This is a genomic window from Citromicrobium bathyomarinum, from assembly GCF_038594605.1.
In the GTDB taxonomy this organism is placed as follows: domain Bacteria; phylum Pseudomonadota; class Alphaproteobacteria; order Sphingomonadales; family Sphingomonadaceae; genus Alteriqipengyuania; species Alteriqipengyuania bathyomarina_B.
This window is the reverse complement of record NZ_JBCFZM010000003.1, coordinates 57,084-114,155: the sequence shown is the minus strand read 5'-3', so window position 1 is coordinate 114,155 and position 57,072 is coordinate 57,084. Positions and strand designations below refer to the sequence as shown.

General features: G+C 60.4%; 51 protein-coding genes and 1 pseudogene (2 of these 52 running past the window's edge). 25 read left to right on the top strand and 27 right to left on the bottom strand.

Going from position 1 to position 57,072, the window contains the following annotated elements; translation table 11 throughout:
* Positions 1-229: the beginning of a fatty acid desaturase family protein gene (locus tag AAG612_RS11945; protein WP_342510374.1), read on the bottom strand. It extends 896 nt beyond the left edge of the window; the window shows 229 of its 1,125 coding nt (coding positions 1-229); the start codon lies at positions 227-229; its stop codon lies beyond the left edge, outside the window.
* A 145-nt stretch (positions 230-374) separates the two neighbouring features.
* On the opposite strand from AAG612_RS11945, the gene AAG612_RS11940 reads away from it, so the two are divergent.
* The 3 genes from AAG612_RS11940 (at position 375) to AAG612_RS11930 (ending at position 3,197) form a co-directional block, all read left to right on the top strand.
* Entirely contained in the window at positions 375-1,568 is a 1,194-nt protein-coding gene (locus AAG612_RS11940; RefSeq protein WP_342510373.1) for an N-acetyltransferase, read from the top strand.
* A gap of 75 nt (positions 1,569-1,643) precedes the next feature.
* Entirely contained in the window at positions 1,644-2,069 is a 426-nt protein-coding gene (locus tag AAG612_RS11935) for a response regulator transcription factor (protein ID WP_342510372.1), read from the top strand.
* Positions 2,070-2,393: 324 nt separating this feature from the next.
* Positions 2,394-3,197 (top strand): response regulator, encoded by an 804-nt coding sequence (locus AAG612_RS11930; RefSeq protein ID WP_342510371.1) that lies wholly within the window; start codon positions 2,394-2,396, stop codon positions 3,195-3,197.
* Between the two features lie 173 nt (positions 3,198-3,370).
* On the opposite strand, the gene AAG612_RS11925 is transcribed toward AAG612_RS11930, so the two are convergent.
* Complete coding sequence (locus AAG612_RS11925) at positions 3,371-5,050, bottom strand: CHASE domain-containing protein (protein ID WP_342510370.1); 1,680 nt, start codon at positions 5,048-5,050, stop codon at positions 3,371-3,373.
* A 166-nt stretch (positions 5,051-5,216) separates the two neighbouring features.
* Between AAG612_RS11925 and AAG612_RS11920 the strand changes: the two genes are divergently transcribed.
* Genes AAG612_RS11920 through AAG612_RS11910 form a run of 3 tightly spaced genes read left to right on the top strand, consistent with a single transcriptional unit; the run spans position 5,217 to position 7,336 of the window.
* Positions 5,217-5,435: a NepR family anti-sigma factor gene (locus tag AAG612_RS11920; protein WP_342510369.1), complete on the top strand. Its 219-nt coding sequence runs from the start codon at positions 5,217-5,219 to the stop codon at positions 5,433-5,435.
* Positions 5,432-6,052, top strand: coding sequence for a sigma-70 family RNA polymerase sigma factor (locus tag AAG612_RS11915; RefSeq protein WP_342510368.1), 621 nt, complete (start codon positions 5,432-5,434; stop codon positions 6,050-6,052). Before AAG612_RS11920 ends, AAG612_RS11915 begins: the two co-directional genes overlap by 4 nt.
* 42 nt (positions 6,053-6,094) lie before the next feature.
* Complete coding sequence (locus tag AAG612_RS11910; protein ID WP_342510367.1) at positions 6,095-7,336, top strand: AI-2E family transporter; 1,242 nt, start codon at positions 6,095-6,097, stop codon at positions 7,334-7,336.
* 70 nt (positions 7,337-7,406) lie between these two features.
* Here the strand turns inward: AAG612_RS11910 and AAG612_RS11905 are convergent, their stop codons facing one another.
* Together AAG612_RS11905 and AAG612_RS11900 are read right to left on the bottom strand one after the other, a co-directional pair.
* A complete protein-coding gene (locus tag AAG612_RS11905; RefSeq protein ID WP_342510366.1) occupies positions 7,407-8,021 on the bottom strand; it encodes a superoxide dismutase in 615 nt (204 codons plus the stop codon).
* A 45-nt stretch (positions 8,022-8,066) separates the two neighbouring features.
* Positions 8,067-9,347 (bottom strand): dicarboxylate/amino acid:cation symporter, encoded by a 1,281-nt coding sequence (locus AAG612_RS11900; protein WP_342510365.1) that lies wholly within the window; start codon positions 9,345-9,347, stop codon positions 8,067-8,069.
* Positions 9,348-9,446: 99 nt separating this feature from the next.
* On the opposite strand from AAG612_RS11900, the gene glmM reads away from it, so the two are divergent.
* From glmM to thiD, 3 genes are read left to right on the top strand one after another with little or no spacing between them, the layout of a single operon-like run.
* On the top strand, positions 9,447-10,787 hold the full coding sequence (gene glmM, locus AAG612_RS11895; protein ID WP_342510364.1) for a phosphoglucosamine mutase: 1,341 nt from the start codon (positions 9,447-9,449) through the stop codon (positions 10,785-10,787).
* A gap of 1 nt (position 10,788) precedes the next feature.
* Positions 10,789-11,013 (top strand): DUF1272 domain-containing protein, encoded by a 225-nt coding sequence (locus tag AAG612_RS11890; RefSeq protein WP_342510363.1) that lies wholly within the window; start codon positions 10,789-10,791, stop codon positions 11,011-11,013.
* A complete protein-coding gene (gene thiD, locus AAG612_RS11885) occupies positions 11,010-11,831 on the top strand; it encodes a bifunctional hydroxymethylpyrimidine kinase/phosphomethylpyrimidine kinase (protein WP_342510362.1) in 822 nt (273 codons plus the stop codon). Before AAG612_RS11890 ends, thiD begins: the two co-directional genes overlap by 4 nt.
* A gap of 256 nt (positions 11,832-12,087) precedes the next feature.
* Here thiD and AAG612_RS11880 read toward each other — a convergent pair whose 3' ends face one another.
* Positions 12,088-13,692 carry a S41 family peptidase gene (locus tag AAG612_RS11880; RefSeq protein WP_342510361.1) on the bottom strand — a complete coding sequence of 535 codons (1,605 nt, stop codon included), beginning with the start codon at positions 13,690-13,692 and terminating at the stop codon, positions 12,088-12,090.
* Positions 13,653-14,540 carry an LOG family protein gene (locus tag AAG612_RS11875; RefSeq protein ID WP_342510360.1) on the bottom strand — a complete coding sequence of 296 codons (888 nt, stop codon included), beginning with the start codon at positions 14,538-14,540 and terminating at the stop codon, positions 13,653-13,655. The genes AAG612_RS11880 and AAG612_RS11875 overlap by 40 nt, the downstream gene beginning before the upstream one ends.
* 145 nt (positions 14,541-14,685) lie before the next feature.
* On the opposite strand from AAG612_RS11875, the gene AAG612_RS11870 reads away from it, so the two are divergent.
* The 3 genes from AAG612_RS11870 to AAG612_RS11860 are packed head-to-tail and all read left to right on the top strand — an operon-like array spanning position 14,686 to position 15,919.
* Positions 14,686-15,147 (top strand): YeeE/YedE family protein, encoded by a 462-nt coding sequence (locus AAG612_RS11870; RefSeq protein WP_342510359.1) that lies wholly within the window; start codon positions 14,686-14,688, stop codon positions 15,145-15,147.
* Positions 15,147-15,566: a DUF6691 family protein gene (locus tag AAG612_RS11865; protein ID WP_342510358.1), complete on the top strand. Its 420-nt coding sequence runs from the start codon at positions 15,147-15,149 to the stop codon at positions 15,564-15,566. The genes AAG612_RS11870 and AAG612_RS11865 overlap by 1 nt, the downstream gene beginning before the upstream one ends.
* Before the next feature lie 14 nt (positions 15,567-15,580).
* The gene (locus tag AAG612_RS11860; protein WP_342510357.1) at positions 15,581-15,919 is read left to right on the top strand and encodes a protein tyrosine phosphatase family protein; all 339 of its coding nucleotides are present in this window, start codon (positions 15,581-15,583) and stop codon (positions 15,917-15,919) included.
* Positions 15,920-15,930: 11 nt separating this feature from the next.
* Here the strand turns inward: AAG612_RS11860 and AAG612_RS11855 are convergent, their stop codons facing one another.
* The 5 genes from AAG612_RS11855 to AAG612_RS16325 form a co-directional block, all read right to left on the bottom strand.
* The gene (locus tag AAG612_RS11855; protein ID WP_342510356.1) at positions 15,931-16,815 is read right to left on the bottom strand and encodes a prephenate dehydrogenase; all 885 of its coding nucleotides are present in this window, start codon (positions 16,813-16,815) and stop codon (positions 15,931-15,933) included.
* The gene (locus tag AAG612_RS11850) at positions 16,812-20,177 is read right to left on the bottom strand and encodes an NACHT and WD40 repeat domain-containing protein (protein WP_342510355.1); all 3,366 of its coding nucleotides are present in this window, start codon (positions 20,175-20,177) and stop codon (positions 16,812-16,814) included. Before AAG612_RS11850 ends, AAG612_RS11855 begins: the two co-directional genes overlap by 4 nt.
* Before the next feature lie 77 nt (positions 20,178-20,254).
* Positions 20,255-21,001, bottom strand: a complete 747-nt coding sequence (locus tag AAG612_RS11845; protein WP_342510354.1) for a prephenate dehydratase domain-containing protein — start codon at positions 20,999-21,001, stop codon at positions 20,255-20,257.
* Positions 21,002-21,700: 699 nt separating this feature from the next.
* A complete protein-coding gene (locus tag AAG612_RS11840; RefSeq protein WP_006834175.1) occupies positions 21,701-22,651 on the bottom strand; it encodes an MlaD family protein in 951 nt (316 codons plus the stop codon).
* Complete coding sequence (locus AAG612_RS16325) at positions 22,624-23,100, bottom strand: MarR family transcriptional regulator (protein ID WP_225082872.1); 477 nt, start codon at positions 23,098-23,100, stop codon at positions 22,624-22,626. The genes AAG612_RS11840 and AAG612_RS16325 overlap by 28 nt, the downstream gene beginning before the upstream one ends.
* Positions 23,101-23,277: 177 nt before the next feature.
* On the opposite strand from AAG612_RS16325, the gene AAG612_RS11830 reads away from it, so the two are divergent.
* The 3 genes from AAG612_RS11830 to AAG612_RS11820 are packed head-to-tail and all read left to right on the top strand — an operon-like array spanning position 23,278 to position 27,487.
* Positions 23,278-24,405, top strand: coding sequence for an HlyD family secretion protein (locus AAG612_RS11830; RefSeq protein WP_063511170.1), 1,128 nt, complete (start codon positions 23,278-23,280; stop codon positions 24,403-24,405).
* A gap of 3 nt (positions 24,406-24,408) precedes the next feature.
* Positions 24,409-25,962, top strand: coding sequence for a DHA2 family efflux MFS transporter permease subunit (locus AAG612_RS11825; protein WP_006834177.1), 1,554 nt, complete (start codon positions 24,409-24,411; stop codon positions 25,960-25,962).
* A gap of 37 nt (positions 25,963-25,999) precedes the next feature.
* Positions 26,000-27,487 carry an efflux transporter outer membrane subunit gene (locus tag AAG612_RS11820; protein WP_006834178.1) on the top strand — a complete coding sequence of 496 codons (1,488 nt, stop codon included), beginning with the start codon at positions 26,000-26,002 and terminating at the stop codon, positions 27,485-27,487.
* Positions 27,488-27,927: 440 nt separating this feature from the next.
* Here AAG612_RS11820 and AAG612_RS11815 read toward each other — a convergent pair whose 3' ends face one another.
* The 11 genes from AAG612_RS11815 to AAG612_RS11765 all read right to left on the bottom strand — a co-directional run bounded on the left by AAG612_RS11815 (position 27,928) and on the right by AAG612_RS11765 (position 42,244).
* On the bottom strand, positions 27,928-30,864 hold the full coding sequence (locus AAG612_RS11815; RefSeq protein ID WP_006834179.1) for a TonB-dependent receptor: 2,937 nt from the start codon (positions 30,862-30,864) through the stop codon (positions 27,928-27,930).
* Positions 30,865-31,283: 419 nt separating this feature from the next.
* Positions 31,284-32,255 carry an alpha/beta fold hydrolase gene (locus tag AAG612_RS11810; protein ID WP_050599570.1) on the bottom strand — a complete coding sequence of 324 codons (972 nt, stop codon included), beginning with the start codon at positions 32,253-32,255 and terminating at the stop codon, positions 31,284-31,286.
* Positions 32,252-33,889 carry a flavin-containing monooxygenase gene (locus AAG612_RS11805; protein ID WP_063506924.1) on the bottom strand — a complete coding sequence of 546 codons (1,638 nt, stop codon included), beginning with the start codon at positions 33,887-33,889 and terminating at the stop codon, positions 32,252-32,254. The genes AAG612_RS11810 and AAG612_RS11805 overlap by 4 nt, the downstream gene beginning before the upstream one ends.
* The gene (locus AAG612_RS11800) at positions 33,886-35,496 is read right to left on the bottom strand and encodes an acyl-CoA synthetase (RefSeq protein WP_006834182.1); all 1,611 of its coding nucleotides are present in this window, start codon (positions 35,494-35,496) and stop codon (positions 33,886-33,888) included. Before AAG612_RS11800 ends, AAG612_RS11805 begins: the two co-directional genes overlap by 4 nt.
* Positions 35,497-35,559: 63 nt before the next feature.
* Positions 35,560-36,651, bottom strand: coding sequence for an acyl-CoA dehydrogenase family protein (locus tag AAG612_RS11795; RefSeq protein ID WP_050599567.1), 1,092 nt, complete (start codon positions 36,649-36,651; stop codon positions 35,560-35,562).
* On the bottom strand, positions 36,651-37,901 hold the full coding sequence (locus tag AAG612_RS11790; RefSeq protein ID WP_063506922.1) for an acyl-CoA dehydrogenase family protein: 1,251 nt from the start codon (positions 37,899-37,901) through the stop codon (positions 36,651-36,653). The genes AAG612_RS11795 and AAG612_RS11790 overlap by 1 nt, the downstream gene beginning before the upstream one ends.
* Before the next feature lie 6 nt (positions 37,902-37,907).
* Entirely contained in the window at positions 37,908-38,384 is a 477-nt protein-coding gene (locus AAG612_RS11785; RefSeq protein WP_006834185.1) for a Zn-ribbon domain-containing OB-fold protein, read from the bottom strand.
* Positions 38,381-39,553, bottom strand: a complete 1,173-nt coding sequence (locus AAG612_RS11780) for a thiolase C-terminal domain-containing protein (protein ID WP_006834186.1) — start codon at positions 39,551-39,553, stop codon at positions 38,381-38,383. Before AAG612_RS11780 ends, AAG612_RS11785 begins: the two co-directional genes overlap by 4 nt.
* Positions 39,550-40,242 (bottom strand): Coq4 family protein, encoded by a 693-nt coding sequence (locus AAG612_RS11775; RefSeq protein ID WP_006834187.1) that lies wholly within the window; start codon positions 40,240-40,242, stop codon positions 39,550-39,552. Before AAG612_RS11775 ends, AAG612_RS11780 begins: the two co-directional genes overlap by 4 nt.
* An 80-nt stretch (positions 40,243-40,322) precedes the next feature.
* Entirely contained in the window at positions 40,323-41,465 is a 1,143-nt protein-coding gene (locus tag AAG612_RS11770; protein WP_006834188.1) for an NAD(P)H-dependent flavin oxidoreductase, read from the bottom strand.
* Between the two features lie 50 nt (positions 41,466-41,515).
* Positions 41,516-42,244 (bottom strand): FadR/GntR family transcriptional regulator, encoded by a 729-nt coding sequence (locus AAG612_RS11765; RefSeq protein ID WP_006834189.1) that lies wholly within the window; start codon positions 42,242-42,244, stop codon positions 41,516-41,518.
* A gap of 201 nt (positions 42,245-42,445) precedes the next feature.
* Between AAG612_RS11765 and AAG612_RS11760 the strand changes: the two genes are divergently transcribed.
* The 6 genes and pseudogenes from AAG612_RS11760 to AAG612_RS11735 form a co-directional block, all read left to right on the top strand.
* Positions 42,446-43,708 (top strand): cytochrome P450, encoded by a 1,263-nt coding sequence (locus AAG612_RS11760; protein WP_006834190.1) that lies wholly within the window; start codon positions 42,446-42,448, stop codon positions 43,706-43,708.
* Between the two features lie 28 nt (positions 43,709-43,736).
* Positions 43,737-44,063, top strand: a complete 327-nt coding sequence (locus AAG612_RS11755) for a 2Fe-2S iron-sulfur cluster-binding protein (protein WP_006834191.1) — start codon at positions 43,737-43,739, stop codon at positions 44,061-44,063.
* Positions 44,064-44,131: 68 nt separating this feature from the next.
* Positions 44,132-45,343 (top strand): acyl-CoA dehydrogenase family protein, encoded by a 1,212-nt coding sequence (locus AAG612_RS11750; RefSeq protein WP_006834192.1) that lies wholly within the window; start codon positions 44,132-44,134, stop codon positions 45,341-45,343.
* An 18-nt stretch (positions 45,344-45,361) separates the two neighbouring features.
* Positions 45,362-46,432, top strand: coding sequence for an acyl-CoA dehydrogenase family protein (locus tag AAG612_RS11745; protein ID WP_006834193.1), 1,071 nt, complete (start codon positions 45,362-45,364; stop codon positions 46,430-46,432).
* Positions 46,433-46,598: 166 nt separating this feature from the next.
* Positions 46,599-49,331: a TonB-dependent receptor gene (locus tag AAG612_RS11740; protein WP_063506921.1), complete on the top strand. Its 2,733-nt coding sequence runs from the start codon at positions 46,599-46,601 to the stop codon at positions 49,329-49,331.
* A gap of 311 nt (positions 49,332-49,642) precedes the next feature.
* Positions 49,643-49,822: pseudogene (locus tag AAG612_RS11735) on the top strand (IS3 family transposase); the annotation flags it as partial.
* A gap of 156 nt (positions 49,823-49,978) precedes the next feature.
* On the opposite strand, the gene AAG612_RS11730 reads toward AAG612_RS11735, so the two are convergent.
* Together AAG612_RS11730 and AAG612_RS11725 are read right to left on the bottom strand one after the other, a co-directional pair.
* Positions 49,979-50,392: a hotdog fold thioesterase gene (locus AAG612_RS11730; RefSeq protein ID WP_006834195.1), complete on the bottom strand. Its 414-nt coding sequence runs from the start codon at positions 50,390-50,392 to the stop codon at positions 49,979-49,981.
* Entirely contained in the window at positions 50,389-51,276 is an 888-nt protein-coding gene (locus AAG612_RS11725; RefSeq protein ID WP_006834196.1) for an alpha/beta fold hydrolase, read from the bottom strand. The genes AAG612_RS11730 and AAG612_RS11725 overlap by 4 nt, the downstream gene beginning before the upstream one ends.
* 263 nt (positions 51,277-51,539) lie before the next feature.
* Here AAG612_RS11725 and AAG612_RS11720 point away from each other — a divergent pair, with 263 nt between their 5' ends.
* The 3 genes from AAG612_RS11720 (at position 51,540) to AAG612_RS11710 (ending at position 54,205) form a co-directional block, all read left to right on the top strand.
* Positions 51,540-51,725, top strand: coding sequence for a MarR family transcriptional regulator (locus AAG612_RS11720; protein ID WP_228135198.1), 186 nt, complete (start codon positions 51,540-51,542; stop codon positions 51,723-51,725).
* A gap of 330 nt (positions 51,726-52,055) precedes the next feature.
* Positions 52,056-52,622: a MarR family winged helix-turn-helix transcriptional regulator gene (locus AAG612_RS11715; RefSeq protein WP_006834198.1), complete on the top strand. Its 567-nt coding sequence runs from the start codon at positions 52,056-52,058 to the stop codon at positions 52,620-52,622.
* Positions 52,619-54,205, top strand: a complete 1,587-nt coding sequence (locus AAG612_RS11710) for an ABC1 kinase family protein (RefSeq protein WP_006834199.1) — start codon at positions 52,619-52,621, stop codon at positions 54,203-54,205. The genes AAG612_RS11715 and AAG612_RS11710 overlap by 4 nt, the downstream gene beginning before the upstream one ends.
* Positions 54,206-54,343: 138 nt before the next feature.
* On the opposite strand, the gene AAG612_RS11705 is transcribed toward AAG612_RS11710, so the two are convergent.
* Positions 54,344-55,536, bottom strand: a protein-coding gene (locus tag AAG612_RS11705) for an IS3 family transposase (protein ID WP_369765956.1) whose coding sequence is annotated in 2 segments (ribosomal slippage) — positions 54,344-55,287 and positions 55,287-55,536 — 1,194 coding nt in all. Because the reading frame shifts where the segments join, the coding sequence is not laid out codon by codon here.
* Positions 55,537-55,621: 85 nt separating this feature from the next.
* Between AAG612_RS11705 and AAG612_RS11700 the strand changes: the two genes are divergently transcribed.
* Entirely contained in the window at positions 55,622-55,852 is a 231-nt protein-coding gene (locus AAG612_RS11700; RefSeq protein ID WP_006834202.1) for a hypothetical protein, read from the top strand.
* A gap of 591 nt (positions 55,853-56,443) precedes the next feature.
* Here AAG612_RS11700 and AAG612_RS11695 read toward each other — a convergent pair.
* Complete coding sequence (locus tag AAG612_RS11695; RefSeq protein WP_196793211.1) at positions 56,444-56,833, bottom strand: hypothetical protein; 390 nt, start codon at positions 56,831-56,833, stop codon at positions 56,444-56,446.
* A 209-nt stretch (positions 56,834-57,042) separates the two neighbouring features.
* Positions 57,043-57,072 carry the end of a helix-turn-helix transcriptional regulator gene (locus AAG612_RS11690; RefSeq protein ID WP_006834205.1) on the bottom strand. It continues 186 nt past the right edge of the window, so 30 of the gene's 216 nt are visible here — the last part of the coding sequence; the start codon falls outside the window, past its right edge; its stop codon occupies positions 57,043-57,045.

The following is a 57,072-nucleotide window of genomic DNA, read 5'->3' as shown; positions in this document are numbered from 1 at the left end:
CCGAGAGGATCGTGACCGCAACACCTGCGTAACCCAGTGCGGCGGACAGCAGCATGTCGGGCCAGTAGACCGCAGGTTTTGCGTCGCCCAGTCCCTTGGTCAGGTCACGCGCGGCGCGCAGCATGGCCTTGTCGTCTTCCGCCATGAACTGCACGCGGGTCGCGCGCGTAGGCGGGGTCTGTGCCGATGGCTGGGGCTGGGCTGGATCGATTGTTTGGTGCATGGTCATGATCGTTTATTTCGAAGAAGCGTAATACTGCACTTCTCTTGGCGAGCCAAATGCAGCCTCTCGGCCAGTGTGATCGACTGGCTTGCGTCCAACGCAAACGAGGGACACTGAGGCCACGGATGAGAACCAGAAACAGGGCACGCAAGTGAACGACACAGCTACCGGAACCCAAAGCGCCAACGCGCAGACCGGCGAAATAGTGATCGAGCCCGTAACCGACAAGCGCGGGCGAGCGGCTTTCGTCGATCTCGGGCGGCGTTTTGCCGCGCAAGTGCCGCATTCAGTGCCGCAGATGCGCTCCGAGCAAATCGAACTGGTCACGCCGGGCAAGAACCCCTTTTTCGGTCATGCCGACGTGCAGCTGTTCATTGCCTATCGCGCAGGAGAACCCGTCGGACGGATCAGCGCCCATATCGACCATCTGGCGCTGGACGTGCCGGCAGAGCAGGGCCTCGGGCCCGGGACCGGCATGTTCGGCTATTTCGATGCGGATGACGAGGCGGTGGCGGGCGCGCTGCTCGATCGGGCGGAAAGCTGGCTGCGCGACAAGGGCATGACCCGCGTGCTCGGCCCGATCTCGATGTCCGTCTGGGAAGAACCGGGCCTGCTCGTGCGCGGGCAGGATCATTCGCCGATGCTGATGATGGGCCACCACCCGGAGCATTACGCAGGCTACATCACGGGCCACGGCTACGAACCGGCGAAACGTCTCTATACCTACGATCTCGATATCACGCAGAGCTACCCGCCGCTGGTCCAGCGGATCGTCAAGTCGGGCGAACGCAACCCGCGTATCCGCGTGCGGCCGGTCGATCTCGACCAGTACCAGCGCGAGATCGCGATCATCCTCGAAATCCTCAACGATGCGTGGTCGGACAACTGGGGTTTCGTCCCTCTGACCGATGCGGAAGTCAAACATACCGGCAAGAAACTGCGCCCGCTGATTCATCCGCAACTCAACCGGATCGCAGAGCTGGATGGCGAGCCGGTCGCCTTCATGATGACGCTGCCCGATGTGAACGACCTGTTCGCACGTACCGGCGGCAAGCTGTTCCCCTTCGGCTGGCTAACGACCCTGCGCTGGCTCAGAACGCCGCGCGGTGCCGGCATGCGCGTGCCGCTGATGGGCGTGCGCAAGCGGCTGCACAATTCGCGCCTCGCCAGCCAGCTTGCCTTCATGATGATCAGCGAAATCCGCACCCATGCGGCAGGCGAATTCGAATCGAAACGGGCCGAGATCGGCTGGATACTCGAGAACAATCAGGGAATGGTTGCGATTGCCGACACGCTCAATAGTTCGATCAACCGCGAATATCTGATCTATCAGAAGAGCTTGTGACGGAACACGAGCGGCCCTTGCGTCGTTCGATTGGCTGACCCTGCCACCGCAGGGGCCCCTCGGAGAATCACCCACATGCCGCCCGACGGCACTTCTGCACCAAAAACCCGCAAGATCGGCCCCGTACTGATCGTCGAGGACGATGCCGCACTCGCGCTGGCCGTGGAGGATTCCCTGCTGGCAGCGGGTGCGCGCGATGTCGTGATCGCCGCCAGCAGCGCGCAGGCGCTCGAAACGCTGCGCGACCGCCAGTTCGATACCGTAATCCTCGACGTCCATCTGGCGGACCGCGGCGATGGCTGGGCGATTGCCGAGCTGATCCGCGCGTTGGGCAGCGGCAGACCCAAGGTCATTTTCGCGACCGGCGCGCCCGCAGAAATCCCCAAGGACATCGCGGACCTCGGCACCGTGCTCGCGAAACCGTACGATTTCGACGAGCTGGTCGGCCTGGTCGCCGCGCGGGAGCGCAGCTCGATCCTGGCCCGCCTGCGCCGAGATTGAACGAAAGCACCCGCGCATCCCGCATCGCACGCACGGTCACCACGCAAAAACACGATCACCGCGCAAAAAAAAAGGCCCTCGATCCGCTTGGGAGCGGAACGAAGGCCTTCGGGATCGTATCACCGGCCGCTTGGACGGGAGGGGGGTCTCGGCGGTGACATAGAGGAAATGCCCCGCCCTTCGAGGGGTTCCTTGAGCATTGAAAAAATTTTCGTCGGGCGCCATTTGCCCGATCATATTCCGGAATTGGCGTTCCAGAAGCAGTCTTGGAACCGGGCTGTGTGCCAGACGTTGCGGGTAAGGTTCAGACGGGAAAGAAAAAACATGTCTATTGGTGAAAATGTTGCTGCGAACCTTCCCTACCTGCGTCGCTACGCGCGCGCGCTGACGGGGTCGCAGCAGACCGGCGACGCCTTCGTACGCGCGACGCTGGAGGCCGCGTTGGCCGACGACGATCTCAAGGCCTCGCTCGAAGGCGGGCGCGTGCCGCTCTACCGCGCTTTCAACAAGGTGTGGTCGAACGCCTATCTCGAAGTGTCGGCCAATGATGCCGACGGCGCCGATCTGCCCGACGATGTCGAGGCGGACCGGCTGCAGACGGTCACCCCGCTCAATCGTCAGGCACTGCTGCTGACCACGCTGGAAGACTTCACGATCGAGCAATCGGCCGAGATCATGGAAATCGCGCCCGAAGAGGTCGAGAAGATGGTTCAGGATGCGATCGCGGAGATCGACCGCGAATCCGCGACCAGCGTGCTCATCATCGAGGACGAGCCACTGATCTCGATGCAGTTGGAAGATCTCGTTCGCGGCCTCGGCCACGATATCTGCGGCACCGCCGCGACCCGCACGCAGGCGCAGGAAGTCGTCGCCGAAAAGACGCCGGGCCTCGTGCTGGCGGACATTCAGCTGGCCGACGGCTCCTCGGGCCTCGATGCGGTGGACGATATCCTGAGCATGGGAAGCGTGCCGGTGATCTTCATCACCGCTTATCCCGAGCGGCTGCTGACCGGCGACAGGCCCGAACCGACCTATCTGGTCACCAAGCCGTTTCAGGAAGCGACGGTACGCGCGGCGATCAGCCAGGCACTGTTCTTCAATGCAAACCGAGACAGCGGGTCCGCCTGAGGGCAGGCTCGACCGAACGGACATCAGATCGAACAATAGTTAGGGGCGTCGCGATTGCGGCGCCCTTTTCGTCTGTCGGCCTTCGTTATTCCGAAATGTCCGCAGGTCGAGGAGGCAAGGCATCGGGCGCATGGGCGCTCTTTATGCTGGCCCGCTCATCTTTGCCCGTGTGCTCAATCGGTCGGCATGTCGTCGGTGAGCCGCTTGCTTTTCGCGCGCATCCGGAACTCGGTGGGCTTGCGCACCGGCACCCGCAGCACGCAACGCACGCCTTCGGGCGCGAAGTCGAGGTCGACCGGGTGCTTCAATTCGTGCGCGACAATCTTCTCGATCAGCTCGGTGCCGAACCCGCGCGAACGTTTCTGCGAAACGGGTGGCCCGTTGCCTTCCTGCCAGACCACTTCGACCAGTTCGTCGCCCAGGCGCGTCCAGTGGACCGACAGCTTGCCATGCTCGACCGATAGCGCGCCGTATTTCGAGGCATTGGTCGCAAGTTCATGGATCGCAAGGCCGAAGGAAAGCGCGTCATTGGGTGCCAGATCGACTTCTGGACCCTGCAGGTCCAGCATCGCTTCTGCGCTATTGGCATAGGGAGCCAGCTCCGCCTCCAGCACCGCCAGCAGCGGGGTCGTGCCCCATTCGGACTGGGTCAGCAGGTCATGCGTAGCCGACAGCGCCCGGATGCGCCCGTCGAGCCCGCTCGCAAATTCCTCAAGCGAGGTGGCCCGGCGGCGGGTCAGTGCGACGATCGACAATACATTGGCGAGCGTGTTCTTGACCCGGTGGTTGAGTTCGCGGGTCAGCGAATTGCGGATCGAGTTCTGCTCCGCATAGAAGTCCAGCGCCACCTGATCCTCGTGCGCCTGCTGCGTCAGGAGACGCGCGACCAGCATCGACAGGCTGGCCACTGCGATGCCGAACAACAGCGTAATCATCGAAAGCAGCGACAGCGCGTCGCCACGCGAGGATTCCACCTCGACCGTCATCGGCCGGTCGGCCAGCTGAACCTCGATCCGGGTGACATTGCCGGTAATGCGGCCGGGCGCGTGCGATGCCACCAGATTGGCGGGCGCCGCCTCGCCATCGTACAGGCGCACGCCGCGTTGACCGACCAGCTCGCGCGTCAGCACGGAATCGAGAAATTCCTGGGAGTTGAAAGGGCTGTAGACAAAGCCGCGAATGAGTTCGCGCTCGGTGCCCGGTTCGAACACCGGCATGAAGACGATGAAGCCCAGGTTCCCGGTATCGCGATCGCGGATCAGCTCGATCGGTCCGCTGGCGGTCGGGCGACCGGTCCGGATCGCTTCCTGCATCGCGTCGCGCCGGGTCTCTTCGGAATACATGTTGAACCCGAACGAGCGGCCCGAGGATGCCGGTTCGAAAAACGTGACCGGAACCGCGAAATTGCTATCCGGCGCTGGCCGCGGGCTGATCGTGAATGGGGTGCCGGTGTCGGACGCGACCATGCGTTCGAAAGCGCCGATCTGCCGGCGCGGCACAATCGGTGCCCATCCGATGCCGATCGATCCGCGATAATCCGCATCCAATCGCAGCTCGGTCGCAAAACGGCGAAACAAGTCCGCGGGGACACGATCCAGCGAAGTGATGAGCGATGCGCCCGCGATCAGGTAGGATCCACTGGTATTGACCCGCCGGTCCAATGAAGAGGCGATTACCTGCGCAGTTTCGCCCAGCGTTGCCTGCTCGCGCCGCCGCTCCCCGCGCTCGATCGCAAACACGCTCAAGGCGGTGATCGCCGTGATCAACAGGAAGATGATCACCGGTACCGCACGCGGATAGTGAATCAGCCAGCGCCTGAATCGACGAATGGGAAGAGCAGTCTCGGACGCCACGTTTGCTCCGGTTGGTGTCTGGTTGCCCGCGCGTCCGGCGGTGAGTAATCTAATGGTTACCTCAAGGGAACCACGTGCGTGCGGCAACGTTCCTGTTGTCTTGGATCGATTATGGGAAGGGTAGGCTTGGGTTTCGGCAACCGAAGGCCCATGTAAGCCATCAATCATGGACGAAAAAGACAACCAGAAAGCTGACGCCGCACCCAAGCAGGGTGCCCGTGCGGATAAGAACGACGTGGATTCGCCGCAGTGGACGGATTCCTTGCGCAGCATGTACGACTCGGTCGTGGACGAGCCGATCCCTGATAGTTTCAAGGATCTGCTCGCGCAGCTGGACGACAAGCCGCAGGCGCAAGGCTCCGACAAGGGTAAGGACACGGCATGAGCGGCCATCCAGCACCCGCCGCCGAGCCCGCCGAATTCAAGCGTGAGCTGACCAGCGTCGTTCCCCACCTGCGTGCCTTCGCGCGCGGCCTGTGCGGCCGCCCCGACATGGCCGACGATCTGGTGCAGGAAACGCTGATGAAGGCCTGGGCCGCGCAGGAGCGATTCGAGCCCGGTACCAGCATGCGCGCCTGGACCTTCGTGATCCTGCGCAATGCCTATCTCACCGACATGCGCCGGAATCGCTTCCGCGGTGAATACGACGAGAACGTTGCCGAACGGATTCTGACCGCACCTGCCGGGCAGGAGGAGCCGATTCACCTGTCGGACATGCACCGCGCCCTGCTCACCTTGCCGCCCGAGCGGCGCGAGGCTCTATTGCTGGTCGGCGCGGGCGGTTTTTCTTACGAGGAAGCCGCCAATATCTGCGGTTGTGCAGTCGGCACGATCAAGAGCCGGGTGGGCCGCGCGCGCGCCGCGCTCAACGCGATGCTGACCGATGGCGACATTCCGAAACGCTCGATCGACGACGACACCGCGCATCGCGCGATCCTCGAAGAGCTGGACGATGTGGCCGCCGGCAATGGCCTCGCCGAACCAACCAATGGGCGCGCCTGACCTCAGCCGGCCCGGCGCGCGCTCAGGAGCGTGACGGGCACCATGAGTAAAGGCACCAGCAGCGATACCGGGGGCGCCCGGGCCGAAGGGATCGAAGGCGCAGCCACGAACGAGCCGAAGGATCGCGCCAAGAGCGGCGCGTCCAAGAAGCGTACCTTGCTGGCGGAACAGGAACTGCGCCTGCTCAGCACGCTCGTGGTGTTGCTGGGCGTCGGGCTGTTCCTCGCTCTGCCATTCGTCCTGTCGATCGGATCGGTGGTCTTCCTGCCGCTGACCACGGCCATCATCCTGACCGTCCTACTCGCCCCGCTGGCGGATCGCCTGTCGTCGTGGGGGCTCCCCAACATGCTCGCATCGGTGCTGGCGCTGGTGATCTTCGTCGCCATCGTCGTGCTTGCCTTCGGTGCAATTCTGCAACCAGCCTTCACGCTGTTCGACAGGCTGCCCGAACTGATTGAGCAGATCGGCACACGTTATCAGGAACTGCAAAGCGAATTCGCCTGGCTGGCCAATGCCAACGACAGGCTGGCGGAACTCGCAGGCCAGTCGGGCGCAAACGAAGTGGTGCTCGCCGGCCCTTCGGTGTTCCAGCAGGTCGCGATCAGCGCGCCGGTGCTCCTGCTGGAAGTGATGCTGACCTTCCTGATGGCCTTCTTCATGGTCGAAGCACGCGGACGTTTGCGCCGCAATATCCTGTTCGGCCGCACCACCTTCGGCACCAGCGTCAAAGCCGCCCGGGTGCTGCGCGAGGTGCAGGATCGCGTAGCCGCCTACATCCTCACGGTCGCATGGATCAATCTGGGCGTCGGCATCGTCGTGGCGCTGGGCGCTTGGGCGTTGGGCCTGCCCGCGCCAATCATGTGGGGCGGGCTCGCCACCTTGCTCAACTTCGTACCCTATGTCGGCCCCCTCGCGATGACCGCACTGCTGACGCTGTTCGGCCTCGGCACCGCGGATACGGTGTTGATCGGCCTGATCCCGGCGATCGCCTACGTGACGCTCCATGTCTTCGAAGCGAACGCGATCACTCCTGCGATCCTGGGACGACGCTTCACCATGAACCCGGTGATGATCCTGCTCGCCTTTTCCTATTTCACCTGGATCTGGGGTGCGATCGGCGCGCTGCTATCGGTCCCGATCCTGCTGATGCTGACCGCCTTCTTCGACCATATCGGGCGTCCCAATCTGCTCGGCTTCATTTTCGGCGAGCCGCTGTTCCCGACTCCCCTGCTCGAGTCCGACCCAGAGGTGGCACCTCCCGATAACGAGACGCGCCCCGCCTGAGGGCCGCATGAGAAAAGGGGCCGGACCGCAACCGGTCCAGCCCCTCTTATCGATTACATCAAGCCTAGGCTTACTGCGGGTAGGTCCAGGTCTTCCCACGGGCGAGGTTCTCGCTCGCGAAGCCCCAGTCCAGTTTGTTCTCGGTCACAGCCTTCAGATAGGCCGGACGCGCGTTCTGGTGGTCGAGATAATAGGCGTGTTCCCACAGATCGATCACGAGCAGCGGATTGACGCCGTCCTGATCGGCGAGCGTGTCGCCATCATGGGTTTCCTCGATCGAGAGCTTGCCACCCTTTTCGGCCAGCCAGACCCAGCCGCTGGCGAAGTGGCCTGCACCGCGCTCCTGCAGCTTTTCCTTGAGCGAATCGACCGAGCCGAAAGCGCTTTCGATCATGCTCTTGAGCTCATCCGACGGAGCGGATTCGTTGCCCGCCATCGAGTGCCAGTAGAAGCCATGGTTCCAGCTCTGCGCGGAGTTGTTGAACAGGCCCTGGTCGCTACCGCGGGCCGCGGCGATGATCGCTTCGAGCGGCTTGTCGGCATGGTCGGTGCCTTCGATCGCCTTGTTGGTCTTGTCGATGTAGGCCTTGTGGTGCTTGCCGTGATGGTAGCTGAGCGTTTCGGCCGAGACGGCGGGCGCAAGCACGTCGTCGGGATAGGGCAGCGGGGTTACTTCAAAAGCCATTGCGGTTGTCTCCCGTTATTTGGGTTGGGGTTAGCTGTCGTTTCATCAACGCGCGGGCGCGTTATCCGTTGCATCATTTTCGCTCGTTTCGCGGTCGGTCGCACTGGCGAGCGCCACATCGGCGGTGACATTGGCCAGCGTGCGCATGATGTCGGGCAGCATCTCGACCGCCACCAGCAGCGCAAGCGGCTCCACCGGCACGCCCATGGCAAGCGCGATCGGGCCGATCGAGACGACGAAACTGATCGTGCCCGGCAGGCTGACCGATCCGATCGAGATGACGAACGCCACCGCGAGGCCTGCGAGCATCGCGGTCAGACTCAGTTCGATCCCGAACAGATGCGCGACATAGATCGCGACCGCGAGGTTCATTGCAGGGCTGGTGGCGCGAAAAATCGCAACCGACAGCGGCAGGACGAAATCGGCGACATTCTCGCTTATGTCGAGCCGCCGCGCGGTGGCGAGCATGGCAGGCAGGCTCGCGAGCGAGCTCTGGGTCGAAATCGCGACCGCCTGCGCTGGCAGCATCGCGCGCGCAAAGCGAACCGGGCCATGGCGCACGGCGCCAACCACGAAGGCCGCGACCAGCACGATCCCGCCCATCGCCGCCACGGTCAGGATATAGTGAAGCAGCGTCAGGAAGGCCGCATCGCCCCCCGCGCGCACCGCTACGCCCAGCGCCAGCGCGAAAACGCCGACCGGGGCGAGCCACAGCACCCAGCCGATCACCAGCAGCATGGTGTTGGCCACCGCCTCGAAGAAGCTGCGCAGGATCGCGGATTGCTCTTCGGGCAACCGCGTGATCGCGACCGCAAACAGCGCGAAGAAGATGGTCAGCGGCAGCATCGCGGTTTCGGCGGCAGCGGCGACGATGTTGGGCGCGATCAGCGATTTGATGAATTCGGCGATGCCGGGCACGTCCTGCGGCTCGACATCGGCGGCGAGCAGGCTTTGCGCGCCATCGGGCGGCGGCACGGTGCCCAGCAGCAGGGGCATGGCGATGATCGTGGCGAGCCCGCTGAACACCAGCGCCGCCGCCACGAAGATCAGCATGCGCCGCGCGGTGGCCCCGGCGCGGGCCGCGCTGGCCAGCTGCGTGATGCCCAGCACCAGCAGCGCGGCGACCAGCGGAATGATCGTCATCTGCAAGGCACGCAGCCATAGCGAGCCGACCGGCTCGCTGAAGGGCAGAATTCGCTCGACCACCGGTTGCCCGGCGATCAGCGATCCCGCGATCAGCCCCGCGACCAGTCCGCCGAAGGTCCACCAGATCGGCAGACGCAAGGTGATGAGCCGCGCGGGTCGCAATGTTTCAGGTGCCGACAAGCTGGATTGCCCCCTTCCCTCTGCCTTCGCGGGCGTCCACAACGCCCCTCACGAGCCCGCTTGGGTAGAGACGACAGGCAAAGGTGTGAAGACCTCTCGATGGCACGCAAGTATTTCGGCACCGACGGCATCCGCGGAGAAACCAACAAGGGCGCGATGACCGCGTCGATGGCGATGCGCGTCGCGCAGGCCGCGGGCGCGCATTTCAGACGCAGCGATCACCTCCACCGGGTGGTGATCGGCAAGGATACGCGCCTGTCGGGCTATATGGTCGAAAGCGCGCTGGTCGCGGGCTTCACCAGCGTCGGCACGAACGTGATTCAGACCGGCCCGCTGCCCACGCCCGCCATCGCCATGCTGACGCGCGAGATGCGCGCCGATCTGGGCGTGATGATCTCGGCCAGCCACAATCCCTTTCAGGACAACGGGATCAAATTGTTCGGGCCGGATGGGTTCAAACTCTCGGACGAGGACGAAGCGGCGATCGAGGCGCTGATCGAATGCGAGCCCGAGCTCGTGCCTGCGAACGCAATCGGTCGCGCGCGCCGGATCGACGATGCGCGTGGACGCTATATTCACGCGGTCAAGCAGTCGGTCAGCGACGATATCCGGTTCGACAATCTGAAGGTCGTCGTCGATTGCGCGAACGGCGCTGCCTATCAGGTCGCGCCGAGCGCGATCTGGGAACTGGGCGCAGAGGTCGTCACCATCGGGGTCGAGCCTAACGGCACCAATATCAACGACGGGGTCGGCTCCACCTCGCTCGATGCGGTCAAGGCCAAGGTCGTCGAAACCGGCGCCGATATCGGCATCGCACTGGATGGCGATGCGGACCGGCTGATCGTGATCGACGAGAAGGGCGAAAGCGTCGACGGCGATCAGATCATGGCCTCGATCGCGACGCGCATGGCCGAAAGGCAGCTGCTGCGCGGCGGCGGCATCGTCGCCACGGTGATGAGCAACCTGGGACTGGAGCGCTATCTGGAAGGCAAGGGTCTGACACTGGAGCGGACCAAGGTGGGCGACCGATACGTGCTCGCCGCGATGCGCGCGGGCGGTTACAATATCGGCGGCGAGCAGTCGGGACACATGATCCTGCTCGACCATGCGACCACCGGCGACGGCACCATCGCCGCCATGCGCGTGCTCGCCAGCCTTGTGCGCTCGAACCGGCCGGCATCGGAAGAGCTGCGCATGTTCGAACCCGTGCCGCAATTGCTCAAGAACGTGCGCTACGAAGGGGCGAGCCCGCTCGTGATGCCTTCGGTGGAACAGGCGATCGCTGAGGCTGAGGCCACGCTCGCGGGCAAGGGGCGACTGGTGATCCGTGCGTCGGGCACCGAACCTCTGATCCGTGTGATGGCCGAAGGCGACGATGCGAGCGAGGTCGAACGGATGGTCGACATGGTGTGCGACGCTGTGCGCGAGGCTGCAGCCTGATATGCTTGAAATGCGACCCGATTGCGAACGCTGCGGGGCGGACCTGCCGCCATCCTCGCCCGGCGCCTTCATTTGCAGCTTCGAATGCACCTTCTGCGCGGCCTGCGCGGAAAACCTCGACGATCAATGTCCCAACTGCGGGGGCGAACTGATGGATCGGCCCACCCGCCCGGCCAAGTTGCTCGCCGACAATCCGGCGAGCACCGAGCGGCGACACAAGGCATGAGCACCCCCACCCCCCCTCGCATCCTGTCGATTGCCGGGTCCGATTCGGGCGGCGGCGCCGGAATACAGGCCGATATCAAGACCATCACCATGCTCGGCGGCTATGCGATGACCGCGATCACCGCGATCACTGCTCAGAATTCGCGCGGGGTGCAGGGCGTCACGCCGCTGACCGGCGATTTCGTGATGGAGCAGGTCGATTCCTGCCTTACCGATTTCGGCGCCGACGCGATCAAGCTGGGCATGCTCCACGATGCCGGGATCATCGGCGCGCTGGCGGGTGGCCTCGCCTCGCTGCCCGAAGCGCAAAACGTGCCCATCGTGCTCGACCCCGTCATGGTCGCGACCAGCGGCGCGCGCCTGCTGCAGGAAGATGCGGTGGAGATCATGCGCGAGCAGCTGTTCCCGCTCGCCACACTGCTCACGCCCAACCTGCCCGAGCTGGAGATCCTCGCCGGAGCCAAGCTGACCGATACGGGACAGATCGTCGATGCGGCGATCGCGCTGGCCGACGCGCATGGCTGCCACGTGCTCGCCAAGGGCGGCCATACCGAGGATGCGCGGGTAATCGACATCCTGTGCGCGCCCGAAGGTTTCCTGATGCAGTTCGACGATGCGAAGATCGACAGCCGGCATACGCACGGCACAGGATGCACATTGTCCGCCGCCATCGCCACGCTGATCGGCCACGGTCAGCCGCTGCACCACGCGATCCGGCTCGCCCGCCAGTTCACCCGCGCAGCGATCAAGAATGCGCCCGGCTTCGGCGACGGTCACGGCCCGATGGGCCATCAGGCCGTGCGCAGGCTGTCGGACTAGTGCGTTCTGGACGACCGACCGTGCTTACGGTGTGCTCCCCTCAACCTCACTGACGGAGGGTGCCGATGGCGACGTATCCGGAATGCAAGGGCACGGGTGACTGCAAGACCTGCAGCGGATTCGGCGACGCCTGACCGCCCGCCCGGCTAGCCCCTCAACTCGTAGAACTCCACGGTCGCCGCCCCACTTCTCGGTCGGCGCCTTCGCACGGAGCAAGCACACCAGACCCGGCAATGGCCCCTTCGCGGGCCTTGTCTCAGTCTACCTGACGCTCCAGCCAATTCTGCACATATCCGATCGGGTCGGCGATCTCCTCGCCGAAGGGGACATCTGGTGGCACGCCGACATTGTCGAACGGCTCTTCCGGCAGGCGGAGAGAACGGGTGATTGGCCAAGACATCTTGAAATTACCCGAAGGCAGCTTGCTCGACACCACATTGGAATAGTCGATCACCCCTGCCGTCGGCTTGCCGAAGGTCGTCACCTTCCTGCTTGCCCGACTATCTATCACGAACTGGTCGCCCGATGACCCAGCCCCCTCGGTCAGGATGCCTACCCGCCTGGGGAAGGGCATGACATCCGGGTAGGTCTCTATAGAAAACCCGTGTTCCAGAGGGTTGACCCAGGCTCCCGGATTCGCCCGTCCCTCGGAAATGAGGTCTTGGATATACACAATCGTGTCCGCGCTTATATCGTCGCGGTATTCGGCTAGCAGCTGCTCCATAAGGTCCATGTTGCGCTTGCTCGCGAGAGCCTCGACACCGATCGAGTAGATCGGGCGCGTGTAGAGATAGCGCATCAGCTCGGCATAGGCCCCGTCGCCCCCGCCATTGTTGTAGCGTAGATCGATCAAGAGATTGGGCGTGTTCTCCAACAGATCGTGATGCTCGGCTAGCAGCGCCTCGATCACCGGGCGGTTATCAAGGGAGAAATTGGGCAGGCGTAGCAACAGGGTTTCATCGGACAGGCGAGTGAGCGAGAAATCCTGCGGCGCGAACAGGCGTTCCTTCAAGGCCGCGTTGTCCGTTCCGACACGTTCGAGATACACCACCGTTTCACCATCGGTGAGCTTGAGCACATCGCCCGCGGCAAGCTGTTGCGCGGTCATCTCGCGTTCGCTGTGATCGCCCATCAAGTATACCACACGGGTTCCGTCGGTCTCCGGCCTAAGTGTGAATTTGACTTGCCCCTGTGCCCAGGCACGCGATCGGCTATCGCCGATGACTCCGATCGATTGCGCGGGATTGAGGGGATCCGGAATGATGGCGAGAGCATAATTCCCGTCGAAGGTCTGCCATTGCCCGGCGGTGCCTCGCGCTCCGGCAAGCGCCGCCGCAACGGTGTCAGCATCGATCATGCGCCCCTGCGACCTGAGGGCTTCGACATCATAGCCTTCCCATGGGTCCGATTCCTGTACCACGGGTCTTTGACCCGCAATTCGCCCGATGTTCAGGTGCCGGTCCTCGAACCAGCCGATCAGCTCTCGCGCCAGTGCATCGAAACGGGACGGATCGGCAGCGATCGCTAAGCGGGTATCGGTTGCCAGCCGATCAAACGCCTCGCCCTTTTCGTCTGCGGTCTTGTTCTCCCAACCCGCATAATCGTTTCGCAGGATGGATAGCATCGCGTCGTAATCCGCAAGGACTGCCGCCGTATCGGATTGCCCTTCGCTCGCGTGTACCTGCGCCGCGAGCGGCACGACCGGAAGGAGGGACAGTGCTGCGGAACATAGTGCCGTGTTCAGGAATCTAAGCAACTTCTTCGCCCTCGCTTTAGCAAGGCGAATTTTATGAGCAGCCGGATAGAAAATCCATCCGCCTTCTATGCTTCGATCTCGTAAAACTTCGCAATCGCGTCCCACGCCTCTTCGGCGGTCTCGCACCATGTGATGAGGTCGAGATCGCGGTGCGAGATCGTGCCTTCTTCGGCCAGCGCCTCGAAATCGATCACGCGGTTCCAGAAGTCCTTGCCGAACAGCAGGATCGGCATGGCCTTCATCTTGCCGGTCTGGATCAGCGTAAGCAGCTCGAAGAACTCGTCGAACGTGCCGAACCCGCCGGGGAACACCGCGACCGCCTTGGCGCGCAGCAGGAAGTGCATCTTGCGCAGCGCGAAATAGTGGAACTGGAAGCTGAGATAGGGCGTGACGAAGGTGTTGGGCGCCTGTTCGTGTGGTAGCACGATGTTGAGCCCGATGCTCTCGCCGCCCGCATCGCTCGCCCCGCGATTTCCCGCCTCCATGATCGACGGACCGCCGCCGGTGGTGACGACAAACTGGCGCACGCCATCCTCGATGATCGCCTTTTCGGTGGCCATCCGCGCGAGATTATAGGCCTCCTGATAGTATTTCGCCTTTTCGATCAGACGCTGTGTTACCTTTGCCTCACCCTCGGGCTGGTCCTTGGCAACCTGTTCGAGCGCTTCGACCTCGCTGGGCGACGGAATCCGCGCCGAACCATACATCACCAGCGTGCTGCCCACGCCTGCCTGGTCGAGCAGCATCTCTGGCTTGAGCAATTCCAGCTGGAAGCGCACCGGGCGCAGTTCCGGCAGGAGCAGGAAATTGTCGTCACGGAAAGCAAGCTTGTAGGCAGGGTGCCGCGTCTGCGGCGTATCGTGGCTGCTCGCTTCCTTTGCGAAATCAGCCTCTTCCTCTGCTCCATAGAAACGCCGATCGTAGAGATCGCGTACACCGCCGCCTTTTGTCATGCCCCAGTCGATAGGCGCGCGCGCGCAACTGGGCAAGCGCAGCCCTTCACTTTCGTCGAAGAGGGCTTACCAATCGAGCAAGAAACAAAAATTTGGACCCGCAGTCTCATGCCATCTCCTACATCTAGATTCCGGTGAACGCGGTATGATCCTTGCAGCATTGGCTCTTCCGGGCTTCCCCGACGCCCAGCCGATCGAAGGCCTGCTCGGTGGACTGCTGATCGGGCTGGCAGCGGCAATCATGCTGCTCGGCGTCGGGCGGATTGCGGGCGTCTCGGGCATGCTGGCGCGGGCAACGACGCTGGAGCGCGGCGGCGCGCCTTGGCCGGTCGCCGCGCTCTTCGTAGCCGGCCTGATCGCAGGCGGTGCGCTGTTCGCAATGCTCGCTGAGCCGATCGAGACGCGCTTTCCGCCCAGCTACGGCTGGCTGATCGCGGGCGGGCTGGCGGTGGGCTTCGGCACGCGGCTCGGCTCGGGCTGCACCAGCGGCCATGGCGTTTGCGGGATGTCGCGGCTGAGCCCGCGCTCGCTCGTGGCCACCGCCAGCTTCATCGTGGCGGGCGTGGTGACCGTGGCCATCGTGAATGCTCTTGGGGGAGCGTGGTGATGCGCTGGTTTTTGTCGCTTCTTTCGGGAGTGCTGTTCGGCGCAGGGCTCGCGCTGTCGGGGATGATGAACCCGGCGCGTGTGCGTGGTTTCCTCGATATTTTCGGCGATTGGGACCCGACGCTCGCCTTCGTGATGGGCGGCGCGGTGATCGTCATGGCCATCGCCTGGGCGATCCAGCGCCGAATAACGAGCCCCGCGACCGACGCGAAGTTCCACTTGCCCGGCACCCGCGATCTCGACCCCCGGCTGATCGGCGGATCGGCGCTGTTCGGGATCGGGTGGGGTCTCGCGGGCCTGTGCCCCGGCCCCGCCATCGCCTCGCTCGCGACATCGCTGGTCCCTGCCGCTATCTTCGTCGCCGCGATGCTGGCAGGCATGCTGCTGTTTCGGCTAACGGAGCAGCGCGAGGGTTTTTGAAGAGGGAACGACGCATGGATATCAGGCAGATCGACGAGAACGTTTCGGTCGCGGGGCAACCGACCCCGGCGGAGATGCGCATGGTTGCGGAACAGGGCTTCCGCTCTGTCATCGGCAATCGCCCCGATGGCGAGGAACCGGGTCAGCCTGCATGGAAGGAACTGGAAGCGGCAGCGCAGGACGCTGGCTTGCAGACGCAATTCATCCCCATCGCCGGCGCAGAGGATATCGAGGCCCGCAAGGATGACTTCGCGCAGGCGCTGAAGGACATGCCGGGCCCCGTCCTCGCCTTCTGCCGCACGGGCACCCGCTCGGGCATGCTTTACGAGGCGTCTCGCAGCGCAGACGGTTAGATCGCTGGCGACTAGGGTTCGAAATCTTCGCGGTAGAGGCGTGCCGCCTCTTCCAGAACGCTCTCGATCTCGGACCTGTCGCCACGCTCGAGAAGATCGGCGAAATGCTCGGTCTCCTTGGCGAACACGCGCAATCCATCCGCAATTGCCGCCCGGTTGCTTACCGCGATGTCTTTCCACATCGTCAGATTGTCGTCAGCAGCGGCGGCGACACCACGGAAGCCCCCGGCAGCCAGCGTCGAACCGAGATCGTCGGCCATCTTGTCCGTCGCCAACAGCAGCGGAAGCGACAGGAAATGCGGGATGTGGCTGACCATGGCGACGGTTTGGTCGTGCCGCTCCGCGTCCGCCCAGACGGGGACCGCGCCAATGGCATCGACCAGCGCGATCGCCAGCTCCCGCGCCCTATCTCCGGTCCGTAGGGTCTCCACCAGGACGAATTTGCGGCGGAGGTAGAGATCGCGATCGGCTCCGGCGACACCGGCGGTCTGCTTGCCCGCCATGGGATGCCCACCGATTGCCTGCATGCCTTCGGGCAGCGCATCCATGGCGGCGCAAATGGCCTGCTTGCTGCTGCCCAGATCGATGATGACCGCGTTCTTCGGCGCAATCTCCGCAAGCTCTGCAATATGCTTCACGATGGTCCCCACCGGGGTGGCGAGCACGATCAGATCTGCGCCCCTCGCTGCCTCGGCAAGGTCACTGGCGACCTCGTCGACGAAGCCCTGCTCCAGTGCCGCGCTGGCCTGGTCGCGATTGGCGTCGAGGCCGATCAGGTGCCAGTTGCCGGTCCTGCGCAGCCCGGCGGCCAGCGAACCGCCCATCAGCCCGACACCCACGACCAGCGCGCTGAGCTTGCCTTCGCCCCGGGATGATAGGGTAGTTTGTCCAGTCACTGTGCGCCAAGCTCCTGCAAGATATCTGTCTGCAATCTGCTGAGGCCCGTAGCCTCGGCGATCTTCATGCCCTGGCATCGCAACCCGGCATTCTCCTGCAAGCCGACGACGATCTTGCGGACCTCCCGTTCCTCGCGCCAGTTCCATATGCGGACGGTCGAATCCTGCGAGGAACTGACGAGATAGTCCCCGCTCGCGTCGAACGCGATGCTCCATACCGCCGCCGTGTGACCGTCGAGCGTTGCAACCGGCTCTAAGCCGCCGTCGCAGCATTGCCAGACCTTGATCGTCCTGTCGGTCGAGCAGGACGCGGCGAAGCGACCGTCGGCGCTGAACTGGATGCTCCAGATCTGCGAATCATGCGCCGCGTCGATACGTGTGGGCCGCTTCGAGAAGCCGTTTCTCAGCTGCCGCCAAAGATAGATCGTGCCGCTGTTGTCGCAGCTCGCCATCAGGTCGCCGTGCGGCGGCTGGAAAGCCACGCCGTTGACCAGATCGTCATGCTCCAAAGTCTGGACCTCGCGCACACCGAATTCGAGATTGGGATCGGTCAGGTGATAGACCTTCACCGTCCTGTCGAAGGACGCGGAAGCAAAGCACCATTTCGGCGGCGCGGGTGGCGGCGCCGGTTCGAGATTGCAGCTTGCCAGCGCGTAGGCGGTGCTCGTGTGCTCGTGAATGACCATCATCTCGCGCCCGGTCTTGCGATCCCACACGTGGACCATATCGTCGTTGCCCGAGGTCAGGACGCAGCCGTAAGGCTCCAGCCCCATTTCCACCGCATAGGTCGTGCTGGTGCCCAAGGGTATCGCGGCGGCGGCCTGCTGCGCGCGCTCGACGTCCCACAGCCTCAGCTTCCCGTCGAAGGCGACGCTTCCCACCGTTTCTCCACTCCGGTCGAACCTTATGCGATTAATCGAATCGTCGTGCTGGCCGAGCGTGACGATCGGCTCGTCTTCACAAAGCGGGATGAGCACGATCTCGTTGCTTGCGTTGCTGGCCGCGATGACCGGCGCACTCGGCGATACGGCGATCGACTTGGCGTGCGATTTCACGCCCAGGTTGAGATTGACCAGGCGGGCGCCAGTGCAGTCCACATCGCTGAGATCGGCCCCGCCGAGCTTTACTCCATCGAGCCGCGCGCCGCGCAGCGATGCTCCGCGCAGGTCCGCGCCTTCGAGATTGGCGCCCGTGATCGTCAGCCCCGCCAGATCGATCCCCCGCAGGTCGTGTTTCGCCGCATGGAGAAGCGTCAGGGCATTGCCGGCAAGGTGCGCGCCGTCGACCTCCTTCGCCTTGTCCAGCGCATCGATCAGTGCGTCGGCTTCGAGATCGGCGCTCTTCAGAAAATCGAGCGTGCCATCGGATAGCGACGTTTGCGCCCACCCCTTCCATCTGCGCTTGCTGGCATCCTCGATCAGCCTGAGTGCGACGAAATACTCCATGAAAGACCGGTGCGCGAAGGAGAGCCTTCCGGCATTATCGCGCACGAGCAGTGTCTCGCTACGCGCCGCCGCATCGCCGCTGGCATCGATATTGTCCTGAATATCCTGCACGATTTCGGACAGGTCGTCGGCATCTAGGGCCGCCTTCGATTCCGAATAGAGCTCCCAGGCGAGCTCGCTCATCAGTGCAATACGCTCCTCTTCGCCGAGCGGCGAACCCTCCCGCGCCGCGCTCGACAACCAGCGCTTCGCGCACAGTTCGTACAGGCGCAGCAAGGTCAGGTCTTCGCCGTCGCCCATGCCGATCATGATGCCCAGCACCATATCGAGCACGATCGGCCTGCGCACCAGCGTGCCGAGATTCGGGAGCCTGGCGACACGTTCGATATATTTGCGCCCCGCCGCCCCGAACCTGCGCTCGATCTTTTGCTCGATCTGTCGTTCGCTGAAATCGGCGAGGTACAGGATTTCGAAAGACCGCTCTCTGTGGGCCTGCAGCGCGCCGTCCGCTGCGACGCCGCCAAGCTCGTAGAGTTCCTCGAACTCCGAACCAATATTGTCGAAGAAGGCGCGCCGCGATGTTAGGATCGTCTTGCTGCGCGGCAGCGCCAGTTCGGAAATGACCGCCAGCGTGCGCTTCCGCTCGATCTCATGGTCGCGCGCGGAGCCGACTGCATTGGTGCCGGTTTCGTCGAGGCCGTCGAGGATCAGGAGCAGGCGTCCGCTCTCGATCAACGTCGTCAGCAGCGCGGAGGAAAACGTCTCTATCCCGAGAATCTGCTGGATATGGGCGCCCAGCGCGAAGACGTTATTCTCGTCGCGCGGCACGTGCTTGAGCGGCACCAGAACGGGAAAGCGAGCGGGTTTGGCCTGCCGGATCCGGCTCAGGCAATTGAGGGCGACCCGCATGCTGAACCAGCTTTTGCCCGAGCCGAAATCGCCGAGCACAGCCAGCTGACGCTCGTACGGGTTCTCCAGCCAGCGATCCGCATGGGCGACGACATCGGGCTTCTCCGCGATCCCGACCTCGGTCCGCGACTTGTCGAGCACCCGTTCCTGATAGCCGATCTCGACGAAGCGATCGTCGAGCGCGAGCGTATCGGCAAGCGCCTCGAGCTCTTTCCAGTGCGCCTCAATATCGAGAATTTCACACAGAAACTCGCCAATCGTCTGGACCGTCCCGCCGCGAATTTCCGCAAAAGGGCGCAGGGCCGTGGAAATTTCGCTCGCGCTGACGATCCGGAAGCGGGCGAGGCCGCGAGCCTTGGCATCCCCCGCTATCTCTTCAAGTTGCGAATGCGAGGGGTTACGCGAATGGCAGCTGACAAGTTCGCGCCCGTCGCCCCAATCGGCCACGAAGCGCCCTTCCCCTCTATGCGGCTCGATAGTGCCTGGGTTGCGCCGCGTGAGCTCGCAATATTCGTGGACCTCGTCGAATATCTTGCGTTCGGATCTGCCCTCTTTCGCTTTGATCGCTTCGAGTTCGATGATGATGTCGGCGAAGATATTTGCCCAACCCAGCTCGGTTCCGGAAAGGCTGAAACTCTTCGACCCGTAGATGCTCTCCCGTATCTGACCACCCGGAAATACTCTGTCGATGATCTCCTGCTGGGCCGCTTCGGTGGTTGCGGACGAGAAATATACCAATGTCGGAATGCCGAGGCGCTGGGCCTCGCGCCATTCTTCGGCCGTGACCGGGCCCATCGTCTGATCGACGAGCAGGACGAACAGGTCCGATCCCCGCACCTGCTCAAGGCTCGCACGCACCGGACCGTCCGAGCGCGCACCGCTTGTATGATCGCCGTACCGCGCCTTCACCCGTCGCTGGTCGAGAATGGCCTTGAGCCATTCGCGCAGCGGTTGAAGCTCCGGGCTCAGCCGCGAACTGATGAAGACGGATGGGGTGGCCTCAGGCACGGGACGTTCCCTTCCGACGCGCGAGACGACAGGCCCGCCACAACGGCAGTTGCGGCCTCCCTGCGCTAAGGCGAAGGTCAGTCGGCATTGCTATCCGCCCAGACCAGCAAGGCACGACCGGGCAGACTGTCGCTTGGCAGCGGCTCGGCGAAGCGCGCCTCGACGATTGTCGTGGAACGTGCCAGCTCGCCGTTCGGAATGCAGATGAGTGCGCGAGCGGATTCGCATCCTTCGAGCACGGTCAGCTCATCGACCGCCATGATCGCTGCCTTCGCCCGGATGTCCGTCGGACATTGTGCGCAGAGCACGAAGCGCGTGTGGAAAGCACTCCCGCCCTGCAGATCGCGCTCTACCTGCATCATCGCATCGTCATCGATATCGCTGGGAGCGATCGCGCCCCAGCCCGGTCTGGTTTCGTCGCGCACCCGGATGAAAGCTGTCCCGTTGCTGCCGACCTCTTCTGTCTCCACCGAATGTGATTCGATCCAGCGCGCACACTGCTTCAGGCTCATCGCGTGGCTGATCACTCCTGCGAGATCTGCATCGTCGTCCCTGCCCCGGTAGAGCGAAAACCGGATGGGGAGCGCCGTTTCACCCAGCACCTGCAAAGGCCGGTCGAGTGCGATCAGCGCGTCGACCGCTGCCGGGACGGTACCCGCCTGGCTGTTCTCGATCGGGACGACCGCACCATCGACCCCACCGCTCGCCACCGCCGAAATCAATGCGGCAATATCATCCAGCGGCAACAGCGTTTCCGTCGAGCCCAGAATATGCGCCGCGCGTTCGCTGAAGCTGAAGGCCGGGCCCAGGAAAGCGAGAGTCATGCAATAAGGTCCTTGTGTACCCGAAACCTGTTCGGAGCCGGACCTTATCGACCTATCCTTGCGAACCTCAAATTCTAATTCATCGCAATTCGCGACCGGATGCCTATCCATCGGAGCTAATTTGCTCTCGCCACCTGGAGGGGCAGTGTGGCGATAGTAGACCTTCCGCCTTCGCTCACACATAGCCCCGGACGGGTTTCGCAGCCGGCTCTCCCACCAGCAATTCGGTTGGTAAACCGCAGTTATCTGTCAGTTAGCGGGTGCCGATGGCGCAACTCCCCGTAGCAAATCTGCAAAGCACGCCCGCTCGAGAGCATGCGCCCATCTAAATTCGCCATATATCTCAATTATTTAGATAAATGGTGCCAGAAGAGGAGGGGGCGAGGATTCATCGTCCGATTCATCGTTCGGCTTTGCGTTTTGTCCTGTGTTGTCAGGGGTAGCGAGTTCGAGTCCAGAAGAGGCATCACATTCGAACTTCTTTTCCGTTTAATTTCTGATGTTTAGATATTTCGGTCAAGCTGAAAAGCCCGCAAAAGGCCCGCAAAATCCCTCTAATGTATTGGTTCGATGCCTTTTTTAGGACTCGGAATTTCAATTTCAAACTTGACCGCGGAGTAGGTCGTTATCCGCTTTGCGCTCCAATCTCCGCTATTCTACGGGCTGCGCGCTCTGCCCGGAAGCAGTCATCCGTTCGGTTTACTTTAAATCATCGATATTCGTTCCAGCTTCTCTTCTTTTTGGCCGATAGTCTGGGAGGGGAGGATTTGATGTAATTCCCTCAACCTGAATATCTTCGATTTTTTCACTGAGAGGAGCAAGTTCGCGACTAAGCTCGCGAAGGTCCGTTTCACCTTCAACCAAAGAATCTTCGACCGCCGGAATGCCACTCCTTATCTGGGAAAGTTTGTTTTCAGCGTTCTGCACCCCCTCCCTGAATTGGCGAAGGCGTCGTTGCGCGATAGCAGAAGCGCTCCGCCCTGAGATCCGCCGATCTGCATCTCGAAGATTATTTCCCCATCCACCAACCCTTTGCCCTAAGTCTAACAATCTTCCTTTTGTTGAGGCCAATCGTTCGTCCCAACCTTCGGCGTCCGATGCGAGTGCGGCCGTCGTGACTCGAAGCCGGACAAGATCGGAGGTGATCACCCGTTGCTTTTCTGGCTCCAGTCCTTCGTTCAGAGCGCGAATGCTATTTGCCACGGTCTCTACAGTGGCGGTCGCATCCCTCCCCAATAGTCCGGTTTCGTCCGCGGCGGGAATGATCTTTTTTCCTGACTTGTCGGTGTAAATGCCCTGACGACCCCGTCGGCCCTCGAGCACGAGCGCAGCCTCTCCAGTTATCAGATCCGTGCTGATTGTCGCTTCAAGGCCGTGGACTTTCGCCGCAGAAGGATCGAGAGTCAGAACAACGACCACGTTTTCCGGTTCATTTTCCGCCAGACGGACCGATGTTACCTGTCCCACAGGGACTCCCGATAGTGTTACAGTCGATCCCGACTGAAGGCCTTCCACGGAGCGATCAAACTTGATCTGATATGTTTCCTGATTTGGTCTGGGATCGATTAGCCACATCGCGAAAGCGATGGTCGTAAGCATCAGAATGCCAACGATCCACGCCACTAGGGAGAAGTTTGCGTTAGTTTCCATCTAGCACGCCGCCAGCGGTTTGTTCGTCCGGCAGAGGGCCGGTGCAATGAAAGTTCGCGTCCCGCATGCTCCATTCGGTTGTCCGCTATAGAACATGACCGAGGTTCGTCCCCTGGCGCAATCGCCACGAGCGGGGCATCCGGGCGCGTCGAATGTGTTTTGGTTTGAGATCGGCCTAGTCCCAACACGGGCGTGATGCCGCCCCGCCCGTGGCGACCGAATATTGCTATGACTTGCGCAAGCCGCGTCCGGTCACTCAAGCGCGAAGGCGTCATGTCTTCCAGGCCGCTGCTGGAGGATGTGATTTCAAGTCTCCTGGCGATGTCCGTCTGGTTCAGGGCAGGAGCTCTGATGAGCTGCGCCAACACACGCCACTGCGTACGATTGAGGCTCAGCGGCTGTGCTCGGTCATCGAATGCCTTGCGCGCGGCGCGGCTGATCTGGTCCATCATGAAGATCGCTCGATCATCGTGGGTGATGACATTGTCGAGTGCGAGAGTGCCCTCATCTTCTGGCATGAGACATTCCTATCGATCGGAGAAAAATAGTAAAGGACTTTCGCATTTTGTTTTGGCCGCTATATCGCTCGCGCAGCGGCTCAAACGATGGCGAGGAGCGAAATAATCATGGCGGACGAGACAGCAGGGGCTAGCGATGAAGGCGCACGTCCGACGGGGTTGTCCAGTCCGCGGGTCCGGCTGGGTCTGCTGATCGCCGGCATTCTGGTCCTGCTCGCCGGGAGCTACTGGTATTACAATCATCAGACGTACGGCAGATTCCAGCAGTCCACCGACAACGCTTATATTGCCGCCGACAGCGTCATCATCTCCCCCAAAATTGCGGGCTACGTCGAGCGCGTATTAGTGACGGAGAATCAAACGGTCGCGTCGGGCGATGCACTTGTCCAGCTGGACGTGCGAGATTATCGTGCCCAAACGAACCAGGTCGAAGCCCAGATCGCCGCGTCGCTCGCCGGAGCAGATACGGTACGCGCCCAGCAACAAGAGCAGGACGCGGCAATTGCCCAGGCCCGTGCACAGCTCGCAGCAGCATCTGCACAGGCTGGTCTCGCTGCTGAGCAGGTTGTCCGGTACCGCCCCCTTGCCGCTTCGGGAGCGGAGCCGCGCGAGAGGCTCGATCAGCTGGAGGCCCAGGCCAGAGAAGCGCAGGCTCAAGTCGCGGCAGCGCGCGCCGCGCTCACGGCGGCACAGCGCCGACAGAACACGCTTAGCGAGCAGATAGACCAGGCCAATTCGCAAGCCAACGCCGCTCGTGCGCAACTCGAGGCCGCCCGTCTGAACCTGTCATCGACCACGCTCCAGGCCAGTATTTCCGGGCGGGTGGGTGACCTCACGGTCCGACCTGGACAATTTGTCCAGCCTGGCCAACGCCTTATGAGCCTCGTACCGACCGACCGCCTCTACGTGACAGCAAATTTCAAGGAAACGCAGCTCGGACTTGTCCGCCCGGGGCAACCCGTCACCTTGGAAATCGACGCGCTGCCGGACCTCGAGCTATTAGGAAGAGTGGAAAGCATCGCCCCCGGGACCGGGGCAGAATTCTCGATCCTACCTCCGCAAAACGCGACGGGTAATTTCACCAAGATCGTTCAGCGCGTCCCGGTGCGCATATCCATTCAGGCTTCGCCCGAGATCCTGCGTCTGCTGGTGCCGGGCATGTCTGTTGTCGCGAGTGTCGATACGCGCGCCGCTAGAGACCAACTCGATTCGATCCGCAACGCGGCCGGAGACTGACCGATGGCAGGCGCCGCTGCAGCGGTTTCGCCGCCGGTCGAAAAGGCCGATGCTACGGCCTGGATCGCCGTAGCCGCCGGTGCGCTGGGGGCGATGCTGGCAACGCTTGACATCTCGATCGTCAATTCGGCGCTGCCGACGATCCAGGGGGAAATCGGCGCGACCGGAACCGAAGGCACCTGGATCGCGACAGCCTTCCTTGTTGCCGAGATCATCATCATCCCTCTGAGCGCGTGGCTGGAAAGACTGCTCGGCCTTCGCACGCTGCTCATCGTCGCGGTTTCTGCCTTCACGGCCTTTTCGGTGTTGTGCGGCATTGCCACCGATCTGACGACGATGATCATCGGTCGCACCGGTCAAGGGTTCATGGGCGGCGCGCTTATTCCAACCGCTATGACCATCGTCGCAAAGCGACTGCCTCCATCGCAACAGCCGATCGGCATGGCGCTCTTCGGAATGACCGTGGTTCTTGGGCCGGTAATGGGCCCGTTGGTGGGGGGCTGGCTTACCGAGAACCTGAGCTGGCACTACGCCTTCTTCGTCAACGTGCCCGTCTGCGCGTTGCTCCTTGCTTTACTATTCATCGGGCTACCCCATGAAAAGCCCGACTGGGTTTACCTGCGCGAGGCTGATTGGGCGGGAATAGCTGGTATGATCCTTGGGTTGGGTGGGCTGACCATCGTTCTGGAAGAAGGCCACCGCGAGGAGTGGTTCGATTCCACGCTGATCGTCCAGCTCACACTGATGACGGTCGTGGGTTTTGCACTTCTGACCTACGGACAGCTTTACGCGCGCAAACCCGTGCTCAAATTGCGCCTGATGCTCAGCAGGCAGTTTGCCAGCGTCGTGGTGATGGCACTGGCGCTTGGCATGGTCATGTATGGCTCGACCTACGTGATCCCGCAATTTCTCGCGATAATTTCCGATTATAATGCCTTGCAGACCGGACTTGTGATCTTCTGGATGGGCGTTCCGGCTTTCCTGTTGATGCCCGTTCTCCCGTTCATGATCCGCAGGATTCACATCCGCATTGCGGTCGGCGCGGGCATGTTCATCATGGCGCTAAGCTGTTTCGTCAGCATAAATCTGACAGCGGAATCGGGAGGTGGAGTGTTCACCGAAAGCCAGTTCCTGCGTGGCATCGGCATGATCCTCACGATGATGTTCCTCAACCAGGCGACGGTAGCTTCGGTTGCCAAGGAGGATGCCGGCGATGCTTCGGGCATCTTCAACGCGGCGCGAAACCTCGGGGGCTCGTTCGCGCTCGCGGGGCTTGCCTCGTTCCAGGATCAGCGCCAGTGGCATCATAGTCGACGCATGGAAGAAACCCTCAACGCTAACAGCCCCCGGCTACAGGAATACCTGGACGGCATGACGGCGTCGCTGGGCAGCCCACAGGCCGCGCTGGAGATGCTTTCCGGCATCATTCAGCGCGATGCGTTCGTGATGACCTACAACGATGTCTTTTTCGCCATGGGCGCGATTACCCTGGTCACGGTGCCGCTGGTACTGTTCCTCAAGCCTCTCCCGAAGAACTTATCCCTTTCGATGCACTGAGAACTCTATGCGCAAGACCCTAACCCTCCTCGCTCCCATGGCGCTCCTCGCGGGTTGCATGTCCGGTCCCGACTATGCCGGTCCCCCGCAACTTGCGACCGCCGCAGGCAATGCGTTCGTACGCGCCGGCCCCGAAATCGATCCGTTTGCGCCGATTGCCGGCGACTGGTGGACGCTGCTCGGCGATCCGGTTCTCAATGAACTGGAGGCGCGCGCGCTGGTCGGCAATCCGGGCGTGGCCGCGGCGCGCGCTCGCATCGAACAGGCAAGGGCTTCTGTCCGCCAGGAGCGCGCCAACCGGCTACCCGCCGTGGCTGCGCAGGCGACTGCGGTCCAGGCGAATATCCCAGGGCTAGATATCGGCAGTGGCCCGCCCCCGGGATCGCCCGGCGCTCCTGCAGACACCGAAGAGCAGGACAGCCTCAGCGTCTACAACGTCGGGCTCAATGCAAACTGGGAGATCGATTTCGCTGGGGGGCAGGCACGGCGTGTCGAGGCCATTAACGCTCAGGCTGCGGCCTCGGTGGCGAACGCCGAGGATGCGAAAGTCCAGCTCGCCGCCGAAATCGCGCGGGCGTATGTGAGCCTGCGAGAAGCGCAAGGGCGGCTCGAGCTTGTCCAGCGAGAGCGCGACTTGCAGCAGCAAATTCTCGAACTGACCTATCAGCGCTATACACAGGGCGCTCTCGCGCTGTTCCCGGTCGGTAACGCGAACGCCGAGCTCGAACTGCTCAAGTCGCAGATCGCGGAAGCTCAAGCGGACATCGATGTATTCAAAGACACGCTCGCGGTGCTGACGGGCGAAGCGCCCGGCGCACTCGACGGGCTCCTGGCGGCTCAGGCCGAAATTCCGCTTCCCCCCGAACGGGTCGCGGTGGGCGATCCCGCAGCGCTAATAGCGCGGCGGCCGGATGTTCGAGCCGCCGAACGCATGCTGGCCGCGGCGAATGCGCGCATTGGCGTGGCAGAGGCTGCTCGCTTCCCCAAGATTTCCTTCATGGGGATTCTCGGTTTGGGCGGATCGGAGCCCGACGACATCCTGGACCCGGGCAACTTATCGGCAATCGCTTTGCCGCGGCTGCAGTGGAACCTGCTTGATTTCGGCCGCACGGCAGCATCGATCGATCAGGCCGAGAGTGCGCGCGACGAGGCCGAAGCGCGCTATCTTGAAGTGGTCCTGGGCGCACTACGCGACGCCGAACAATCGCTTGCTCGGTTCGGGCAACAAAGAGCCAACGTAGCCGCGCTGGCGCAGATCAGTCGGCAGGCCGACACGGCTGCGGAGCTTAACGAGCAACGCCGCGCCGCGGGGGTAATCTCGCAAGGCGAACTCAACACTTCGATCCGCAAGCGCGAACAGGCCAGAGCAAATCTCGATCGGGCGATCGCCGCCATGACAAATGGCTGGATCGCGATCCAGAAGTCGCTTGGGTTGGGATGGGTCGAATTGTCTCGCGACAATCGCACGTCGGTTGAGCCAGCTCCGGTCGATCGAAAATCAGTTATGAAACCTGAACAGAGTTAGGATAAGTTTTCTCAGAAGTCTGCCCCGCAGCCCCTTCCAACTTTTCCTAACGCGTCAGCACCTCGTGCACTACGACCCAATCTTGGATCATAGGGGTCAGCATGTTTCCGCCTTTCGCAGAGTGCGTTTGCCAGTATCACCATCGGATATCCCGATTGCACTATTCGGTGACTCTTCATTGTCGTTTCTATGTAAGGCCTTAAGCTTTCCGCGAGCATCTCGTAGCGACATCAACGAGCGATCGTACAGGCATTTCGAGTGCAGCTCGCATTTGGCCGGTTCGATGACCGCCTCGTCGGTAGGCTTACGAGGCGGTCATCGAGCATTACGCCGCTCTGGAAAAGCTATAAAGTCATGGGTCGAAATACGAACTAGCTGGCACTGTCCGTTCGGGTCGTTGGGAGGACCACCGATCTCCCCGCCAACACGATCTGGACCTGTTAGAAACTGAACCCCAAAGCAACACCATATCTACGAGGATCCAAAGTGTAGATATTGGTAAAATTCCCCGAGGATGCGTCGGTCAAGTACAATCCTGTCACCGAGCTGCTGTCGAAAATGTTCTGAACAAATCCGCGCACGAACCAACGCTCATCCGCACTGTTCAACTGCACGATCGCGTTGGCTTGCACGAATGGCTCGATCCGGTTGACCCTGCCGTTAAAGATATTGCCGTATTGCTCACCAGTCAGCGCTACGTCCACGCGAGGAACCAGAGTCATGCCATTGTCGAAAGTGGCGGTGTACTGCACACCCATCGAAACCTTCATTTCGGGGGCCTGCGGCAACTTGTTCCCTTTTATGTTGACCTCTACGCCAGGGCTTAATACCGCAAGGCCGCTGCCCGCCGGAACGGCTCCGGCCAAGACATCGCAAATGCTGAATGCGCCGCTTGACGCAAGATTGCCGTCATTAGGAAATTCTTCGGGACCACGAAGACCCAGAGCTGCGTTCACTCCGGCCACGAATGCGTCGGCCGCGCCGGGGGCTGGCCCGGTTACGGCACAATTAGCACCGTTGCTAATATCCTTGATGATGACGGCATCAGGATCGCCGCCACCCGGGTCGCGCGGATTGGAGAAGAACTGGTCGCCGGCAACTTCCGCGTTGAGATAACTGAACGTCAAGTTGACAAGCCAATCGGGATCGGGCCGGATAACGGACTCTAGTTCCACACCCCAGATATCGGCATCGATAGTATCATTAACTGAGGTACGGGCGACGATGCGGCTAAGCTGCAACCCGCTATACTTATAGTAGAATGCAGTAGCGTTTAATTGCAGTGCGCCATTCGCAAAGGTATTTTTCGATCCGATTTCAAATGCGTCGATGGTTTCTGATCCGAAGCTTTCAGCCACATCGAAAACGGGCGAAAGGGGCGGGTTGATACCCCCGGATTTATAGCCCCTGGCATAAGATGCGTAAATCGAATTGTCAGGCGTAACTTCGTAGTCGAGCACCGCACGCCCGGTTATTTCATCGAAACCTACTTCTCTAAATTGCGTTAGCTGCTCACCTGGCGTACCAGGATCGGCATCAAAAAGACCAGAGGGACCGGTTAAGGGAGTGATCGGGCTGTCGAACGGCTCCCCGTCATTCGCGTAAGGATTGAGGAAGCTAATCAAGGTCGTGCGCGCAGTCACGTCTTTCTTGTCGTCGTTATACCGCAAACCTCCGGTGAAGGTCAGACGCTCGGTCAGGTCGACGTAGATCTCCCCGAACACACCGAAGCTCTCAAGATTAGCCTCGAGAGAATTGTTGCGGTACATGGATGTTGCGAAGTAGGATGGCGGTGCACCGCCTGCCAAAGTACCAAACGATCCCAGAATGGCACTGGCGTAGTCAAGCGCGAATGAGTTTACATAGTAACTGTTGTCGGTAGTCTTGGACTTTGCATAGATCCCTCCGAGCAGGAAATTGAATGCTCCGTCGAAATCACTGGAAAGGAGGATTTCGCCGCTCCAGGATTCGCGTTGCTCTGAAGACCTGTCGAAGGATAGCGGCGTTTCGCCGCACAATACATTACCTTCGAACGCGCCCCTGTTCCCATCATCGTTATCGGAGGTGCACAATACGCCCCCTGGGCCATTGGGGATGAGAGCCTCCACAATCGGGGTAAAATACGCCGACGAACCTGGCACGAACGCCGGTGCAGGTGCGGGGAGGCCGGTAGGCAAACCGTTGGCCGCGAAGCCGGACAACACGTTCAAGGCCGTAGCAAAGCCGGTACGATCCTGAATGCCCAGAAAGTAGTCCTGCCGGGAATCGACTTCGGTGTCCTGATAAAGACCGGTTGCAGTCAGTGTCATAGCTCCGATGCGCTGCTCGAGACGGGCCTGTAGCTGCACTTCATCGGCAAAATAGAATGGAGTATACGCCGTGTTTACCGTGCGCACATCGTCGGGCTTATCGAATCCTGCAAATGCGTCGGGGCCGTACAGGCTTCCCAATCCCAGTACTGAGGGAATTCCCTGAATAGCGAAGAACTCTTGCGAACTGAGCGTTGCGCCGACTGTGGAATTGGCATTGGTGATGTCAAAGTCGCGGCGATTGTTCAGACAACCCAGCACGCCGAGCGGGTCACGCTGGCAGGCCTGCTTTTGATTACGTAAACGGGTGTCATCTTCCCTGAAATAATATGCCATGAAGTCGAGAGTGGTATCGGCACCGGGTTCAAAACGAAGAGAACCACGAACAGCGTACATGTCTCGGTCGTCGACATCCGAATTGTCGAAAAGGTTTGTGGTGTAACCGTCGCGATTCAGAAAGAATCCGGCTACCCGAACGCCGATAGAATCGCCGATCGGGACATTGACCATCCCTTCGGCCTTGATGCTGTTGTAATTCCCATACTCGAACTCTCCGGCCGCGCCGAAAGAACCGAGGTCAGGCTTGGCTGTCACAAGGTTGACAACACCCGAGGTAGCGTTGCGGCCGAAGAGGGTGCCCTGCGGCCCCCGTAGGACCTCAATTCGCTCAAGGTCAAAATATTCTGTTTCGAACAGCCGGGTACCAAAAAGAGGGGAACCATTGATATGGATAGCCGTCGCTGCGTCACACGTCACACCAACACAAAGATCGCCGATACCACGGATGGTGAAGGACGACCCGGTGAAGTTGCCCTTCGAAAATGAGACGTTCGGGAGCGTCAATTGAAGGTCAGCAGCGTTTTCGATCTGCTGGCTTTCGAGAGCCGTAGCATCGAAGGCACTGACCGCGATCGGCACCTCTTGCAGACTTTGAGATTGGCGTTGGGCCGTAACGATGATTACGGATCCTTGGGGTTCCGCCTCATCAGTTGTGGGATCCTGCGCTAAAGCCATCTGCGGCCAAGCCAAGATGGCCGAAGTGGCGAGCACCATCGCTCTCAGTGTCATATAGCATCCCTTCCCATCTCTTCAGTGCGACGATAATTGGCTCCGCCGCTTACTGCAAAATGGGGCGACCTCGAGGGTCGCACCTTAGTCTGTGGAGAGGAGAGGGAGAGAATTAGCCCAATCCCCGTCCATGGGCATATACATCCGCGTGATATTAGTAAAGCGCCTTATCTTTTGACCCCATGGGCCACGATCCAGATCGCACGCGGAGTGAACGTTTGCTAAAGATCAGCAATGGTTGGCGCGCTAAGCGAGTTGCTCCCGATAAAGCTTTTGCCCCAGCTGGCATCGAGACCAACGAAGCGTTCGCCGTGCCGACGGCGACAATAGTTCGGATATAGTACAAGATGAATATGGACGCCCTTTGCCCCCATCTCGCTGGCCTCTGACCAGGAACCAGCCTCTTAGTATGGGGGATCTCAGAGGCTCCAAAAGGCCAGTACCGCCCGAAGCGCAGCGACGAACGCGAGCGGCTGATCCAGCATGAGATGATGGCGTGCATCGGGCACTGCAACAATTGGTATCTTTCCCCCTCCCAGTTCCCGGATATAGCGGGCGGAATCGCGATCAAAGAGCTGACTTTTCTCGCCGTACACAATCGCTTTGCGCCCGGGCGCATCGACCAGCCTCTGGCCTACTGTCAGCCATTCGTCGGGCTTGTTGCTGCGCCGGAACACTTCGGGAGAAAACTTCCATGTCCACTCCTCGCCATCGCGGCGGAGAGAGTGATAGGCCATGTAATCCATCAGGAACGGCTCACCAACTGCCTGCGGCGGCGACAGGATATACCTCTCGCGCGCCGCTTCGTAGGTCGGGTAGCGTCGCACCGGTTTGTCAGGATTACCCGACCCGGGGCTCGATCTGCCCATGGTCCAGTATTTCTCCAGCTTTTCGGGCCGCATCACCATGAGATCGCAGACAATAACGCCGGCGAAGGCATCCGGCGATTGGGAAACGGCGGTCAGCGCTGCACCCGAGCCGAAACTATGGGCGATGATCGTCGGTCTGCTTCCATCCGCAAACAAATCGAGCGCTTCGCTGATCTCGACAAATTCCTTTCCCCGCGCAGCTATATCGGCCACGCCGCGCATCTCGCTATCGCCCATACCGGCCAGATCGAACGCCACCACGTCGTAGTCTTCGGCAAGGTACGGTGCGATGAAGGCAAAGCAGCGGGCATGGGCGAGAAAACCGTGAGTCATGAGCAATTTGGGCCGGTCACGCCTGCCCCAGCGAAGATAATGCACCCGCGCGCCACCAACCTCTACGAAGCCTTCCTCACGGGGCACGCTCAGCGCCCAGGCGAACCATTCGGGTATATCCGCCCCGTCGCCGGCCCATACGGGATCAATATCTGTTGACCCGTCGTGGATTGGTTTCATTTCATTCATTTCGGCGCAGTCTCCATACCGGATAGTGTATTCCTGATAAAACCACGATAATCGTGCCGTGCGACATCGTGGCATAGATCGGCGTAACCAGATACGCTGGGGAAATTGATCAGTTGTCGGGGTTTGCCGGGAATATTGGCGCCCATGTACCACGATTCAGCCTTGGGGAAGAGCGTCATCGACCCTACTTGGGCGACCATATCGGTCCAGCTTCGCTCGGCCAGCGCATCGGCTTCGAAAAGGCCGATCCTGTTATCGCGCAGCCAGATCCGGAAATCGCAGATCCAGTCACCCTGGATTTCGGCGCTTGTCGGACCGTTGGAAAAGCCTGAAGGGCTGAGCGGGCCGTAGGCGAACAGCATGTTCGGAAATTGGGCGACGGCCATGCCCAGATAGGCTTTGATCTCACTCTTCCATGCTTCTGCCAGCGCCAGCCGACCGCGGCCGGTGATGTTCATGTCGATGAGCCCGCCACGACCGGCATCGAAGCCGGTCGCGAAGACAATGAGATCGCACGGGATCATGCCAGTGGCTGTTTCTATCCCGGCCTCGGTGACGCGAGTGATCGCGGTGTCGTTCAGATCGACCAGCGTAACATTGTCTTGTGCGAAGATCTCGTAATAATTCTGTTCGAGCGATGGTCGCTTGGTCCCGAAGGGATGTGGCGGCTCATCGGGAGCGAGCTTCTCGGCAATGGTCGGGTCGCAGATCCGCTCGCGCACCTTGTCACACCAGAACTCGTAGGCGTGGCGATTGGCGTCCTCGTTCGTCAGTATGTCAGCGAAATTATGATACCAGAAGCGCAACCCTCCTCGCTGCCACAAATCCTCGAAATGCGTAGTCCGCTCTTCCTCGGTCACAGCCAGGGCCGAGATGTCCAGCGATTGGCATTCGAAACCGCCACTTGTCGTAAGCCTTTTGTGGAAGACAGCGGGATATTCGGATTTTTCGCGAAGCTGACGATCAGCGTCCAGTTTTTCCTGCCGCATGGGAAGGGCGAGAATCGGGGTTCGCTGAAAAAGCGTCAGCTGCTCCGCGCAGCTTGCCGCCTCCTGCGCCACCTGTACGCCGCTGGCACCCGTGCCGATCAGGGCGATCCGGCGGCCGGAAAGGTCGATGCCTTCCTGCGGCCAGCGGGCGGTATGGCACCATTCGCCTTCGAAATCGCTAAGGCCCAGGATATCGGGAATGTAGGGTTTCGAGGCGAACCCCAGGGCCGGCAAGAGGAAACGCGCGCTTACTTTTCCGCCATCGTCGAGCTTCAATCGCCAGCAGGCGGTGTCTTCATCGAACGGCGCGCTTTCGACCCGTGTTTTCATTCGCATTGCCGGCCAGAGGTCGAGCGTATCGCAGACGTGGAGGAAATAGGCGCGCAGTTCTTCCCAGCCTGGAAATCGTTCGCTCCACGTCCAGCTTTTCCATACTTCCGCAATGGAAAATTCGTAAAGTGGAACCTGGGAATCGACCCGTGCTCCCGGATAGCGGTTCCAGTACCAGATTCCGCCCGGCTGCTCCGCTGCGTCTACCAGCAGAACATCGAACCCCGCCTGACGCAGCTTGTAAAGCAGGTATATTCCGCTGAACCCGGCCCCGACGATTACGACATCATAGTCAGGAGGGGGCGAATGGCTCACGAGGCCCCGGCACCCGCTTTCGCGATGTCTTTAGCCGTAGTATAATCCGCCTTGCCGTTTGACGCGCGCAAGGCGGTTTGCGTTGGGCAAATCGCCTTGGGCGTTTTGTAACCTGCCAGTTGCTGGCGCACGTGATCCTTGATCGCTTGCGCGTCGAAGTCCGCATCCTGGGTCAAATGCACCACAGCGGTCACCGCTTCGCCCCATTTTTCGTCAGGCACCCCGACGACAAGCGCGTCGGCAATGGCGGGATGGGTTTTGAGCACTTCCTCCACCTCCTCGGGGTAAACCTTTTCACCTGCGGTGTTGATGCAGACGCTGCCGCGGCCCAGCAAGGTCAGGCTTCCATCGGATTCCACCCGGCACCAGTCGCCCGGGATGGAGTAACGCACGCCATCGATCGTCCTGAAAGTCTTGGCCGACTTTTCCGGGTCCTTGTAGTATCCTGTGGGGATTGCGCCCTTGCGGGCAATAAAGCCGGGCACGCCGCTCCCCGCCTCGACCTTCCGGTCGTTCTCGTCGAATACGTCGCAAAATTCCCCGATCCCGAATTTCGCGGTGTTGGTGCCGCCCTGTGCGGTCGTCACCGACAAGCCGTAGCCCAGCCCTTCCGAAGCGCCAAAACTGTCCATGAGGATGACCTGGGGGATATGTTTGCACAGGCCCGCCTTTACCTGTTTACTCCACATGACGCCGGACGAGATGATCGAAATCAGGCTGCTCGTGTCCCAGCGCTTCGGGTGGGCGTCCAGCGCCTGCAGCATGGGTTTGGCAAAAGCGTCACCGACAATGGCGATGCTCTGCACCTTGTGCTGGTCCACCGCATCCCACAATTCTTCCGCGTCGAAGGATGGATCGGACAGCGTGACGATGGCCCCGCCCGACATGAGCGTGCCAATAGCAGTAATGAACCCGGTTCCATGCATCAGCGGGCACGCCGGCAAAGTGATGCGCGCAAGCTCGCCCTGCTTCACCAGGGCCACCATTTCCTCCATGGTCTGGGGAACCGGACCCAGCAGCTTTTGCGCGTCGAGCTGAGCCTTGCGCATATCATCGTGTCGCCACATCACGCCCTTGGGCATGCCGGTGGTACCGCCTGTATATATGAACAGCAGGTCATCGGGAGAACGCTCGATATCGAGAGGCGCGCCGTTACCTTCTACAAGTTTTTCGTAAGGAAGCGCGAAGGAAGCGATCTGCGAAGCATCGCCGATTTCTACAAATGTATGAACCTTGGTCAACCGTTCCTTCAGTTCAAGAATGCAGTCGCGGAACTCGGAACTGTAAACAATTACCTCGCTATCGGAATCGTCGAAGATGTAGAAAACCTCCTCGGGACGGTAACGATAATTGATGTTCACGTGCGTGAGGCGGCCCTTGAAGCACGCGGCCATCAATTCCCCGTATTCGGAACGGTTGCGCATGTAGAAGGCTATCTTCGCCCCGTCGCCTGCACCTTGCGCGCGCAGATTGCGCGCCAAATTGTTCGAACGCTTCGACATTTCGGGCCAGCTAATGATCCGGTCGCCGTGAATCAGCGCCGGAGCATCTTCCGGGACCGCAGGTTCGATTGCATCAAGGATGTCGCCAAGGTTCCAGTCGATCACGTATTAATTCCTCTCTCCTTGGTGGCCACGATTTTGTCGGTAGCGTGCGCCTAATTCATCGTCTCATGCGACCTGCGTCCACCCCTGCAAGGCCGCTGCTTCGGCCCGGACCGCTTCGGGACTTCCCAGAACCTGGCGGTCGAAACCGATTCGCTTGAACCAGAAATGCAGACCTAGGAGATCGGTAAAACCCATCCCCCCATGCACCTCGGTTGAGGTTCGGGCGACAAAACGGTGGACTTCGCCCGTATGTGATTTGGCATGGCATGCCACCAGCGAAGCCTCGTCGGGCGTCGCATCGAACGCATGGGCGGCATACCAGACCAGCGAACGGCATGGTTCATGGCGGGCAGCCATTTCCGCGCACATATGCTTGACCGCCTGGAAGCTGCCGATCACTCGTCCGAACTGTTCGCGCTGCCCGGCATAGTCGACCGCTTTTTCGATCATAGCCTGGCCCGCACCGAGGCTATCGGCGGCCAGGAGCACCCGGCCGGCGTCCCGCAGGCGCCTGACTGTGGCCCCACCATCGTCCGCGAGAGCCTCGCCCGCTACGCCAGAAAACCGCAGCTCCCCTACGCTCCGGGTGCGGTCGATCGTTTTGAGAGCAACCTTCTCCAGACCCGCAGCATCGCCAGCTACGAAGTGCATACGACCGGCGGTATCGGCTACCAGAAACGCGTCGGCTTCCAGGAAGTCGAGCGCGAACAAAGCCGTTCCGTCGAGCTTTGCGCCGTCGAAGTCCACGCCTGCCCGGTCCCGGATCTCCACCGTTTCCGCGATCGCGACGGCGATTTGCGCCTCGCCCTTCGCTATCCTCGGCAGCCAGTGCGCCTTCAACTCCTCGCTACCGCCCTGTGCCAGCGCAAGGGGTGCCAGTACATGGGCACCGATAAAAGGCACCGGCGCGACGGCATAGCCGAGCTGCTCGGCCACAGCGGCGGCATCGAGCATTGTCATCCCGAGCCCGTCATGTTGCTCGGGAACCATCATTCCCCAAATGCCGATTTCGCCCAGCGCCGAACGCACGTTGTCGCTGAAGGGAACCGAGCCCTCCGCGCATTCGCGCACATGATCGAGCGGACAAGTATCAGCAAGAGTGCGGCTGATCGCGTCGCAGAGCATCTCTTGGTCTTGCGAAAGTCCGAAATCCATCAGGCGGCTCCCTTATTCTGCCCGCTTGCAACGGCCGTCGCCTGTTCGACGGCGGGAGGCGTTGCGAACTTGGGTTCGCGCGGCATTTCCAGCCCGCGTTCGGCGATGATGTTCTTCTGGATCTGGGCGGTGCCTCCACCGATGATCAGACCAAGCTGGAACATGTAGTTCCACTGCCAGGCACCGTCTTCGCGCTCGCGCTCGCTTCCGTGATAGAGTATGCCCATCTCGCCCATTGCGTCGATCGCGAGCGCGGAAATCTGATGGGCGAGCTCACAGCTCTGCAGCTTCACGACAAGTTTCGCCATGCCGCCGGCATCCCCCCTAAGGCTGTTCGACAGGATGCGCATGCCGTTGAATTTCATCGCCGCGACTTCGGCTTGCAATGCAACCAGCCGGTCACGCAGAACGGCGTTGTCCATTGCGCAACCCTGGCCGATGCGTTCTTTTTGCATCAGCCTGACCAGCGCCTGGAGCCGGTTTTCCAGTGCATCGGGGTCGCCCAGCATGCCACGTTCATGGCCCAGTGTGGCATTGGCCACGTACCACCCCTGCCCGCGCTGCCCGACGATCTGATCCAGGGGAACCCGCACGTCGGTAAAGAACGTTTCATTGAACTCGGCATGACCGGTCATGGTCTTGAGTGGTCGGACCTCGATCCCTGGTGTGTCCATCGAGAAGATCAAGTAGGAGATGCCGCCGTGCTTGGGCGCGTCCGGTTCGGTCCGAACAAGGCAAAAGATCATGTCCGCCTGCTTGGCCGTGCTGGTCCAGATCTTCTGTCCGTTGATGACAAAGTCGCCATTTTCGACGCGGGCGCTGGTCTTGAGCGCGGCGAGGTCCGATCCCGCTCCAGGTTCCGAATATCCCTGACACCAGACTATCTCGCCATTTAGGGTCGGCTCGATCCATTGCCGTTTCTGGGCTTCGGTTCCGAGTTCCAGCAGCGTGGGAACGAGCATGGAAATGCCCTGGTTCGCAAGGCCTGCGGGGATGCCAGCGCGCGAAAATTCCTCGGCAATGATCCGCGATTTCAGGATGTCCGGCTCGGCTCCGTATCCGCCGTATTCCTTGGGAATCGTACGCGCCGTGTAACCATGCAGGATCAACAGCTTTTGCCATTCGACGGCTTCGGGGGAAGGGCGCGCGGCACGGCCTTGGCCATCGGGTGCGCGGTGACCGTGGGTTTGCAGGAACTGGCGCACTTCCTCGCGAAACGCGTCATACTGGGGTCCGTAGTCGAGATCCATCTTGGTCTATCCTTCTGCGCGCGCGATCGCGACGGGTCGGAATACTGGCAGGCGAAAATCTTCGGAGATCGGCTCGAAATCCAGCGTGACCGGCAGATCGAGCTCAAGCTCGTCGAGCGCGCAATCGACCAGCCGGGTTGCCATGCGCACTCCCTCCTCCAGTTCCACCACCGCAGCGATGAAGGGAATCTCGCCGGCGAAGGCGGGATGCAGTGCCTGATGGGTCACCGTCCAGGAAAACAGCGTGCCATTGCCGGTGCTACGCTCCCACGACCATTCAGGAGAACCGCATCGGGCGCACATATAGCGCGGCAAATGCCGAAAACTGCCGCATCCTTCGCACTGCTGGAAGTAAAGGTTGCCGTCCTGACACCGGTTCCAGAATTCCTGCTCCACCGGATCCTGCGGGCGCGGCTTTGGCTTGGCTGGTGCGGCCTGCGCCGAGGGGCGCATCTTGGGCGGCAGATCTTTCTCGTCGCTCACGCAAACCTCCTCAAAATCGCTATACTGCCGTCACCCAGATCGCCCCAGCCGGTCACCAGGCCGGTCTGGGCGCCTTCGACCTGCCGCTCCCCACAATCGTGGCGCAACTGACGCACCGCCTCGACGACATGGTTCAGTCCCCAAACATGGGCCTCGCTCAGCAGGCCGCCATGGGTGTTGACGGGATAGCGCCCGCCCAGCTCGATCTGGCCATTCGCGACGAACTCTGCCTGTCCACCTGGTTCGCAATAGCCCAGGGCCTCCAGCTGAAGGAGAACCACGTAGGTGAAGCAGTCGTAGATCTGCAGAAAATCCATGTCTTCGCGATCGACCCCCGCCATTTCGAACGCGCGCGGCGCGGCGTAGCTCAGGCCGATCTTGAAGGGGTCGGGACGCGAAGGGATATCGTCGGCGGGGTAAGGATGCCCTTCAGCCGCACCGGCGATGCTCACGGGAACATGCGGCATGTCCCTGGCGCGGTCTATTCGCGAAACCACGACTGCGCATGCCCCGTCAGTCTCCAGACAGCAATCGTAGAGGCGAAAGGGTTCGGATATCCAGCGCGCGGAATGGTAGGTTTCGGCATCCAGTTCCCGGCCATAAGTGAAGGCCTGCGGATTCATCTGCGCATGGCGACGGCACGCCAGTGCAACGGCCGCCATCGCTTCCGGGCCGATATCGTAAATTCGGGAGTGCCGGGTGGCGAGCCAGGCATACATCTGCACCGGCAGGAACACGCCATACGGAATGTAATAGCCTTGGATCGTATTCGTCAGGGTGTTCATGTTCATCGGCCGCGTCGGCGGTGCGCCAGGCTTGGGCCGCAAGGCGGAATAACCGTTCCACCCGAGCGTCACCAGCACATGGTCGCATAAGCCGCTGGCAATTGCCATCGCGGCGTTCTGGAGTGCCGTGGTAGGGCTCGCCCCGCCCATGTGGACCGTAGAGGCATAGCGCAGAACTTCGATACCGAGGTTAGCCGCCATCTCTTCCGAGGTGGTGTAGATCGGCGGAGGAACCATGCCGTCGATATCCGACGGCTTCAGCCCTGCATCTGCTATGGCTTTGCGCGATGCTTCCAGCATCATGTCGACCGCGGTTTTCTCGGTGCCTTTCACGAAAGCGGTTTCGCCCACTCCGGTGATGGCCGATTTGTCGCTTAAGCTCATGCCTGCCTGACCGCCTGGTAATCGCGTTCGAGCTGTTCGGAAAGAGCGCGCACCCTCTGATAGGTCTCCGGCGGACGCAGTCGCAACTCGCGGCGGACATCCTCCAACGGACGATCGAGATTTTCTTCCCAGTAGAAGGTGGTCAGATCGGCTGCAGCCCGGCCCCGGCGCCACGCTTCAAATGCAGCGCGCGCCACTGGCAACTGGGCAGCTTCCAGTTTCATCTTGGGAATGCCGACGCCCAAGATGAAAGCGATCCCGTGATTATAGAATTGCGCGTTTCCGAAGGACAGCACGCACAATTCGCCCAGTGCGTCCCTGCCGTATCCGGCGACGTCATGAAACAGGTCATGCGAATCGCGAAGGCGCCGACGATAGAGGGAAACATCGGGGTCGCCGAGGTCCTCCAGACCTCCGGCCTCGCTGGCTTCCGCCAGACCTTCTGCTGTCAGACCCTCCCCGTAAACAAAATCGAGGTAGGCTCGGCCAAGCGTGCCAGACGCACAGGTCGCAAGGCGTTTGCGATCGCACAAGGTTTCAAGTAGGTCGGCCCGGTCGGAAGCGATACGCCGCCCATCGCTCGACTTCATGAAGCGATTGAAATTCCGATAATAGGAATTGCCCGACAATGCCTTGACGATACGGAACACCTGCGCCGTATCCTCCTTGTCGGCAATCAACTGCCTCATTGCCCCAGCGCTCTGAGAGGCTCTACGGGGCGGCGCAATTCATGACCTTTGGCGTAAGCCATCTTCTTGCCTCCTGCGCTTCACTTGTAGATACCAGCGGACGCCAACGCCTTCTCGGCTCCATCGACCAGGTCGCGCATCACTTCGGCGGCAGGCCGGATCGAATCGATCAGGCCGATGCCTTGCCCCGCGAAGCCGGGGATGACATCCTTGCGCTCTGCCTTGATCCCGGAGGCCATGACCGGGCCGGAGATCATCGACTGATAGGGCATCGGCAGAGGCTCCTTTCCGGCCTGCACCCAGGCGTCGGCCCATTTGTTACGGATCATGCGCGCCGGTTTGCCGGTAAGCGATCGACTAACGACCGTATCGGCATCGCCGCTTTCGGTGATCGCCTCTTTCTGGAAGCGCTCGATGCCCGCTTCCTCGGTCGCGAGAAATGCCGTGCCGACCCACGCGCCCTCTGCCCCCAGCATCATCGCAGCGGCAACACCCCGGCCATCCGAGATACCGCCGGCCCCAAGGACAGGAACACGATCGCCAACGGCGTCGACCACCTGGGGAATCAAGGAAATAGTCCCGATCGGCGAGTTGTGACCTCCGCCATCGTGCCCTTGCGCGACGATCATGTCGATGCCCGACCCGACGACCTGTTCGGCGTGCTTGACCTTGCCGATCACCGCCATGACCTTGGTGCCATTGGCATGGAGCCGATCCATCCACGGTTCAGGATTGCCAAGGCCGGCAGCATAAACCGGCACCTTTTCCTCGATCACCACTTCCATCTGCGCCTCAAAGAATTCCTTCGAGAACAACTGCGGGCCGCCCTTGCCCATTTCAGGCGCGCCCGCCGCCCGCATGGCGGCGGCAGCATCGACCTCCGGAAGCTCTTCACGATCCATGAAGTCGCGCGCGAACTGCTGATATTCACCCATCAGATCCATGGGATTTTGGGGTGCAGCACCGCTTTGAGGGGCAGAGCCGCGCCTGACCGACGCGGGGAGCAGCGTATCGACACCGAAAGGTTTGTCGGTCAATTCCCGGGTCTGGCGAATCCAGTCACGCAACTGATCGGGCGAACACGCCGCGGCACCCAGGACCCCGAGCCCGCCGGCATTCGAAACCGCAGCCGCCAGCGCCGGAACGCTCGCTCCGCCCATCCCGGCAAGCAGGATCGGGTACCGGATCCCCAGCATTTCGCATATTCGGCTCTTCAACGCCATTCTTCCTCTCCAGCCACTTGCCTAAACGCACACTCAAACTATTGAAAATTCTACAGCTGCCCCCACCGCACCCGCTGCGAGACCAGCTCGGGGCTGCGCTCCGAAAGATAGACGGCAGAGCCGGCCACCAACCGGCTCATTGCTTGACGGGCCGCGGCGCTGTCGCCAGTCCGCACTGCCTCGAGCACCCGCACCAGAAACTTCATCTGCACCGCCCGTTCCTGTGCCGAATATCCCAGCGAATGGGAAAACTCGCGGGTCAACAGATGCATCGCAGAGGTCAGCAAACCGAACAGCGGATTGCCGCTCGCCCAACCCAACAAGTCGTGAAATCTGCGATTAAGTTCCTCGAATTGATCAGAGGCTTCATGATGCCTCAATTCCGCCAGACACCCTGCCAACGCGCTGAGATCAGCGGTAGTTGCACGCTGGGCTGCATACCCTGCGACATCGGGAGCAATTGCTTCGCGCAATTCAAGCAAACCACGCAAATCGGCTTCCATGAAATGCAGAATCAATGACAAACTGCTTGCAAAATCGCCGGTCTGCGGACGGGCTACGACGGGACCTCCACCACGGCCGAGCTGGAGATGGATGACCCCTTGCAATTCCAGGAACCGCAAAGCCTCCCGCAAAGTTGCGCGCGCAACCTCGTAACGCGCGAGCATTTCATCCTCGCGCGGAAGCCTGTCACCCGGGTTATGGCGACCCGCCTCGATGTCCCGCACGATGCTTTGCGCAAGAGAAAGGGCACGCTTGGCCTTCTTCACCGCTGACATCCGCCACTCATCAGCACACCCGCACCTCTCGAATAAAAAGTATAAGGATATTAGCAAACCTTCGTTGGATCGGCACACTATCCGATGGGATTGGTGTCTGCAAGGGACTAAAAGAGTATACGATTTATTGACTGCACGAGATGTCTCCCTTAAGGATGACTGAAGGCCGATCAGGCCTGAGATGTAGAAGGAATAGTTCTTATGGACAGCCAGATCGCCGAGCCGGATGCCGCGGCGAGGATCGCGTCAATTCCGATCGAGGAAATCGACGTGGCCCGGCCAAGCCTGTTTCAGAACGATACCATCGGTCTATTTTTTGACAGGTTGCGCGCCGAAGAACCTGTCCACTACTGCCGCGAGAGCTATGTCGGCCCTTACTGGTCCATTACCAAGTTCGACGACATCATGGCGGTGGACACCAATCATAAGGTCTTCTCTTCGGAAGCGAAGCTAGGCGGAATTGCAATCCAGGACATGCATTCGGTGGAAGGCGCGCTCGAACTTGAAATGTTCATAGCGATGGACCCGCCCAAGCACGATCAGCAGCGCAAGGCGGTGACTCCGGCAGTGGCTCCGTCCAACCTGCAACTGCTCGAGCCGATCATCCGCAAGCGCGCGGGAGAGATTCTCGATGAACTCCCGATTGGCGAAGATTTCGACTGGGTGGATAAGGTTGCGATCGAGTTGACGACGATGACGCTGGCAACCTTGTTTGATTTCCCTTGGGAGGAGCGGCGCAAGCTGACGCGCTGGTCCGATGTAGCAACTGCGGCACCTGAAACCGGGATCGTCGAATCCTACGAGGCGCGGCGCGAAGAACTCATCGGTTGCGCGATGTATTTCAAGACTCTGTGGGACGAACGGATAAACGAGGAGCCGAAGAACGACCTCATCTCGATGATGGCTCATTCTCCCGCCACGCGCGACATGCCGTTCCTCGAGTTTCTCGGCAATCTTATGCTGCTGATCGTCGGTGGAAACGACACAACACGCAATTCCATCAGCGGCGGCGTGCTCGCCTTGAACCAAAGCCCGGACGAGTACGCGAAACTCGACGCGGATCCTTCGCTCATTAGCAAAATGGTTCCGGAAATCATCCGTTGGCAGACCCCCCTCACTCATATGCGCCGCACCGCGCTGGAAGATTGGGAGATCGGCGGCAAACAGATCAAGAAGGGCGACAAGGTGGTGATGTGGTACCTGTCAGGCAACCGCGACGAGAGTGCTATCGAGCGCGCGGACCAGTTCATCATCGACCGCAAAAATCCGCGCCATCACCTCTCATTCGGCTATGGCATTCACCGCTGCATGGGAAACCGGCTCGCGGAACTGCAGCTGCGGATCATCTGGGAAGAAATTCACAAGCGCTTTTCCCGGGTCGAGGTTACAGGTGAACCAGAGCGTCTTTTTTCAAACCTCGTCCGCGGAATCACCAGGCTGCCGGTGCGGCTCCGCGCCCGCTGACTCTCGAGATCGAAATGCGGAGTTCAAGATGATCAAAATTACGTTCGTGGCTAGCGATGGTGAGCGACGGGAGGTCGAAATAGAAGAAGGCGAGACAGCCAGGGAAGCGGCGCTATACAATGACGTGCCGGGTATCGATGGCGATTGCGGAGGGGTATGTGCTTGCGCGACCTGTCATGTGCATGTCGATCCCGAATGGATCGACAAGGTGGGTCGGCTTATGCATGATGGAATGGAGGCCGACCTCTTGCAGTTCGCCGAAGGCACCACTGAATACAGTCGCCTTGCCTGTCAGATTCCGATGAAGCCGATGCTGGATGGATTGGTTCTTCACCTACCCGAACAACAATACTGACGGAGGGATCCTCGTCCCCGTAGCCTACATTCTTATCTGTCTTTCCTTGATTCTTCGAGAAAACACCCATGGCCACACAAATCGAGCCCGCAACCCAGACCGACGAAGACGCCTTCCGCGCGGAAGTGCAGCAGTTTCTGGCGGACAATTTTCCCGCCGAACTCAAGGGCCAGTCGAACGCGCTGGCCGGCGTGGACGGCCCCACCAATGAAACGCCGGCGCAGACCAAGTGGCGCGAAGCCGTGGGCGCGCGCGGCTGGGGCACCCCCACCTGGCCGAAGGAATACGGCGGCGGCGGCCTCACCAAGGCGCAGGCCAAGATCATCGACCAGGAATTCGCCAAGGCGGGTGCCTACAACCCGATCGGCGGCATGGGCGTCATGATGTTCGGCCCGACGCTGCTCGAATACGGCAACGAGGCACAGAAGCAGGAGCATATTCCGCCGATCTGCCGCGGCGAAATCCGCTGGTGCCAGGGCTATTCGGAACCCAATGCCGGCTCTGACCTCGCGAACCTCCAGACCTTTGCCGAGGACAAGGGCGACCACTACCTTGTCAACGGCCAGAAGACCTGGACCAGCGGCGGCCAATGGGCCGACAAGTGCTTTGCAATTGTACGAACCGACAAGAGCGACAAGCACAAGGGCATCAGCTTCATGCTGATCGACATGGACACGCCCGGCGTCGAAGTCCGCCCGATCACCATGATCAGCGGGACCAGCCCGTTCTGCGAAACCTTTTTCACCGACGTGAAGGTCCCGAAGGAAAACCTCGTCGGCGAGGAAGGCCAGGGCTGGACCATCGGCAAGCGCCTTCTGCAGCACGAGCGCACCAATATCTCGGGCGGCGGCAGCCTCGCCCGACTCATGGGCCAGAGCCTTGGCGATATCGCCAAGAAGTACCAGCCGACGGGCGCCGACGGCGAACTCGCCGATGCGGTGCTGCGCGACAAGATCGCTGATTTCGAAATCCGCTGGAACAGCTTCCTGCTCACCGCGCGCCGCGCGATGGAAGAGAGCAAGGCAGCTGGCGGCGTCTCCGAAATCAGCTCTGTGCTCAAGAAGCTCGGCACCAAGCTGAGCCAGGAACGCAGCGAATTGCTGATCGAAATCCGCGGGTTGCAGGGCCTCGGCTGGGAAGGCGACGGCTTTTCGGACGGCGAGCTCGGGGCCGTGCGCGCGTGGCTCTTCGGCAAGGCGACCACCATCTATGGCGGCTCGACCGAAATCCAGAACAACATCATCGCCAAGCGCGTGCTCGGCATGCTCGACCACCAGTAAGAGAGGGGAGCAAGGACAATGGCCGTTCTCAACGAAGAACAGGAAATGCTGCGAGATATGGCGCGCGAATGGACCGTCAACGAAAGCCCGGTCACCGAATTCCGCAAGGTCCGCGCCAGCGGCGAGCCCGAAGCCTTCAACCGCGACGCCTATGCGACGATGGCGCAGATGGGCTGGGCCGGGGTCATCATCCCCGAAGAGCATGGCGGGTCGGACTTCGGCTTCCTGTCCGCGGGCCTCGTCGTCGAGGAACTCGGCAAGACGCTCACCGCCAGCCCGCTGGTGATGAACACCGTCGCCGCCTCGGCGATCGTTCTTGGCGGCAGCGACGAGCAGAAGGCCAGGTGGCTGCCCAGGCTGGCGAGCGGCGAGGCCATCGCCACCCTCGCCGTCGACGAAGGGCCGAGCCACGATCCTGCGAAGATCGAGACCAGTGTGTCCGACGGCAAGCTGAGCGGCACCAAGGCCTTCGTCCATGAAGCGCATGGTGCGGACCTGTTCGTCGTCGCGGCGAAGGACGGGCTTTACCTGGTCGAGAAAGGCGACGGCGTCGCGCTCACCACCCGCAAGCTGACCGACCAGCGCAGCCATGCCGACGTCACCTTCGACGGCGCGGCGGCGGAGAAGCTCGCCAATGGCGGCGACAACCTGCTCGATGACGTGCTCGACCGCGCGCGCGTGCTCACCGCAGCCGAAATGCTCGGCATGGCGCAGCAAGTGTTCGACGACACGCTCGACTATCTGAAGCAGCGCGTGCAGTTCAACCAGGTGCTGGCGAGCTTCCAGGCGCTGCAACACCGCATGGCGGACCTCTTCGCCGATCTCGCCCAGATGCGCAGCGCGGTCGAGGCGGGCCTGCAAGCCGTCGATGCCGGCTTCGGCGTGGCGCGCGCGGCGACCATCGCCAAGGCGGAAGCCAACCGCGTTATGCACACCATGGCAAACGAGGGCATCCAGCTGCACGGCGGGATCGGCATGACCGATGAGTACGACGTCGGCTTCTATCTCAAGCGCGCCCGCGTGCTGGAGCAGAGCTTCGGTTCGTCGAGCTGGTTAAAGGACCGATTTTCCAAGCTTTCTGGCTACTAGAAACCTGCATGTAGTGACCTGCATGGCATTTTTGCCACATGCTTGTCGACAATGTGAAATAATCCGTCAATTCATCTACCAAGTCTTGAAATGAAACGCGCTTATCGGCATCGTTTCTAACATCGACTAGTGCCTAGGATGGGGCACATTCTTAGAGGAGAGGCACATGAAAAGATTTCCATCACGCCACCATTGCGCCCTTGGTGCATTGGCAGCGGCACTTGCCTTCACACCGACAGCCGCCTTCGCCCAGGATGTTGGCGAACCCGATGCGGATCTGGTTGAAGGGGCCGATGTCGAAGACCAAAACGTAATCATTGTTACCGCGCAAGGGCGATCGCAGGTCTTGGCGGATGTTCCAGTCGCCGTGTCAGCTGTTTCCGGAGAAACCCTCCAGAATTCGGGCGCCAGCGACATACGTGAGCTGAACCAGGTTGCACCGTCCCTGCTGGTGTCTTCCACCGGCAACGAAGCTAACGGTTCCGCGCGTATTCGCGGTATCGGCACGGTCGGCGACAACCCTGGTCTGGAAAGTTCGGTCGCGGTTTTTGTCGATGGAGTCTATCGCTCTCGTTCGGGAAGCGCCCTGAGTGAGCTCGGCCCTATCGACAGGGTCGAAATCCTTCGCGGTCCCCAAGGTACTCTGGGCGGGCGGAACTCATCGGCAGGCCTGATCAATATCTACACCGCACCGCCCGAGTTCGATTTCAGCGCATACGGGGCCTTCACTTATGGCAACTATGATGCGATCCGCGTCGAAGGTGGCATAAACGCTCCGCTTGGCGACACCGTAGCTGCGCGTGTGGACGGCGTGTATTTTGAGCGCGACGGCTTCTACAACGATATTACCAACGGCGGGACGATCAACAATCGCGATCGTTATCTGGTCCGCGGTCAGCTCCTGTTCGAACCCAATGACGACCTGTCCATTCGCCTTGTCGGGGATTATTCCAAAAAGGACGAAGCGTGCTGTGCCGCGACGTTCGTCCAGCCCGAGTTTGCTCCGCTTGCACGGATCAGCGCTGGATTTGATCCCTTTACGAGGCCATCGGATGGGGCCGCCCTGACGAGTACCGCAAATCCGATCGTTCCCGTGTTGCTTGCGCTTGGGCAGGATCCGCGTGCCCTCACCCAGGATACATTCAACCGCGACCTGTACCCTACGCCGGGCAGAAGCTATGAAGGCGAAACCGAAGACTACGGTATTTCGGCTGAGATCAATTGGGATTTCGGGAACGTCACGTTGACGTCTATCACGGGCTACCGTGAATATGCCAACAGCCAGGGATCTGACACCGATTACACTACTGTCGATATTCTCTACCGCGCTCCGACCGAGAATGCTCTTGCTCGAGACTTTGAAACATTCACTCAGGAACTGCGCCTTACCGGTGAGGCCTTCGATGGCAAACTCGATTGGTTGATCGGCGCGTATTACGCCAATGAAGAACTGCAGGTGCGTGACAATCTGCGGTTCGGCACCCAGTACGGCAATTTCGTAGCGTGCCGCATCGCTATCGCGATCAACCCGGCTTTGGTCAATCCGGGGGCTTCCAATTGCCTGGGTGCCAACGTGGCGGCATTGGACGGTACGCTGACCGGAAGCCCGGCATTCGGCGCTGCAACCCCGGCGATCCTCGCAGGTATCAACAACCTTGCAAGCATCAGCGATTTGGGAACGGTCAGCGAGGTCTACAATCAGACGAGTGAGAACTTCGCGTTCTTCACGCATAATATCTTTGCGATCACGGATACGCTCGATTTGACGCTGGGGCTTCGTTATACAAACGAAACCAAGGACTTCGACGCAACTTTCCGCAACGACAACACGGTTTGTCCGACAAACCGCAATCTGCTCGGAGGCTTTCTGGGTGTTCCGACTTTGGCACCTCTGGCCGGTGGTATCATCAGCCTTTCCTGCCAAGGCAATTCGACATCGGAGCTCGATGGAGTTTCTCTCGAAGACTCGCGCGAAGAAGAGGAGTTTACCGGCACGGCTATCCTGAGCTGGAAGCCAACTCCCGATCTGCTAGTCTACGGTTCGTATTCACGCGGCTACAAGGCGGGCGGTTTCAACCTCGACAGGTCTGCACTGTCAAATCCGCTTGCGTTCGATCCGGCCAATATCTCGGCAGCCGCGCTGCAGTTCGATGAAGAAACAGTCGATGCATATGAGATCGGCCTCAAATACTCGACACGCGAGTTCGGGGTTAGCATTGCAGGCTTCCGGCAAGAGTTCAGTAACTTCCAGTTGAACACGTTCAATGGGGCGTTCTACATTGTGCAGACGGTCAATAGTTGCGATAGCGATCTCGGCGGGGCCGACAGAGACGCAAGCGCGACAACCGGTGCATGCTCTTCCGATGAAGTTGCACCAGGTGTGATCGCTCAAGGTGTCGAGATCGAAACCTATCTACGGCCCGCTCGTGATTTGGATATTACCCTTGGCGTCACCTATTCTGATACGAGCTTTGAAGACAATCTTATCGGGGACGATACCGGGGCACCGCTCGACCCCGCACTACGCTTGCTGCCAGGCGACAACCTGTCGAATGCACCAGAGATCGTGGCAACATCGTCGCTTACGTGGACGCCGCCAATCGGCGACAGTGGGCTCGAAGGCCTGGTCTTCGTGAACGCTCGTATGGCTGGTGATTACAACACCGGCTCCGACCTGCTCTTCAGCAAGGAACAGGACAGCTTCGTCGTAGTGAACGGGCGTGTGGGTCTGACCAATATTGCGGATCGCTTCGCGATCGAGGGATGGGTCAATAATTTGTTTGACGTTGGGTATACGCAGGTGGCCTTCAACACGCCTTTCGTGGCTCCGCAACAAACGTTCTCCGCTTTTCTTGCGGAACCGCGGACTTACGGCATCACCGTGCGCGGCAAGTTTTAAACTTACTCGCTAATTGCAAGAGGGTTCGGCGCTTCGCTGTGTCGAGCCCTCTTTTTCGAACTTTTATTTGCTCACGACTAGGTGGCGTCCGAACAAAAGTTCCGTGTGCTCAATATCGTCGATGATGTGATAGGGAGAGGCCGGCAGCGGTGTTCGCTGCATGAATCCCTCTTCGCTGGGCTACCAGCCGCCGGCCCCACAAACAATCTTGCCTCGTCCTGCCATGCTGCCTTACGCTGCGCTCCAGGCCGCCCAGCAGGGCGACCCCAACCGCCGGAACTCTAACTTAACCGGTGGACCACCCTGATGGGGCAGGTCAGGTGGAAGACTACAACCGAGAGAGACCGCCCTCATCCCTTGGCTACGCGACACCGGCGGCGTTCGCCGCCGAACTAGATAAGCAATGGCCTGCTTCGCCACGCCCTACGGGCTCCGCTGCGCAGCCCATTGCTTCAACCGCGCTCATACGCATCAACGCAGCTCGGCTCTAATCCCGGCTGGGGGGAAGATCAGGGGGTCACGTCACTCATTGGAAGGCGGCTATCGCGACGCAATTCGCTCTGAAAGTCGTGGGACTATTTTGCAGGTCTTCGAGGAACAGACCTGCTAATTTTCGCCCTGCAGTTAGTTCCATTAGGATAACGCTGTTAGCATACGTAGGCACCGCGGCCGCTAGCCAAAAGGTTGCCAGTAGGACCGTATACACGTGTTTCAGCGACCGAGATATTTTTACCGATCTTGATTATTTTGCCCGATGCTACGAGTGGTCCCGAGGTTGCCGGGCGGTGGTAGTCGACCCTCAGATCGGCGGTCGCCTTGGCCCCTGTACCTTGCGACAATAAGGTGTAGAGCCCGGTTAAATCGATCAGAGAGGCGAGCACGCCGCCATGCGCTGAACCGATTGCCGGGTTTGACACGATCTCGTCGCGCCAAGGCATCTCCAGTTCAAGCTGCTCGTTCGAGCATGACCGTAAAGTGAGGCCAAGCCACCGGTGAAACGGGGCAATCTGCAGGATCTCTTCGAGGCGCTTAGGATCGATCCTTGTCAGATTATCGGTCATGTAACGGCTCCCTGCGGACTGTGATTACGCTTGAGAAAATCGAGTATCGCTGCCGAAAAGGCATCGTTGGCATCGCCAACCACCATATGTGTTGCCTCTGCGATGTCGGTGTATTCAGCGTGTGGAACAAGTTCGAGCAATTGCGCGACCGCGTCTTCGGAAACCAGATCGCTCGATCCGCCGCGAATAATATGCAATGGCAGCGAAAGCCTGCTGGCTGCATCGTTCAGCGCATCAAACTGGCGTTCCTGATGAGCCGGATCGCTTCGCTTGGCTAGTGTGATGTTGCGGATAAAGGCCGGATCCCAATGCCAGTAGTAGCGGCCGTCTTCCTTCTCTCGCAGATAGCGCCGTAAGCCCTTGCCGGCTCCGCGCTTGCGGCGATGTGGCATGTAGCGCGCGATGACCTCTGCCGCTTCGTCCGGTGAAGAGAAACCGGTCTCCACGTGCTCCTCCATAAAGCCGACTACGCGCATAACGCCCCCCGTCTCCATACGCGGCGCGATGTCGACGAGAGTGAGCGACGCGAAGCGGCCCGGCGCAAGGTGTCCTTCGGCGATCAGTCCGGCCAACCCGCCAAGGGAGGCCCCGACGAGCGCTGGCTTGCGGTCCATTTTTGAAGCGATCGCAACGAGATCTGAAGCGAAGTCGCGCGTTTCGTAAGCGCCCTCGGCAGACCATTCGCTGTCGCCATGACCGCGCATATCAATTGCGATCGGACGAAATCCCGCATTGGCGAGATCGGCTGTGACACGTTTCCATGCGTGACGGGTCTGGCCGCCCCCATGCGCGAGCAAGACCGGTAAAGCATCGGCATTTCCGGTCGCTTCGGCTGCTATGGAGATGCCACCATTTCCCCCGATATGGAAAGTTTGCGACTGCATACCGCAACCTCATATTGTAAATCGATTTACAGTAAACGGCTTTATTTCCTGATCCGCTATGGTAGGTTGCCCTAGATGGCTGCCATGACGGGCTATGACGCGGATACAAAGGGGGGCAAGTTCCCTCACCGATACCGATCGGCTGTTCTTTCTTATGGAGGAAGTGACCCGGCGTTTGCGCAGGACCGCCGATTCTTCGGTTGAACAATTCGGGCTCACGCGGACGCAATGGAGTATATTGGCTTATCTTTCGGAGCCCAGGCATGACCCAGACAGAGCTGGCTCGGGAACTGAAGCTAGAGCGCGCTAGCATCGGCCAGACTATTGATCGCCTGGAAGAACTTGAGCTGGTGGAAAGACGCAGGCGCGAAGAACGACAGGCGCGTTTGGCGGGTTCATTTACGCCCTGCCGCAATCGAGCTACTTCCCAAGATGCGAGTAGAAGCTGATGCAATGTATGCTCGCTTGCTCGGGGGGATCCGTTTTGGGGAACTGGAGCGCTTACGCGGATCGCTGGCTAGGATGCATGACAATCTGGGCAGCGAGCCATAATCACTCGAAATCGAGCCCATGCCCCGCGTTCACGCCCGCGTTTGCCCTTCAGGGGGTCTGATGCTCAGATGAGGGACGCCGAGCGCATGCGATCATAACATCCCGGCAGTCGTGGCAGGCGAGGTGGCCGGAGCCCCCGCACTCACCCAGCGCAGTTCGGTTCCTTATCAGCTTGAGCGACCATCGGATTCAGTTTCTGCTGTAGCGTGAAATCAGCGAGTGTTTGCATGGCGGCACTGCTAGCGAATATGGTTGACGCTGAGCTTGAACACGCCAGGCATGCGCGAGCCTTCCAAGATAGCGCTATGGATAAGCATATGCCGAAAGATGAGATACGTGATTACGCCCCCAACGAAAAGGATGACATCCTTTATTTGCTAGAAGAGGTGAACAGGACCGCTCGGCGGACCTTCGACGCTCTGATCGTGGGGCTCGACCTCAATCAAACACAATGGCGGATCATCGCGTCCTTGTTGCGAGAACCTACGCTAACACAGACCGAGATTTCTCGCCTGCTCGAGCTTGAATCGGCGACGATAGGACAGGCTGTCGCAGTTTTGGTTGAAAAAGGTTTGATCGAGCGAGAGCGGGCGGCGCACGATCGAAGGGTTTGGAACCTCCACCTCACCGAGCAAGTAAGAACCATCTGGCCGGAACTGCGCGAAGCGGCTGATCGACTCCACGAAATTCTCTGGAAGGGAATGTCTGCGCCTCAAATCGACCTCCTGCGTACGATGCTTCGAAAAGTTGCGGAGAATCAGAAGCAGGCTGACACTTGCGAAGAAAGCCGATGAAGCATGATCTGGAAAACAGTGTCGGTGAACTGACGCGGCTAGCAGAACTCGGTCAGATTTTCGCCCGGCACGGTCTGAAAAATCTCGGAAGCTTGCTTGGCTTTATGCCGGTTTCGGAGAATGAGCCAGATACCGAGGACTTGCGTCCTGCATCGGTGGTGGCGCTGTTGCGCGATGTCGGCCCTGTCGGAATAAAGCTTGGCCAGCTCCTGGCGACCAGAAGCGATCTGTTTACACAACCCTGGATTTCCGCGTTCGGCACTCTCCACGACCAGGTGGAACCGCTGCCGTTCGATAAGATCGAACCGGTGATTGTATCGGCTTGGGGCAGCGACTGGGAACGTGAATTCGCCGCTTTCGAGAGAAACCCGATCGCCTCAGCCTCTATCGCGCAGACTTATGTCGCAACCCTGCTGGACGGAAGCGAGACTATCGTGAAAATCCGCCGACCCGGCATGGCGTCCAGGATCGAGGCGGACATGAGGCTGTTGACACGGCTCGCGGGCCTCGCCGAGCGTCGGTCAAGCGACATTGCTCGCTATCGACCCGTGGAATTCCTTCAGACATTCGCCAAGAATTTAGCGCGGGAGATGGACCTGGCGGCAGAAGCACGTGCCTGTGAAAGGATTGGCGGTTATCTGGAGATGCTTGGGGTGAAGACGCCCGCGATCCACTGGGAACTCACAGGCTTGACGATCAATGTGCAGGAAGCCCTGGGCGGAAAGCCCGCGTCGCGGCACCCGGCAACTGATCCGGCAGGGAATGCCCAGTTCGCGAAGCGCTATGCCGATGCAGTGCTACGGATGATCCTTCTCAATGGAGAGTTTCATGGCGACCCGCATCCCGGCAACGTCTTCTGGATGGAAGGGAACCAGGTAGGCTTCATCGATTTCGGCTCGGTCGGCTTTCTCAGCGGCGCGCGGCGTCAGGAAATCGTCCGACTGATTTTCGCTATCGCGAACGGACAGATAGACAAGGTGGCCGATCTGCTGCTCGACTGGGCAGGCAATCCACTCGTGGATCGCGCGCAATTGGTGATGGACCTGGATGAGCTGATCGCGGAATTTAGCGGCACAGCTCTTGCCGGGATAGAATTCGCGGCAATTTTCGATCGGGTTTTCGGATTGTTGCGCGATTATCGCCTCGTATTGCCGCCCGACCTCGCTATTTTGCTGCGCACCCTGCTGACCGCAGAGGGCTTCGTTCGCTCTTTGGCGCCGGACTACAATATCGCCGAAGAAACGAAGCCGATCGTGATGCAATTGTTTGCCGAGCGATTTTCGATCGGAGCCGCGCGGGATCATTTGGCCAAGGTCCGCAGTGGCCTGCTTGATTTCTCGGCATCGCTGCCCGAGCTAATCGATAACGTTGCCTCGGTCGCTCGATCAGGTACGATTCAGGTATCCATCGACCCAGCCAGTCTGAACCATCTGACGCGGGAAGAGGACCGCAGCACCCCCGTCAAGGGTCCGGTGGTGGCAGCGTTGATCATCTCTGCCGCATTGCTGGCCGACCAATCGTTGTTACTGGCAGGAATTGTTCTGGCTTTCGCGGGAATAGCACTCATTCCTAGATGGAACTGATAAGACCACACACAATGAACGCTTAGACCACGGCCGCCCGGCACCGATATTGGCTACATCAAGGGAGAAGAGTGGAAATGACCGAACAGAAACCTGCCGAAGCGGTGCCTGCCGCCACCATGCTGCTGACCTGCCCCATCAGGGTGGTCCACCGGTTAAGTTAGAGTTCCGGCGGTTGGGGTCGCCCTGCTGGGCGGCCTGGAGCGCAGCGTAAGGCAGCATGGCAGGACGAGGCAAGATCGTTTGTGGGGCCGGCGGCTGGTAGCCCAGCGAAGAGTGTGGCCGGACGGTGTTGTAGTGGATACGCCAGCGCTCGATCAGGATGATTGCCTCCTTCAGAGTGTAGAAGATCTCCCCGTTGAGAAGCTCATCCCTGAGCTTGCCGTTGAAGGATTCGTTGTAGCCATTCTCCCATGGTGATCCGGGTTCGATGTAGAGGGTCTTCACACCAATCCGCCAGAGCCAGTCGCGCACGGCATGAGAAGTGAACTCAGCGCCATTATCGCTACGGATGTGATCAGGCGGACCATGGCGTTGGAACAGCTCGGTCAGCACGGCCAGGACATCATCGCTCTTGAGCTTGCGCTGGACATGGATCGCCAGGCACTGGCGGCTGTACTCGTCGATCACGGTAAGCATGCGGAAGGCCTTGCCGTCATGGGTGCGATCCATGACGAAGTCGTAGCTCCACACATGGCCACTATATTGCGGACGCAGCCTCACGCATGATCCATCGTTGAACCACAGACGCCCGCGCTTTGGCTGTCTCTGCGGAACCTTGAGCCCTTCACGGCGCCAGATCCGCTCGACCCGCTTGGCGTTCACCAACCAACTTTCATTGCGCAGCAGCGCCGTGATCCGGCGATAGCCGTAGCGACCATATTGCTGGGCCAGCCGGATGATTGCAGCTGTCAGCGGCTTCTCGTCGGCTGGTGGTGCGGGCAGCTTGCGCTGGGTCGAGCGGTGCTGGGCAACGACCCGGCAGGCACGGCGCTGGCAGATATCCAATGCCTCCTGCACATGGTCGATGGCCAGCCGACGCCGTGAAGGGCTCAGTACTTTCCCTCGACAACCTCCTTCAGGATCAGCGCATCGAGCGTAAGATCAGACACCGCCTTCCTGAGCCGCTGGTTCTCCTTCTTGAGATCCTTCAATCGCCGAGCCTGGCTGACCTTCAGCCCACCGTACTCGCGTCGCCAGCGATAGTAACTCTGCTCCGAAATCCCCAGCGATCGGCTGATCTCCCCGATCTTCTCTCCGTGCGAGAGCCGAACTTCGGCCTCACGCAGTATCCCGATAATCTGTTCCGGCGTGTATCTCTTCCGTGCCATTCATCAGCCCCTTTCAAGCCGTAAATAGCCGAAATCCTAACTCTCAAAACGGACCACTTTTCGGGGGGAAGGTCACCTCTGGCCGATGGGAAGGACGCTGACAGGCTGGAAACCGCAGTTGGGCGGTTGGGGCTTGATCGACCTTAGAAACGCGCAATCGGTCGATCCGTTTTCCCTGGCCTCAGATGAACTCATTGAGGTTACCGACTGGGAACTACTTGATTTTGCAGTTCAAGTTGTCAAGCAATGGCTCCAAAGGAAGGGTTTCGAGATCATGTCCACTCACTCAAATCCCAACGTCGATCCGAACATCTGATTTGTCGGAGACAATGGACCCGAGTGGGTAATCGTACGAGCAGCGCGATATCCAGAAAAGGTGGCTCAGATCCCGAGCAACGTAGAGGCCATCGCTAAGCAATGCGAAGCTCTCAGTCACTTGGGGAATTTCGCATCTTTTGGCTTTGCGTTGGCGGAAAACGTTGAAAGGCCCATCTGGCGGGGACACGCTGCCGATGTCCAATTCGAAGGCATTAAGCCGATCTGATCCGGAAGCTCTCATTGCTCCACGCAGGTGTGCGATCTCTTGAAGAATCATGCGGCCATATTCGTGCTCGGCGGTCGCTTTTGGGGTGTAATATAGCCGCCGCTCTGCGCCAAAACACCAGACGTCCAGACCGGTAACGGCGTGGGCTGTAGACTGGAGTTCGTTCGACCTGAGGCCGGTCGGATTACGACTTCTTACCAGTCGTCGAAACTTTGAATTTTGCTCAGATTGGAAACCTCATTCAAGTGCGTTTCCAAGTGATGGCGTTCCTCATCCCAAACCGCAAACAGATGTTCTGCGCCAGAATTCTCAATGTTGTTTAATTCGAAATCGTACACATCGAGAAACAATTGCTCGTAGTACTTAGAGAGACGATTCTCCATGCTGGTGAATGTCACGTATAGCTGGGCATTCTTCGGCCATTTTTTTGACGTGGCTATCAACGCGAAGCTCAGCAAACCCTTTCCCGACATACACGCATAACATCGTGTAATTGCCATGGTCGTCGCAGGCGTCATAGTCTACCCACAGGTGATAGAGGCCTGTCTGACCACGGAGGAATTTAAGATAGAGCTTGTACGTTATGTTCCCAATACGAAGTTCGTCGTCGACCGGCAGTTCCGCACAAAATGCGCTCTCGTTCACCAACTCATGGGCAGAAATTGGCTGGCTTAGTTCTAAGAGCGCTATTTGATCGAACGCATCGTACTCTTGATTTTGACACGGGAAATCTTGTTCGATGCACTTTGTCATGATCGGCTCGACCTACTCAATATTGTATGTTCCTTAATAGGCGCCGGTGGCTTCCGAAATCAGCTCGGTTCTTGCAGCGACGAGCGCTCCCAATACTCGAGGGTATCGGGCCGACTGCTTCGATCCGGCGACCGCGCAAAGGATGCCTTTGACTGCCCCTGTCGATGGCACGTCCGCCTCCAACCAGTCAGCTCCAGACCAATAAGCGGTCACTTCAGGCGGTCCGAAATCCAGGCCTC

What these genes read in the sequence shown, in the direction of transcription:
- AAG612_RS11815 (WP_006834179.1), bottom strand. Translation starts at nt 30,864, where the DNA reads ATGACACTGAGAGCGATGGTGCTCGCCACTTCGGCCATCTTGGCTTGG.
- AAG612_RS11790 (WP_063506922.1), bottom strand. Translation starts at nt 37,901, where the DNA reads ATGGATCTCGACTACGGACCCCAGTATGACGCGTTTCGCGAGGAAGTG.
- AAG612_RS11725 (WP_006834196.1), bottom strand. Translation starts at nt 51,276, where the DNA reads ATGCAGTCGCAAACTTTCCATATCGGGGGAAATGGTGGCATCTCCATA.
- AAG612_RS11845 (WP_342510354.1), bottom strand. Translation starts at nt 21,001, where the DNA reads ATGACTCTCGCTTTCCTGGGCCCGGCCTTCAGCTTCAGCGAACGCGCG.
- AAG612_RS11890 (WP_342510363.1), top strand. Translation starts at nt 10,789, where the DNA reads ATGCTTGAAATGCGACCCGATTGCGAACGCTGCGGGGCGGACCTGCCG.
- AAG612_RS11700 (WP_006834202.1), top strand. Translation starts at nt 55,622, where the DNA reads ATGGGAAGGACGCTGACAGGCTGGAAACCGCAGTTGGGCGGTTGGGGC.
- AAG612_RS11825 (WP_006834177.1), top strand. Translation starts at nt 24,409, where the DNA reads ATGGCAGGCGCCGCTGCAGCGGTTTCGCCGCCGGTCGAAAAGGCCGAT.
- AAG612_RS11760 (WP_006834190.1), top strand. Translation starts at nt 42,446, where the DNA reads ATGGACAGCCAGATCGCCGAGCCGGATGCCGCGGCGAGGATCGCGTCA.
- AAG612_RS11910 (WP_342510367.1), top strand. Translation starts at nt 6,095, where the DNA reads ATGAGTAAAGGCACCAGCAGCGATACCGGGGGCGCCCGGGCCGAAGGG.
- AAG612_RS11930 (WP_342510371.1), top strand. Translation starts at nt 2,394, where the DNA reads ATGTCTATTGGTGAAAATGTTGCTGCGAACCTTCCCTACCTGCGTCGC.
- AAG612_RS11695 (WP_196793211.1), bottom strand. Translation starts at nt 56,833, where the DNA reads ATGACAAAGTGCATCGAACAAGATTTCCCGTGTCAAAATCAAGAGTAC.
- AAG612_RS11795 (WP_050599567.1), bottom strand. Translation starts at nt 36,651, where the DNA reads ATGGATTTCGGACTTTCGCAAGACCAAGAGATGCTCTGCGACGCGATC.
- AAG612_RS16325 (WP_225082872.1), bottom strand. Translation starts at nt 23,100, where the DNA reads ATGGACCAGATCAGCCGCGCCGCGCGCAAGGCATTCGATGACCGAGCA.
- AAG612_RS11820 (WP_006834178.1), top strand. Translation starts at nt 26,000, where the DNA reads ATGGCGCTCCTCGCGGGTTGCATGTCCGGTCCCGACTATGCCGGTCCC.
- AAG612_RS11875 (WP_342510360.1), bottom strand. Translation starts at nt 14,540, where the DNA reads ATGACAAAAGGCGGCGGTGTACGCGATCTCTACGATCGGCGTTTCTAT.
- AAG612_RS11905 (WP_342510366.1), bottom strand. Translation starts at nt 8,021, where the DNA reads ATGGCTTTTGAAGTAACCCCGCTGCCCTATCCCGACGACGTGCTTGCG.
- AAG612_RS11830 (WP_063511170.1), top strand. Translation starts at nt 23,278, where the DNA reads ATGGCGGACGAGACAGCAGGGGCTAGCGATGAAGGCGCACGTCCGACG.
- AAG612_RS11935 (WP_342510372.1), top strand. Translation starts at nt 1,644, where the DNA reads ATGCCGCCCGACGGCACTTCTGCACCAAAAACCCGCAAGATCGGCCCC.
- AAG612_RS11865 (WP_342510358.1), top strand. Translation starts at nt 15,147, where the DNA reads ATGCGCTGGTTTTTGTCGCTTCTTTCGGGAGTGCTGTTCGGCGCAGGG.
- AAG612_RS11915 (WP_342510368.1), top strand. Translation starts at nt 5,432, where the DNA reads ATGAGCGGCCATCCAGCACCCGCCGCCGAGCCCGCCGAATTCAAGCGT.
- AAG612_RS11775 (WP_006834187.1), bottom strand. Translation starts at nt 40,242, where the DNA reads ATGAGGCAGTTGATTGCCGACAAGGAGGATACGGCGCAGGTGTTCCGT.
- thiD (WP_342510362.1), top strand. Translation starts at nt 11,010, where the DNA reads ATGAGCACCCCCACCCCCCCTCGCATCCTGTCGATTGCCGGGTCCGAT.
- AAG612_RS11715 (WP_006834198.1), top strand. Translation starts at nt 52,056, where the DNA reads ATGGCGGCACTGCTAGCGAATATGGTTGACGCTGAGCTTGAACACGCC.
- AAG612_RS11720 (WP_228135198.1), top strand. Translation starts at nt 51,540, where the DNA reads ATGACCCAGACAGAGCTGGCTCGGGAACTGAAGCTAGAGCGCGCTAGC.
- AAG612_RS11730 (WP_006834195.1), bottom strand. Translation starts at nt 50,392, where the DNA reads ATGACCGATAATCTGACAAGGATCGATCCTAAGCGCCTCGAAGAGATC.
- AAG612_RS11810 (WP_050599570.1), bottom strand. Translation starts at nt 32,255, where the DNA reads ATGAATGAAATGAAACCAATCCACGACGGGTCAACAGATATTGATCCC.
- AAG612_RS11765 (WP_006834189.1), bottom strand. Translation starts at nt 42,244, where the DNA reads ATGTCAGCGGTGAAGAAGGCCAAGCGTGCCCTTTCTCTTGCGCAAAGC.
- AAG612_RS11920 (WP_342510369.1), top strand. Translation starts at nt 5,217, where the DNA reads ATGGACGAAAAAGACAACCAGAAAGCTGACGCCGCACCCAAGCAGGGT.
- AAG612_RS11780 (WP_006834186.1), bottom strand. Translation starts at nt 39,553, where the DNA reads ATGAGCTTAAGCGACAAATCGGCCATCACCGGAGTGGGCGAAACCGCT.
- AAG612_RS11745 (WP_006834193.1), top strand. Translation starts at nt 45,362, where the DNA reads ATGGCCGTTCTCAACGAAGAACAGGAAATGCTGCGAGATATGGCGCGC.
- AAG612_RS11755 (WP_006834191.1), top strand. Translation starts at nt 43,737, where the DNA reads ATGATCAAAATTACGTTCGTGGCTAGCGATGGTGAGCGACGGGAGGTC.
- AAG612_RS11740 (WP_063506921.1), top strand. Translation starts at nt 46,599, where the DNA reads ATGAAAAGATTTCCATCACGCCACCATTGCGCCCTTGGTGCATTGGCA.
- AAG612_RS11750 (WP_006834192.1), top strand. Translation starts at nt 44,132, where the DNA reads ATGGCCACACAAATCGAGCCCGCAACCCAGACCGACGAAGACGCCTTC.
- AAG612_RS11860 (WP_342510357.1), top strand. Translation starts at nt 15,581, where the DNA reads ATGGATATCAGGCAGATCGACGAGAACGTTTCGGTCGCGGGGCAACCG.
- glmM (WP_342510364.1), top strand. Translation starts at nt 9,447, where the DNA reads ATGGCACGCAAGTATTTCGGCACCGACGGCATCCGCGGAGAAACCAAC.
- AAG612_RS11870 (WP_342510359.1), top strand. Translation starts at nt 14,686, where the DNA reads ATGATCCTTGCAGCATTGGCTCTTCCGGGCTTCCCCGACGCCCAGCCG.
- AAG612_RS11710 (WP_006834199.1), top strand. Translation starts at nt 52,619, where the DNA reads ATGAAGCATGATCTGGAAAACAGTGTCGGTGAACTGACGCGGCTAGCA.
- AAG612_RS11840 (WP_006834175.1), bottom strand. Translation starts at nt 22,651, where the DNA reads ATGGAAACTAACGCAAACTTCTCCCTAGTGGCGTGGATCGTTGGCATT.
- AAG612_RS11770 (WP_006834188.1), bottom strand. Translation starts at nt 41,465, where the DNA reads ATGGCGTTGAAGAGCCGAATATGCGAAATGCTGGGGATCCGGTACCCG.